Here is a 56,482-nt window from a genome sequence, read left to right on the forward strand (position 1 = left end):
CGCGGCGCACGACGAGCCGCAGCCCGCTCCCCCCGACGTCGACCGCCACGACCGTGCTCACGGCCGTGAGCCGATCACTTGGCCATGCCCGCCGTCAACCCGGCGACGATCTGCTTGGTGGCGACGAGGAAGAGCACGATGAGCGGGATGGTCGTGATGACGAGCCCGGCGAAGACGGCCGCGTAGTTCGTCGCGTTCTCGCCGAAGAACGTCGTGAGGCCCACCGGCAGCGTGTACTTGTCCTGCGTGCGCAGGAGGACGAGGGGGAAGAGGAAGTCGTTCCAGATGGGGACGAACCGGAAGACCGCGACGGTCGCGACCGCCGGGCGCACGAGCGGCACCATGATCCGCCAGAAGGTCTGCCACGCGGTGGCGCCGTCGAGCGTCGCGGCCTCCTCGAGCTCGGCCGGCAGCTGCCGGAAGAACGTCGTGAGCACGAAGATCGAGAACGGGACGCCCGAGGCGCCGTACATCAGCGCGAGCCCCAGCCTGGAGTCGATGAGCCCCGCGCCGTCGAAGAGGTAGAAGATCGGCAGGATCGCGAGATGGATCGGGAGCATGAGACCCGACAGGAAGAGCGACTCGAGCCACCGGAAGATGCGCGAGCGACCCCGGGCGAGCGCGTACGCCGCCATCGTCGAGACGGTCGTCGACAGCAGCACCGCGCCGAGCGTCACGAGCAGGCTGTTGCCGAAGTACGTGGCGAAGTTGCCTGCGGTCCAGGCCTCCCGGTACGCGTCGAACGACAGAGGCCAGGGCGCGCCGAGCGGGTCGGAGATGAGGTCGCCGTTGCTGCGGAAGGAGCTGCTGAGCATGAGCAGCAGCGGGACGAGCGCGAACGCGGCGTAGACCCACAGCAGCACGCTCGCCGTGCGGCCGCCGACCGGCTTCTGCCGGCCGCGGGTCCCCCGATGCCCGGACGGGCCCGTCGGGGCGAGGACGCCGTCGGGCGTGCTCGTCACGTCGGTGCGCTCGTCGGCGGCACCGATGCCGGCGGGGACGACGCTCATCCGGTGATTCCCTTCTCGTGGCGGCGCAGGACCGCGGTGGCGCCGAACGCCCCTCCGAAGATGAGGAGGAAGAGCAGCGTCGCGAGGGCCGACGAGGTGCCGATGGCGTCGGTCGAGCCGGAGTCGAACGCGGTGCGGTAGAAGAGGAGCGAGAGGAAGTCGGTCGACCCGGCCGGGTTGCCGGTCGAGCCGCCGAAGGCGTACGGCAGCGCGAACGCCTCCATCGCGAAGATGAACGTCAGGACGCTCACCGTGCCGATGGCCGGGACGAGGAGCGGGAGGACGACCCGGCGGAACGCCTGCCCGTTGGAGGCGCCGTCGACGCGCGCGGCCTCGGTCAGCTCGTCGGGCACGCCGCCGAGCGCCGCCCCGTAGAGCAGCACGGGGAAGCCGATCCACTGCCAGACGCTCACGAGGATGACGACCCACAGCGCGGTGTCGGGGTCGCCGAGCCAGGGCAGGGCCCACGACTCGAGGCCGACCTTGGTCAGCAGCGTGTTGACCGGCCCGAAGGTCGGCGAGAGCAGCAGCGTCCAGAGGTAGCCGATGACGATCGGGCTCACGAGGTAGGGCATCGCGTAGAGCGTCTGGAGCGCGCGACGGGTGCGGGCCCGGCGGTGCAGGAGGAAGGCGACCGTGAGGCCGATCGTGTTCTGCACGAGCATCGTTCCGACGAAGAAGAGGACGTTGTGCCACAGGGCGCGCGGCAGGTCGGTGGTGAAGGGGGCGCGGGTGAACAGCGCCGTGAAGTTCTCGAGGCCGACGAAGCCCTGGCGCGCCGTGCCCGCCCAGCCGTAGAAGGCGTAGGAGAACGAGGTGACCATCGGGTAGAGGACGAAGACCCCGAACAGGGCGAGGGCCGGGGTGACGAAGAGCAGTCCGGTGCGTCGGTTCATGGTCTTCCGGGGTGGAGGTCGGGGTGGGGTGGCCGACCGGCTCGCCCGGCGACCGACGCGGTGCACGCGCCGGTCGCCGGGGCCGGGGTCGGGTGGCTCAGCTCGTCGGCTCGAACCAGGTCATGACGCCCTCGTTGAGCTCGGTGCTCACCGTCTTGGCGTCCTTGCTGCCGAGGAACAGCTCCTGGGTGCCCTTGCCGAGCAGGTCGGTGCCCGAGGGCGAGCCGTACCGGAAGTCGGTGAGCAGCAGGTACGGCGAGCCGTTCGCGTCGAGGTTCGCGGCGACGTCCTTGAGGACCGGGTCGGAGTAGGTGACCCCGGGGACGGCCGAGATCTGCTTGATGTCGTCGGCGACCATCTGGCCGAACTCCGGCGTGGCCATCCACTGGACGAGCTTCGTGGCGGCCTCCTTGCGCGGCGACTTGGCGTTGACGGCGAAGTTGCCGTCGGCCCAGCCCGCGGTCGTCGCCTCCGAGCCGCTCGGGGCGCCCGGCGCCGGGGGCACCTGGAAGACACCGAGGTCCATCTCGGGGTTGGCGGTCTGCAGCGCGGCGAGGTCGTAGGAGCCGCCGGGGTACATCGCGGCCTTGCCGGAGGAGAACAACGTCATCGCGTCGGTGACGGCGACACCGGTGACGCTCTTCGGCATGTACTTCTCGAGGTCCTTGAGCACGTCGACCGAGGCGACGAAGTCGGGGTCGGTGAAGTCCTTCTCGCCGGACTGGACCGACTTCTGGAACGCGGCCCCGCCGAAGCGGCTCGCGCCGAGGACCTCGTGGACGATCGGGAGGGTCCAGTCGTCCTTGGCGCCGACGGCGAGCGGGGTGATGCCCTTGCCGAGCAGCGTGTCGTTGACCGACATGAACTGGTCCCAGGTGGTGGGGACCTGGATCCCGTTGTCCGCGAACATCTTCTTGTCGTAGAAGAGGACCGTGGCCTGCCGGGCGAGCGGCACCGAGTAGAGCTTGCCGTCCTCCTTGCCCTTGGCGCCGGCGACGATGTTCTCGTCCCACGCCGAGAGGTCGACCGCGTCGTCGAGCGGCACCAGCGAGCCGGAGGCGACGGTCGTCTGGAGGCCACCGTAGGAGCGGACCTGCGGCACGTCCGGGCCGTCGGAGCCGGCGAGGCCGGTCGCGAGGATCTTGTTGTACTCGGTCGCCTTGAACGGCTTGAAGTCGACGGTCACGCCCGGGTTCTTCGCCTCGTAGGCGTCGAAGATCTTCTCGTACGCGGCCTTGTCCTCGACGCGCCAGGACCACACGGTCAGCGTCGTCGAGTCGCCGTCGGCGCCGCCGTCGCCCGAGGACGACGAGGGCGCGCACGCCGCGAGGGCGAGGAGGCCGGCGCCCACCACGAGGGCGGTGCCGGTCCTGCGGGAACGGAAGGTCATGCGGGGTCTCCTGTCGGGACGTGGGCCGGGGGCCGTGGGGTGCTGCTGTCGGTGATGGCGGACGGGGTGCCCGGGGCGGGCACGGGGCCCGGGACGGGGAGGGCGGCGAGGGCGTGCGCGACCGATCCCTCGGCGGCCGCGAGGGCGCGCCGGGCGGTCGCGGCGTCGACGCCGGCGAGGAGGGCGACGAGGGCGGGCTTCAGCTCGCCGTCGCAGGCCTCGAGGGCGCCGCGGGCCTCGTCGTCGCCCGCCCCCGTGGCTTCGCGCAGGATGCGCACGACGCGCCCCCGCAGCTTCGCGTTCGTCGCGACGACGTCGACCATGAGGTTGGACCACGTGCGCCCGAGCCGGATCATCACGGCGGTCGAGAACGCGTTGAGGACGAGCTTCTGGGCGGTGCCGGCCTTGAGGCGCGTCGAGCCGGTGATGACCTCCGGGCCGGTGTCGACCGCGAGGCAGTGGTCGGCGAGCGGGCCGAGCTCCGGCGACGGGTTCGCGGTGACGAGCGCGGTGACGGCGCCCCGCTCGCGGGCGAGCCGGAGGGCCCCGGCGACGTACGGCGTGCGGCCGGACGCGGTGAGCCCGACGACGACGTCCCCGGCGGCGACGTCGTCGAGGTCGGCGGCGCCCTGGTCGGCGTCGTCCTCGACGTTCTCGACGGCGCGCAGCAGCGCCGCCGGGCCACCGGCGTGGTGGGCGACGACGAGCCCGGGCGGGGCGTTGAAGGTCGGCAGCAGCTCGGCGGCGTCGAGGACCGCGAGCCGCCCCGAGGTGCCGGCGCCGACGTAGTGCACCGTGCCGCCGGCCCGCACCGCCGTCACGGCGGCGTCGACGAGGGCGGCGAGCTGCGGCAGCACCTCGGTCACCGCGGGCGCGACCCGGGCGTCCTCGGCGTTGAGCAGCCGCAGCACCTCGAGGGTGCCCAGGGCGTCGATGCCGACGGTGCCGGGGTGACGCTCCTCGGTGGGGGCCAGGACGGTCGCCTCGGTGATCACGGCGGCGATGTTACTTTCCTACGCACCCGGCGTCAATGGTGTGAACAAGTTACGTCCTCAGTAGCGGACGTGGTGCCCCGCGACCGCCCGACGGGTCTGCTCGACGGCGTCCTGCGCGCGGGCGAGGTCGTGCTGGGCGACGGCGATGTAGAGGCAGTCGACGACGGTGAGCGCCGCGATCCGGCTGGCCGTCGCGCCCGAGCGCAGGCTCGACTCGCGCGCGGCCGTCGCGAGGACCTGGTCGGCCCCCTCGGCCAGGCGCGACACCGGGAAGTTGGTGACCGCCACGGTCGTGGCACCCCGGCTGCGGGCCAGCTCGAGCGCCTCCACCGTCTCGGTCGTCGTGCCGGAGTGCGAGATCCCGATGGCGACGTCGCCCGGGCCGAGCAGCGTCGCGCTCGTCAGCGCGATGTGGGGGTCGTTCCACGCGAAGACGACCGTGCCGATCCGGTGCAGCTTCTGCTGGAGGTCCATCGCGACGAGCGCACTGGCCCCGATGCCGTAGACGTCGACCCGGCCGGCCCGCGAGATCGCCTCGGCCGTCGCGGCGAGGGCCTCGCGGTCGATGGTCTGCGCGGTCTCCTCGACCGCGCTGGCGTCGGCGTAGGCGACCTTGGCGATGACGTCGTCGACGGTGTCGTCGGCGCTGATGTCGCTGGTCGGCGCCGTCGGGCGTCCGCCGGTCGAGGCCTCGGCCAGCGCGAGGCGCAGCTGGGGGTAGCCGCGCAGGCCGAGGCGCTTGCAGAAGCGCAGCACCGTCGTCTCCGACGTCGAGGCGGCCACCGCGAGCTCGCTGATGGTGAGCCCGGCGGCCGCCCGTGGGTCGGCGAGCACCTGCTCCGCGACGCGGTCCTCGGCCGGTGAGAGCGAGGGCCGGACGCCGCGGAGCCGGACGAGAAGGGACGGTGCGCCGTCGGTGGGCTGGGTGGCCATGCGCACAACCTAGGACGCGCGCTGCACGACGCTCCACCCGCGGGGGTCGAACACGCCGGGACGGCGCTCGCCGTCGAGGAGCACCCGGTGCCCCGCGGTGGCCCGCACCCCGTCCACGAGCACACCGCGGCCGAGGTAGACGGCGTCGGTCGTCATCCGCCAGCGCAGCAGCAGGTCGCCCTGCGGCAGCTCGGCGCGCGCCTGCATCCAGCGCCGCCCGTGCTCGCCCGAGACGGTCCCGTCGGTCTGCTGCGCCGGCCCGCGGTCGCGCAGCGCGAACGGCAGGGGCGCCCACGTCGCGCCGTCGTCGGACGAGGTCTCGAGGGTGAGGACGTCGGTGTCCTCGGTGTCGACGAAGAGGTCGAAGCCGAGGCGCGCCCCGCCGCGCGGCACGTCGACGGGCGCGGTGAGCGTGGCCGTCGTCGCGTTCGCGCCACCGGCGGCCCAGGCCGTGCGGCCGTGGCGGGGGTCGACGGGCATCGCGAGCGCGAGACCGCGGGCCCACTCCTGCCGGGCGGTGTTGTTGCTCCCCCACTCCCGCGACGGGTGGACGCGGTTGGTCAGGAGGATCGCGAAGGACCGGCTGTCGAAGTCGATGACGATCGAGGTGCCGGTGTAGCCGGTGTGGCCGGCGGTCCGCGGCCCGGAGAGGGCGTCCATGTACCAGCGCTGGTCGAGCTCGAAGCCGAGTCCGTGCGCGTCACCGGGGAAGTCCTCGGTGAAGTTGGTGATGAGCATCTCGACGCTGCGGCGGTCGAGGATGCGGTGGCCCCGGTAGGTGCCGCCGTTGAGCAGCGCCTGCGAGAGCACGGCGAGGTCGTCGGCCGTCGAGAAGACGCCGGCGTGGCCGGCGACGCCGCCGAGGGACCAGGCGTTCTCGTCGTGCACCTCGCCGCGGACCATCCCGCGCGGCGGTGCGGTCTGGTACTCGGTCGCCGCCGTGCGGTCGCGGTCGGTCGGGTTGTAGCCCGTGTCGCGCATCCCGAGCGGGGCGGTGATGCGGTCGTGGACGAACCGGTCGAGGGGCTTGGCCGAGAGGCGCTCGACCATCACGCCGAGGGTGATGAGGTTGAGGTCGCTGTAGAGGTAGGTGGAGCCCGGCGCGTTGGTGGGCGGCTGGTCCATGACGGCCTTGATCCGCGAGGGCACGTCCGGGTACTTCGACCACAGCGGCAGCCACGAGGTGAAGCCCGAGGTGTGGGTCAGGAGCATCCGCACGGTGACGTCCTGCTTGCCGTTGACGCCGAACTCGGGCAGGTAGGTCGCGACGGGCGCCTCGAGGTCGACGGTGCCGTCCTCGACGAGCTGGACGGTGGCGATCGAGGTGAAGAGCTTGCTCACCGACGCGAGGTCGAAGACCGTGTCGTCGCGCATCGGCTCCCACTGCTCGCGCGGGAGCTCGGTGGTGGCGTCCTTCCACCGCGAGGCCCATCCGCTCGCGTGGCGCGCGACGACCGCGCCGTCGTGGCCCATGACGCCGACGGCGCCGGCGTACATCGGGTGGCCACCCGCGGCGGGGGCCTCCTCGTGCGACTCGATGAGCCGCTCGGCCTCGGCGAGGGGCGCCGGGTCGAGGCCGACGCGCTCGGGGGCGCGGTCGCGCAGGACGGTGTTGGCGGGCATGAACCCCTTCTCGGGTCGGTCGAAGTCGTTGGCGGACACCGGGCCCGCCGTCGCCACGGAGGCGGCGAGCACGCCGGCCACCGCGACGGCGCCCCAGCCGCGGCGGCTCACGCGCGGCCCCCGCGGTAGAGGAGGTACGGCCGGCGCCGGCGCTCGAAGGCGGCGAGCTCGGAGCGCCAGGCGGCGACGACCGCGTCGGCGGAGGCCCCCGCGTCCACCATCTCGCGCAGGCGCGGGGAGCCGGTCAGCTTGTCGACCCAGTAGGGGCGCTGCGGGTCGTAGGAGTCCTTGCGCCAGGCGAACTCGGGGTAGAGCGCCTTCGCCGCGACGAGCATCTCGGCGCCGAGCCGCGGCCCGTCGAGCCGCTCGTAGTCGGTGACGTGCACCTGCACGCCACCGCAGACGACGCCGACGTGCTTGCTCTGGATCGGGTTGAAGTACGCCTCCCGGAAGTCCACGCCCGGGACCCGGCGCGACTCGAGACGCTCGGCCCAGCGGTGGTCGACGAACGGGGCGCCGACGAGCTCGAACGGCCGGGTCGTGCCGCGGCCCTCGGAGAGGTTGGTGCCCTCGAAGAGGCACGTGCCGGGGTAGACCAGCGCGGTGTCGGGGGTCGGCATGTTCGGGCTCGGCATGACCCAGGGCAGGCCGGTGTCGGCGAAGAGGGTGTCGCGGCGCCAGCCGGAGACCTCGACGACCTCGAGCGCGTCGCCGAGCCGCTTCCCCTCGTCGCCCTCGAGGAACTCACCGTCGACGAAGCGCGCGAGCTCGCCGACGGTCATCCCGTGGACCTGGACGATCTCCTTGGCGCCGACGCCGGTCGTGAACGCGGTCGTCATCATCGGGCCGCGGGCGGTGCCGCCGATCGGGTTCGGCCGGTCGAGGACGACGAACGAGCAGCCGGTGCGGACCGCGGCCCGCATCGCCGTGTACATCGTCCAGATGTAGGTGTAGAAGCGCGCGCCGACGTCCTGGATGTCGAAGACGACGGTGTCGACGCCGGCCTCGCGGACCATCGCCGAGAGCGAGTCGGCCCCGGTGCCGTAGGCGTCGTAGACGGTGACGCCGGTGCGCGGGTCGGTGTGCGTCTCCTCGGCGTCGCCGGCCTGCGCCGTGCCGCGGAAGCCGTGCTCCGGTCCGAAGACGGCGCGCAGGTCGACCCGGCCCGACTCGTGCATCTCGTCGACGACGCTGCGCAGGTTCGCGAGGATGCCGGTCGGGTTGGTGACGACGCCGACCTTCCGGCCGCGCAGGACCGACCAGCGGTCGGCGGCGGCACGGTCGGCGCCGGTGGTGACGCCGCGCCCGTGGCCGGGTCGGCCGGAGGCGTGGGCGGCGGGGGCGCCGACCGCGGTGGCGGCGGCGGTGACGGCGGTGGCCGCGAAGAGGCTGCGGCGGTCCAGGGAGGTCATGGGTCTGCTCCTGATCGAGGGGGCGGGCCGGCTCAGTAGCCGAGGCCGTGGCCGAAGGGGTAGAGGACGGTGGAGGGGTCACCGGCGACGGGGACGTCGACCGGCAGCTTCCCCGTGGGGGCGACGGCGCCGGCGATGACGCGGGCCGCTGCCTCGAGCGCCACCGGGCTGTAGCTGTACGTCGCGAGGTAGGTCTCGGCGTCGCCGAGGTAGGCGATGTCGTAGGGGTCGCGGGTGGCGACGACGACGACCGGGACGCCGGTGGCGCGCAGGGCGGCGACGAGCTTCTGCTGCCCCCGGTTCTTGTCGGTGACGGCCGTGTCCCAGGCCTTCATCGTCGTGACGACGACGGCGTCGCGCCCGGCCGCGGCGGCAGCGGCCGCGGCCACCTGGGCGTCGGTCGGCGCGCTGCCGGTGACGAGCACGGTGCTCGTCGCACCCTGCGCGTCGAGGCCGGCAGCGAGGGTGCGGGTGGTCGTCTCGCCGTAGCCGGTGACGAGGAGGTCCTTGCCGCGCACGGCCATCGGGAGGACGCCGTCGTCGTTGCGGACGAGCGTGGTCGTCCGGTTCGTCACCGCCGCCGCGGCCGCGAGGTGCTCCGGCGTGCCGACGACGCGGTCGACCCGGCGCGGGTCGGCCCACGGACGCTCGACCACGCCGCGCTCGGCCTTGAGGGTGAGGACGCGACGGACCTTGGCGTCGAGGTCGCGACGGCTGATCCGGCCGGACTCGACGGCGGCGACGACCGCCTCGAAGGCCTGGGGGAGGGCGGGGCTCATGAGCAGCTGGTCGACGCCCGCCTCGAGCGCTCGCACCGCCACCTCCTCGTCCCCGTACTTGTCGCGCACGCCCTGCATCTCGAGGGAGTCGGTGACGATGACGCCCTCGAAGCCGAGCCGCTCGCGCAGGAGGCCGGTGAGGATCGGCCGGCTGAGCGTCGCGGGGTCGCCGCTGTCGTCCAGGGCCGGGAAGGAGAGGTGCGCGGTCATCACCATGTCGATGCCGGCGGCGATCGCGGCCTCGAACGGCGGGGCGTCGATCTCCTCCCACTGCTGCCGGGTGTGGGTGATGACCGGGAAGGCGACGTGGCTGTCGGTGGCGGTGTCGCCGTGGCCCGGGAAGTGCTTGGCGGCCGACATGACGCCGCCGTCGCGCTGGTAGCCGGTGACCTGCGCGGCCACCATGTCGGCGGCGAGCGACGGGTCGGACGAGAACGAGCGGGTGCCGATGACCGGGTTGAGCGGGTTGACGTTGGTGTCGGCGTCGGGGGCGAAATTGGTCGTGATGCCCATCGCCCGCAGCTCCTGGCCGGTGATGGCGGCAGCGGTGCGCGCGTCCTTCGTGCTGCGGCCGGCGCCGAGGGCCATCGAGCCGGGGAACTGGGTGGCCGGCGGGCCGATGCGGGTGACGACGCCCTGCTCCTGGTCGACGCCGATGGTCAGCGGCACGCGGGCCTTCGTGCGGCGGGTGAGCGCGGCCTTCTGGAGCCCGTTGCTCAGGGCGGTGATCTGGTCGGGGTCCTTGACGCTGTCGGTCCACGCGAAGTAGATGACGCCGCCGAGCATGTACTTCTGGACGACCTCGGAGGGCTTCGCGACGCCGTAGAGCGGCACGTTGCGCTCGTCGGGCGCGTCGGCGACGCTGCCGTAGACCTGCTGCACGAAGAGCTGGCCGACCTTCTCGCGCAGCGTCATCCGCGCCATCGTCGAGGTGACCCAGCCGTGGTGGTGACCGGGGCGCGGGTGGCCGGGGCGGTGGCCGCCGGCCGAGGCGGCGGGGGCGGCCGCGCCGGCGAGCGCGAGCGCCATCGAGGCGGTGAGGGCGGTGCGGCGGGTGGGCGTCGAGGGCACGGGGAACCTCCGGTGCGTAACTTGTTCACGTCATTGTGGGACGCGGTGAAACTTAGTCACACATCGAGGATCCGGCAACGGGAAGGACGTCCGACGTTCAGGAGCGCCGGTCCCGGTAGCGCCCGGGGGTGACCCCGACGAGCGCCGTGAAGTCGCGGGTGAAGTGCGCCTGGTCGTACCAGCCGTGGCGCACCGCGAGGTCGGTGAGCGTGCCGTCGTAGCCGGCGTCGAGCGCGTCCACGACGTCGTGCATCCGGTAGCGCGCGAGCACCCACTTCGGCCCGACGCCCACGTAGTGCGCGAAGAGCCGCTGCAGCCGACGGGTGCTGCACCCGTGCCGCTGCGCGACCTCGCCGACGGTGAGCAGCGCCGGGTCCGCGAGCATCGTGCCGACGACCGCGAGCACCTCGTCGTACCGCTCGTCGGGGCCGGGGTCGAGGGCGGCGAGGACCTCCTCGGCCGCCGCCTCCCAGGCGTCGGGGTCGTCGGCGAGCGCGGGGTCGGCGAGGCGGTCGACGAACGGGGCGGGCAGGACGGAGCGGGCGGCGACCGTCCGGTCCGACCACGCCGCGGCGTCGAGCCCGGTCAGCGCGGTGAGGCCACCGGGCCGGAAGCGCACCCCGAGCACCCGGCCGCGACCGCGCAGCTCGACGTCGAAGCGACGGGTGCTGACGCCCGTCACGACGACGCACTCCCCCGGCGGCACCCCGGGACGCGGGTGGGTGGTGACCTCGACCGTCAGCGAGCAGGTCGGGTGGGGCAGCACCTCGCTGACGTAGGACCGCCCGGGCGGCAGGTCCCAGGCGAGGCGCCAGTGGTTCTCGACCCACGGCGCGACCCCGGGGCCGGCCGGTCGCCGCGCGAGCGCGAGGTGGCGCGCGAGCTCGTCCGGGCGCAGCACCCCGCCGGTCGTCGCCGTCGCGTTCGTCCTATCCGGCACGGCGCCAGCCTAGGCATGCTGGGCGGCACCGACCCCGACGAGAGGACTCCTCCATGGCCACCGCCGCCCTCAAGATGGTCTCGCTCGACAGCTCCGACGTGCGCCGCGACGTCGCCTTCTGGCACGCGGTGCTCGGCTGGGAGGTCGCGCACGAGCAGGACGAGTACGGGATGCTCACGAGCCCGGACGGTCTCGCGCTGGGCTTCGGCCTCGTCGAGGGGTACGAGGCACCGGGCTGGCCGAACGAGCACGGCAGCAAGCAGTTCCACCTCGACCTCGCCGTCGACGACCTCGACGCCGCGGCGCAGGAGGTCGTCGGGCTCGGCGGCACCCTGCCCGACGAGCAGCCGGGCGAGACCTGGCGCGTCGTCCTCGACCCGAGCGGGCACCCGTTCTGCCTCACCCGCGCCGAGGCCTGGGGCTGACCGCCGCCCCACCTTTTCGGGGTCACCCCGAAATGTCCACGAGACCCCGGCTCCGAACCGGGGTCTCGTGGACGAACCCCTGTGTCGACAGCGGCGACCCCGCCCGGCGCTGCTCCCCCGCCCGCTCGTCGCCGCGTCCCGGCCGTCCACGGACTGGTGCGTCACGTTCCGTGGACGGCCGCCGCACGACGGGTCGAGGATGACCCCATGAGCAACGGCGCCTACCGAGCGGCCCACGAGCGCTCGATCTCCGACCCCACCGCGTTCTGGAGTGAGGCCGCGCGGGCCGTCGAGTGGAGCACCCCGCCGACGACCGTCCTCGACGACAGCAACCCGCCGTTCTACCGCTGGTTCCGCGGCGGCCGGCTCAACACCTGCTTCAACGCGCTCGACCGGCACGTCCGCGACGGCCGCGGCGACCAGCCCGCCCTCCACTACGACTCCCCCGTCACCGGCACGACCGCCACGTTCACCTACGCCGAGCTCCTCGACCGGGTCGCGCGCTTCGCCGGCGCCCTCGCCTCGCTCGGCGTCGAGAAGGGCGACCGGGTCGTCGTCTACATGCCGATGGTCCCCGAGGCCGTCGTCGCGATGCTCGCCTGCGCCCGCCTCGGCGCGATCCACTCCGTCGTCTTCGGCGGCTTCGCGCCCGCCGAGCTCGCCGCCCGGCTCGAGGACGCGCAGCCCAAGGTCGTCGTCTCGGCCTCGTGCGGCATCGAGCCGAGCCGGGTCGTCGAGTACAAGCCGATGCTCGACGGCGCCCTCGACCGCAGCAGCCACAAGCCCGAGTCGGTCATCGTCCTGCAGCGCGAGCAGGCCCCGGCGCAGGTCGGGGTCCGCGACACCGAGTGGGAGGAGATGACCTGGGACGAGCTCGTGGCCGACGCCGAGCCGGTCGACTGCGTCGACGTCGAGGCCACCGACCCCCTCTACGTCCTCTACACCTCCGGCACGACCGGCCGCCCCAAGGGCATCGTCCGCGACAACGGCGGCCACGCGGTCGCGCTGCGCTGGTCGATGGAGAACGTCTACGACATCGGTCCCGGCGACGTCTGGTTCACCGCGTCCGACGTCGGGTGGGTCGTCGGCCACTCCTACATCGTCTACGCCCCGCTCCTCACCGGCGCGACCACCGTTCTCTACGAGGGCAAGCCGGTCGGCACCCCGGACGCCGGAGCCTTCTGGCGGGTCGTCTCGCAGTACCGGGCCAAGGCGATGTTCACCGCCCCCACCGCGTACCGGGCCATCAAGCGCGAGGACCCCACCGGCGCGCTGACCAAGGACCACGACCTCTCCTCGCTCCGGTGCGTCTTCCTCGCCGGCGAGCGGCTCGACCCCGACACCTACGAGTGGGCGACCGACGTCCTCGGCGTGCCCGTCGTCGACAACTGGTGGCAGACCGAGACCGGATGGCCCATCGCCGCCAACCTGCGCGGCCTGGACCCGATGCCGATCAAGGCCGGCTCGCCGTCGGTACCCGTTCCCGGGTACGACGTGCAGGTGCTCGACGAGTCGGCCCGGCCGGTGCCCCCGGGCACCGAGGGCGCCATCGCCATCCGGCTGCCCCTGCCGCCCGGCACGCTGCCGACGCTGTGGAACGACGACGAGCGCTACGTCGCCGGCTACCTCTCGGTCTACGACGGCTACTACCTGACCGGCGACGGCGGGATGATCGACGAGGACGGCTACGTCTACGTCATGGGCCGCACCGACGACGTGCTCAACGTCGCGGGTCACCGGCTCTCGACCGGCTCGATCGAGGCGGCGCTCGCCGGCCACCCGGCCGTCGCGGAGTGCGCCGTCATCGGCGTCGCCGACGACTTCAAGGGGCAGGTGCCGCGCGGGCTCGTCGTCCTCAAGGGCGGGGTCGACGCCGAGGCCGACGGCGAGCGCATCCGCCGCGAGCTCGTCCAGCGCGTGCGCGACGAGGTCGGGGCGGTGGCGAGCCTCAAGCAGGTCGACGTCGTCGGCGCCCTGCCCAAGACCCGCTCGGGGAAGATCCTGCGCAAGACGATGCGCGAGATGGCCGACGGCAAGACACCCACCGTGCCCGGCACCATCGAGGACGCCTCCGTCCTCGACACCCTGGCACCGGTCCTGCGACCCCGGGGGTGAGGGGCCGAGCGGGCGCGGCACCCCCGGTGTCGCGCCCGCGTCCGCTCCGACCCGGCGACGCACCGACCTCGCCACGAGGGCACCGACCGGGTGACACTGGGACGGTGATCACCGTCGAGCTGGCCCGCGACCTCGTCGAGGCCGGCGTGCTCTGGGAGCCCTCGCCCGGAGACCGCTTCGTCATCGACACCGAGCTGCTGACCGGCGACGTCTTCTGGATCTCCGACCTGACGGTCGAGGTCCACTCCTACGGCGGCCGGTCGCTGCTGGGCTTCAACGGCACGACGGAGTGGGCGCTGGACTCGGTGACGCTCGACCAGGCCCTCTGGCTGCCGCGCGAGGACCAGCTGCGCGGGCTGCTCGGCAACCGGCTCTCGGCGGTGGTGCGCACGACCGAGGGCTGGCGCGTCGAGTACGCGACCGGCCCCGGCGACCTGCACTCCGTCGAGGACGCGGACCTCGAGTGCGCCTACGCGCGGGCGGTCCTGGCGCTCTGACCGCGGGTCCCGGTGCGGCTCACCGCCGTCGGGTGGTCCCGAAGATCGACCGGGTGATCTCGCGGCCCAGCGCCGTGCCGGCCGAGCGCAGCATCGAGCGGAACGCCGAGGACTGGACGACCTGCTCGACCATGCCCGGCTCCTGCGCCCGACGGCGCTCCTCCGCGGCGCGCGCCTTCTCGGCCGCGGCCCGCTCCTTCGCCGCGGCCTGCTCGGCCGCCGCGCGGGCCCTCGCGGCCTCCTGCTCCGCCGCGGCGTCCGCCGTCGCGCGGGCCTCGGCCTCGGTCGCGGCCTGCTGGGCGGCGACGCGCTCCTGCGTGGCCTTGCCGAGCATCTCGGCGGCCGAGTCGCGCTCCTGCGCCTGCGCGTACTGCGCGGTCAGGGGCGAGGCGGCGACCGCGGCGTCGAAGACGGCGTCGGGCGAGGGACCCATGAGCGACTCGGGGGCCCGCATCCGCGTCCACGCGACCGGGGTCGGGACGCCCTTCTCGGACAGGACGGTGACGACGGCCTCGCCGGTGCCGAGCGAGGTGAGCAGCTCGGCGAGGTCGTACTCGGTCCTCGGGTAGGTCTTGACCGCCGCCTTGAGCGCGGCCGCGTCGTCAGGGGTGAACGCCCGCAGCGCGTGCTGCACCCGGTTGCCGAGCTGCGCGAGGACGTCGGCCGGGACGTCCTTGGGCGACTGGGTGACGAAGAAGACACCGACGCCCTTGGAGCGGATGAGGCGGACCGTCTGCTGGATGGCGTCGCGGAACTCCTTGGACGCGTCCGAGAAGAGCAGGTGCGCCTCGTCGAAGAAGAAGACGAGCTTCGGCTTGTCGAGGTCGCCGACCTCGGGCAGGTCGTGGAAGAGGTCCGCGAGCAGCCACATGAGGAAGGTCGAGAACAGCTGCGGCCGGTCCTGCACCGCCGGGAGCTCGAGCATCGAGACGAGACCGCGCCCGTCGGGGGCGGTGCGCAGCAGCTGGGCGGTGTCGAGCTCGGGCAGGCCGAAGAACGCGTCGGCGCCCTGGTCCGAGAAGGTGATGAGCTCGCGCAGGATGACGCCGGCCGTCGCCGACGACAGCCCGCCCAGCTCCTTGAGGTCGGCCTTGCCCTCGTCCGAGGTCAGGTGCTGCACGACCGCGCGCAGGTCGGCGATCGTGTCGAGGAAGAGCCCCCGCTTGTCGGCGTAGTGGAAGACCAGCCCGAGGCTCGACTCCTGGGTCGCGTTGAGCCCCAGCACCTTCGCGAGCAGCGTCGGCCCGAAGGTCGACACCGCGGCGCGCACCGGGATGCCCTTGCCCTGGCCACCGAGGGCGAAGAACTCGACGGGGTAGGCGGTCGGGGTCCACGGCAGGCCGACCTCCTGCGAGCGGGACGTGATGCGCTCGTTGGCCTCGCCGGCGCTCGCCATCCCGGAGAGGTCGCCCTTGACGTCCGCGAGGAACACCGGCACGCCCTGGGCGGCGAGCTGCTCGGCCATCAGCTGGAGCGTCTTGGTCTTGCCGGTCCCGGTGGCGCCGGCGACGAGGCCGTGGCGGTTCATCGCCGAGAGCGGGATGCGGACGACCGCGTCCGGGTGGGCGGCGCCGTCGACGACCGCTGCGCCGAGCTCGAGGGACGGCCCCTCGACGGTGTAGCCGGCCCGGATCGCGTCGAGGAGGGTGGACTCGCTGCTGTCACTCACCCGCGCCAATGTAGTGCGCGCCGGGGTTTCGCGGCCGGACCTCGCCCGCCCGGCCCCATAGAGTGGTCGGCGTGATCTTCAAGGCCGTCGGCGACGCGCGCCCGTACCCGGACCACGGGTACACGGGGCGGCAGTGGTCGAACGTGCCCCCGCGGCTCGTCCGGCTCGACGAGCTCGTGACGACCAAGCGCGAGCTCGACCTGCACGCGCTGCTCGCCGAGGACTCGACGTTCTACGGCGACCTGTTCGCGCACGTCGTCGAGTGGGAGGGCACCCTCTACCTCGAGGACGGCCTGCACCGCGCCCTGCGCGCGGCCCTGCACCAGCGCCCGACCCTGCACGCCCGCGTGCTGGCCCTCTGAGCCCGCCGTGAGCGAGTACGCGGACGAGACGCCGGTCTCCGTCGAGGCCCGCCGTCGCCGCCGTCGGGCGGTCGTCGTCATCGGCGTCGTCCTGCTCGGCCTGTTCTTCGCCTTCTGGTACGCCCTGTCGTACTACCGCGCCGACGAGCAGGCGCGGGCCAACCGCCCGCCCGCTGCCACCTGCCGGCCCTACGACCCGGACGAGCGCGTCCCCGGTCAGGTCACCGTGAACGTGTACAACGCGACGAACCGCCCCAACCTCGCCTCGCGCACGGCCCAGCAGCTCGAGAAGCAGGGCTTCGTCATCGGCAAGGTCGGCAACGACACCTCGACGCGCAAGACCCCCGCCGTGGTCGAGGTGCGCTACGGCGAGGCCGGGCGCGCCGACGCCACGCTGCTGATGAGCCTCATGCCCAAGGGGGCCAAGCCGGTCCTCGACCAGCGGACCGACGGCAGCGTCGAGGTCGCGCTGGGGACGAAGTTCACCACCGTCCGGCCCTACGTCGCCCCCTCCGGGCAGCTGCCGATGTGCCCGGAGCCCTCGGCCTCCTGATCCCGCGCGCCGTCGCGCCCGCGCGACGCGGCGGCCCTACGCCGCCCGCCATGGACACGGGGACGTACTTCGCGACGGTCCGGGCGGCGGGGACGGCGCTCGCGGTGATGCTTCTCTCGCTGGCGGTGGCCGAGGCCGTCGTCGACGGCGTGTGGGTGTTCGTGCTGGCCGCGCTGCTGACCTTCGCCGGGTCGTGGGCCGCGGCCACGCTCGTCAACCCCCACGGGCGCCGCTGACCCCTCAGGCGCGCGCCGCGCGGTGGCTGCTGCGCCGGCGGCGGTGGACGAGCACCGCGACGAGGACGATGACCGCGACGACGACGAGCGAGCCGGTCCCGAGCCAGCTCTCGAGGCGCTGGTAGCTGCGGCCCGCGAGGTAGCCGCCGACGACGACCGTCGCCCCCCAGGCCAGCCCGCCGAGCAGGTTCCACACGAGGAAGGTCGGGTAGCGCAGGCCCGAGGAGCCGGCGAGCGCGGGGACGACCGCCCGCAGGAACGCGGTCCAGCGGGCGAGGAAGACCGACACCGCGCCGCGCCGCACGAGGAAGTCCTGCGCCTGCTCCACGCGCGGCCGGGCGCGGCGCAGCATCCGGGCCTCGGTGAGCCGCGGTCCGAGCACCCGCCCGACCTCGTAGCCGATGCTGTCGCCGACGACCGCGGCGCCGATGACGACGACCGCGACCCAGGGCAGCGAGGTGTGGCCGATCGCGGCCGTGACGCCACCGAGGATGGCGGCGGTCTCGCCGGGCACGACGAAGCCGACGAAGAGGGCGTCCTCGACGAGGACGACGAGCCCGACGACGAGGTAGACGACCCACGCCGGCTGCCCGAGGATCTGCTCGAGGAGGCTGGACACGAGCGACATCATCCACCGCGCAGCCGGCACGCGGGCCGGGAGTCGGCTGTGTCTCCGCTGTGGAGGTGGGTCCTCCCGGGATCCTCTCGCTACGGAAGGTTTCCCTTCCATCCGGCAAGGTTTCCCTTCCACCCCGCAAGGTTTCCCTTCCGCGGCGCACGGTCCCGGTGCGGGGTCGGGGTGACCTCGCCTTACCGGGGTGACCTCGTCGTGCCGGGGCGGCAGGACGGCACGGCACGGCGAGGGGACCGCGGCCGGGCGGGACCACCTCGGCACCGCAGCACCACTTCGGCACGGCGAGACCGCCCGGCTCAGCAGGACCACCCCGGCACGCCACGCGCGCCCCGGGCCGCGAGACGCGAGGACCCCCGGGCGCGGTGCGCCCGGGGGTCCCGGTGCTGGCGGTGGCGGTGGGATTTGAACCCACGGAGGGCGTAAACCCTCACACGCTTTCGAGGCGTGCTCCTTAGGCCGCTCGGACACGCCACCGCCGGAGAGGCTACCCGAGCCCCGGGACCGGCCGGAAATCGGGGCCGGGGACGCCACGACGCCGCCCCCGCGGGGGGTGGGGGCGGCGTCGTGGACAGGCGGGCCGGAGGGTCCGGCCGAGCCGGGTCAGGCCCGCTTGGTGACGGCCTTGACGGCGAACAGGAGGATGCACGCGCCGATGAGCGCGGTGATGAAGCTGACGATGATGCCGCTGCCGTCGGTGTCGACGCCGAACGCGCCGAGGAGGAAGCCGCCGATGAGGGCGCCGATGATGCCGACGACGATGTTGAGGATGATGCCCTGCTGCGCGTCGGTGTTCATGATCTTGCTCGCGACCCAGCCGGCGAGACCGCCGATGATGATCCAGCCGATGATGCCCATGGGGTGGCCCTTTCGTTCACACGTGCACAGCCCCGGTCGGAGCCGTTCGTTGTCGAACCTAGCAGGAACGTTCGACAGAGTTTCGACACGGTGCAGACGAACTGGTCAGGCGCCCGACGACGCCCCTCGGTGCCCCGCGAAGAAGTCGCGCACGACCGCCCCGCACTCCTCCTCGAGCACCCCGCCGACGACCTCGACCCGGTGCGTCACCCGCCGGTCCCGCGGCACGTCCCACACCGACCCGCACGCCCCGAGCTTGGGGTCCCACGCCCCGAGGACGACCTGCGCCACGCGGGCGAGGACGAGCGCCCCGGCGCACATCGGGCAGGGCTCCATCGTCACGACGAGCCGGTGGCCCTCGAGCCGCCACGTGCCGAGGGCCCGCGCCGCGGCCCGCAGCGCGACGACCTCGGCGTGCCCGGTGGGGTCGCCCTCGGCCTCGCGGACGTTGAACCCCTCGCCGACGACGACGCCGGCGGGGTCGACGACGACCGCCCCGACGGGCACGTCACCGGCGGCCGCGGCGCGCGCGGCGAGGGCCAGCGCCCGGCGCATCCACGCCTCGGCGGCGGGGTCGGGTGGAGTCGGCACGCGCTAAGTTTCACCCATGCGCGTGATCAACCCGGACCACCGGCTCATCGCCCACAAGCTGACCTACCTCCGGGACAAGCGGACGGACTCGCCGACCTTCCGCCGCCTCGCCGAGGAGCTGATGACCCTCCTCGCCTACGAGGCGACGCGTGAGGTCCGCGTGGAGCCGTTCGAGATCGAGACGCCGGTCGCGCCCACGACGGGCATCAAGCTCTCCAACCCCAAGCCGCTCATCGTCCCGATCCTGCGCGCCGGGCTCGGGATGCTCGAGGGCATGGTCCGGCTGCTGCCGAGCGCCGAGGTCGGCTTCCTCGGGATGCAGCGCGACGAGGAGACCCTCGAGGCCGTCACGTACGCCAACCGCCTGCCCGACGACCTCTCCGGCCGCCAGGTCTACGTCCTCGACCCGATGCTCGCGACGGGTGGCTCGATGGCCGACGCCATCCGCTACCTCGTCGAGCGCGGCGCCGACGACATCACCGCGGTCACCCTGCTCGCGGCCCCCGAGGGGATCGCGCACCTCGAGGAGTCGGTCGCCGACCTCAGCGCGCCGGTGACCCTCGTCACCGGCGCCATCGACGAGAAGCTCAACGAGGTCGGCTACATCGTGCCGGGCCTCGGCGACGCAGGTGACCGCCTCTACGGCGTCGCGCAGTAGCCCGCGCCCCGGTCGGGGCCGGGCGCGACACGCCCGGTCCCAGCCACCTCGTCCGTCACACCCGTCACATCTGGGACGATCATCGGCGAGGCGTGCCCCACGCCGCGCCCGCACGCAGGAGGATCCACGCCATGCCCCCGGTCAAGAAGATCGTGATGTGGCTCGTCGTCGTCTTCCTCCTGTACGCGATCCTCACCTCGCCCGACTCCGCCGCGAGCATCTTCGGCTCGGCCTGGGACGTCGTCTCCAACGGCGTCAGCAACATCGGGCGCTTCTTCGACAGCCTGCTGAACGGCTGACCCGTGCGCCGGGCCCACTCCGTCACGGACGGGACCCCGGACAGCGTCGAGGTCGACCTCGAGGCGATGCCCCGGCGGGTGGCCCGCAGCCTCGAGCGGCAGCTCGCGCAGGGTGAGCGCATCGTCATCCGCACCCGCCAGCACCCGGCGGTCCTCCTGCGCCAGGCGCTCTGGCCCGCGGCCGCGTTCGTCGTCTACCTGTGGTTCGACGCCGGGCTGCACGTGGCCGAGCCCCTGCTGCGGCTGACCGGCATCGTCCTGCTCGTCGGCCTGGCCCGGCTCGGCTGGGCCGAGCTGCAGCGGCGCTACCGCTGGATCGTCGTGACGAACAAGCGCATCCTCCGGCACGAGGGCGTCCTCGACGTCAGCGTGCCGATGATGCGGCTCACCAAGGTCACCGACATGACCTACCGGCGCCCGCTCGTCGGTGAGCTGCTCGGGTTCGGCACGATCATCATCGAGAGCGCCGGCCAGGAGCAGGGCCTGCGCGAGCTGACCTTCATCCCCGAGCCCGACCACGTCAACGCCGCCCTCAACTCCGAGATCTTCGGTGAGAAGCCGCGCGAACGCCGTTCCGGCACAGGGCGGTCGTGGCCGAAGCTGCCCCGGCGTCCGCGCCGCCGCGATGACGGACCCGACGGGCCCGACGGCTCGGACGGGCCCGACGACGGCGACGGTGGCCCGCCGCGTGGCCGCGGCCCGCGCGGCACGGACCCCAGCGTCCCCGGAGGCGGGGTCTCGGTCACCGACCCCGGCTACCCGTCGATGCCCACGAGCGGGACGACCCGCGCGCCGGAGTCCTGGTACCGCAGCTCCAACCTCGCACCGCGCTCGCTCGGCGACACCGGCGAGATCCCGGTCGTGCGCACCGGTTCTCGCTCCGAGGACGTGCCCTTCGACCAGGACTCCACGGCGGGGGCCGACCCTCGCGGGGCCGACGACGACCACGCGCGCGCCATCCCGCTCTACCCGCCGCGGGAGTGGGTCGACGAGCGACCCTGACCGCAACCCCCGCAGGGGGTTCGGTGTCCGCTAGCGTCTCGGCTGCCGAGAGCACCGACGACGGGAGCGTGTCATGGGCGTCATGCGGACCAAGACGATCGAGGAGTCGATCAAGGAGACCGAGGACCCGGAGTTCCAGCTCAAGAAGAAGCTGTCCGCCCTCGACCTCACGGTCTTCGGGATCGGCGTCATCATCGGCGCCGGCATCTTCACGCTGACCGGCCGCGCGGCCTCCGACTACGCTGGTCCGTCCATCGCGATCTCGTTCGTCCTCGCCGCGGTCTGCTGCGGGCTCGCGGCGCTCTGCTACGCCGAGTTCGCCTCCACCGTGCCGGTGTCCGGGTCGGCGTACACGTTCTCGTACGCGTCCCTCGGCGAGATCGTCGCGTGGATCATCGGCTGGGACCTCCTGCTCGAGCTGATGCTCGGCGCGAGCGTCGTCGCCCAGGGCTGGTCGCAGTACGCGACGCTCCTGCTCGACAAGTTCGGCGTCACCGTGCCCGAGGCCGTCGCCCCCGGCTCGCACTTCGACCTGCCGGCGTTCGTGCTCGTCGCGCTGCTCACCGCGCTCATCGCGATCGGCATCAAGGAGTCGCTGCGGGTCAACCTCGTGCTCGTGGCGGTCAAGCTCTTCATCGTCCTCTTCGTCATCTTCGCCGGCCTGGCGTTCGTCAACAGCGCGAACTACTCGCCGTTCGTCCCGCCGGCCACCGCGGGCGAGCAGACGAGCGGCCTGACGGCTCCGCTCATCCAAGTGATTTTCGGCCTCGAGCCGACGACGTACGGGGTGCTCGGCATCGTCTCCGGCGCGGCCATCGTCTTCTTCGCGTACATCGGCTTCGACGTCGTCGCGACGACCGCCGAGGAGGCGAAGAACCCGCAGCGCGACCTGCCGATCGGCATCATCGCCTCGCTCGTCATCTGCACCGTCCTCTACGTCGCGACGACGCTCGTCATCACCGGGATGGTCAAGTACGACAAGATCAACCCGGACGCCGCGCTCGCGGCGGCCTTCGAGTCGGTCGGGAAGCCGGGGTACGCGACCCTCATCGCCGCCGGCGCCGTCGCGGGACTGATGACCGTCGTCATGACGCTGATCATCGGCGCGACCCGCGTGACCTTCGCGATGTCCCGCGACCGGCTGCTGCCGCCCTCGATCGGCCGCACGAACCCGCGCACCGGCACGCCCGTGCGGCTGACGCTCGCCATCGGCACGGTGGTCGCGCTCGTCGCGTCGCTGACGCCCATCGGCAAGCTCGAGGAGATGGTCAACATCGGCACGCTGTCGGCGTTCGCGCTCGTCTCGCTCGCCGTGCCGGTGCTGCGCAAGCGCCGCCCCGACCTCCAGCGGGCCTTCAAGGTCCCCGGCAACCCCGTGCTGCCGGTCCTCGCGGCGCTCATCAGCATCTACCTCATGCTCAACCTGTCGGTGGAGACGTGGCTGCGGTTCCTCATCTGGATGCTGCTCGGCTTCGGCATCTACTTCTTCTACGGGTACAAGCGCTCGCGGCTGCACGGTCGCACCGACGAGGACGACGCCAAGGTCGCCGCCGACGCCTGACGCCTCCGGCCCCACCCGTTCGAGGTGAAACCCGACCCCCTCGCGGTCGGGTTTCACATCGACCCGCTCGTCCACAGGGTCGGCTCACCGTGAGGCTCGTCCACAGATGCCCCCGCAGGACTGGCCGCGAGTGTGCCGCCGATGCACGCTCACCGGATGGACCCACCTGTCACGACCGCCGCCCGGCGACGCGCGGCCCGCGAGCTCGCCGTCGGCTACGGCGGCGTGCTGTCGCGCACCCTCCTGCGCTCCGTCGGGGTCGACCACCGGATGGTCCGCCGTGAGCTCGCGGCCGAGCGCTGGGCCGCGCACGGCGTGCAGACCGTCGCGACGTCCACGGGGCCGCTCGATGACGTCGCCCGGCGGTGGAGGGCGGTCTGGGAGGTCGGTGAGCAGATCGCGGCCGTCGACGGCGTCACCGCGCTGCAGCACGCCGGACTGACCGGGTACGACGACGACCGGGTGCACGTGTCCGTCCGGCACACCGCCGAGGTCGAGGACGTGGAGGACGTCGTCATCCACAAGGTCGCGCGGCGGGTGCCGGACGAGCTCCTGCCGTCGGGTCTGCCGAGGACCCGCGTCGCCGTCGCCGCGGTGCGGGCGGCCCACTGGGCGGTCAGCGACCGGCAGGCGGCCCTGCTCCTCGTCCTGCCGGTGCAGCAGCGCCTGTGCACCGGCGAGCAGCTCGTCGCGGCCGCCGACGAGGTCCGGATGCGCACCCGACGGGCGCTGGTCCCCCGCCTCGCGCGCGACGTCGCCGCGGGCGCGCACTCCCTCGGTGAGCTCGATGTCGTCGCGGCGTGCCGTCGTCGCGGGCTCCCGGAACCGTCGCGTCAGACCATCCGGCGGCTGCCGGGTGGTCGGGCCTACCTCGACGTCGAGTGGCGCGAGGCCCGGCTCGTCGTCGAGGTCGACGGCGCGGGGCACCTCGCCGGCCTCCAGCCCGGTGACGACACGCTGCGGCAGAACGCCGTCGCGCTCGGCGACGACCTCGTACTGCGGGTCGGGCTCATCGGCTGGCGCCTCGACCCCGACCCGTACCTCGACCAGATCTGCGCCGCGTACTGGTCACGGGTCCGGCGCGCCGCCTGAGACCGCCGCACCCCCACCGGGAGTCGAGGTGAAATGCGACCCTCTCGTGGTCGGGTTTCACCTCGAACCGCGCACTACTCCGGGGAGTCGAGGTGAAATGCGACCTTCTCGCGGTCGGGTTTCACCTCGAACCGCGGCGAACCGCCGGGTCAGGGGCGCAGGACCGCCTCGGAGGCGCCACCGCCGGCCGAGGTCTGCACCCCGTCGACGTCGAGCACCGGCACGTCGACGAGGGGCGCCTGACGGTGCGGGTGCCGCTCCCCGAGCGGCCGCTGCGCGGGGGCGCCGTCGTCGTCGAGGGGCAGCTCGAGCTCGAGCACGCCCTTGCCGAGCCGGCCGTCCTCGGGCAGCGTCACCGGGTACTGCCCCGAGAAGCACGCCGTGCACAGGCGCTCGCGCGGCTGCTCGGTCGCCCCGATCATCCCGTCCTCCGAGATGTACCCGAGGCTGTCGGCGCCGATGGAGTTGCGCACCTCCTCGACCCCGAGGCCGGTGGCGATGAGCTCGGCCCGGGTCGCGAAGTCGATGCCGTAGAAGCACGGCCAGCGCACCGGCGGCGACGAGATGCGCACGTGCACCTCGGCGGCCCCGGCCTCGCGCAGCATCCGCACGAGCGCGCGCTGCGTGTTGCCGCGGACGATCGAGTCGTCGACGACGACGAGCCGCTTGCCCCGGATGACGTCGCGCAGCGGGTTGAGCTTGAGCCGGATGCCGAGCTGCCGGATGGTCTGCGACGGGGCGATGAAGGTCCGCCCGACGTAGGAGTTCTTGACCAGGCCCTGGCCGTAGGGGATGCCCGACTCCTGCGCGTAGCCGATGGCGGCGGGCGTGCCGGACTCCGGCGTCGGCATGACGAGGTCGGCCTCGACCGGGTGCTCGCGCGCCAGCTGCCGGCCCATCTGGACCCGCGACTCGTGCACGCCGCGGCCGTTGATCGTCGTGTCCGGGCGGGCGAGGTAGACGTACTCGAAGACACAGCCCTTGGGCTCGGCCTCGGCGAACCGCTGCGAGCGCAGGCCGTCCTCGTCGATGGCGACGAGCTCACCGGGCTCGACCTCGCGGACGAACGAGGCGCCGACGATGTCGAGCGCCGCGGTCTCGGACGCCACGACCCAGCCGCGCTCGAGGCGGCCGATGACGAGCGGCCGGATGCCCTGCGGGTCGCGCGCCGCGTAGAGCGTGTGCTCGTCCATGAAGACGAGGCAGAAGGCGCCGCGCAGCATCGGCAGCACCTCGAGCGCCGCGGCCTCGACGGTGCGGTCGGGGTCGGCGGTCAGCAGCGCGGTGACGAGCGCGGTGTCGGTCGTGTTGCCGCGGGCGAGCTCCCCTCGCTGGCCGTCGACCCGGTGCCCGGCGACGACGTCGCGCAGTTCGGCCGAGTTGATGAGGTTGCCGTTGTGCGCGAGCGCGACGGTGCCGCCGGCGTGCCCGTCGAGGGTCGGCTGGGCGTTCTCCCAGGTCGAGCCGCCGGTCGTCGAGTAACGGCAGTGGCCGACGGCGAGGTGACCGCGCAGCGCCCCGAGCGAGCGCTCGTCGAACACCTGCGAGACCAGGCCCATGTCCTTGTAGACGAGCAGGCGGCTGCCGTCCGAGGTCGCGATGCCCGCCGACTCCTGGCCGCGGTGCTGCAGCGCGTACAGGCCGTAGTAGGCGAGCTTGGCGACCTCCTCGCCCGGCGCCCAGACCCCGAACACGCCGCACGCGTCCTGGGGCCCCTTCTCACCGGGAAGGAGGTCGTGGCTGAGGCGTCCGTCTCCGCGTGGCACGTGCTCCATCCTCTCACGCGGCGGGCCGGGCCCCGGGGGAGTCCGGCCGCCGGACGGGAGCGCGGCCGGGGCGGAGGGGTCAGTCCCGGCGGGAGAGGCGCTCCAGGCCCAGCGCGAGGAGCGCGGCGAGGAGCGCGAAGAGGCAGGCGCCGAGGACGCCGAGGTAGCCGACGGCGGTCGTGGCCGAGTACTGCTTCTGCGCGAGGACCGTGTCGGTGTTCTCCAGCCAGCCGAAGTCCGCGACCGCGGCGCCCAGGACGAACCCGAGGACCGCGCCCGTGAGGATGAACGGGAGGAAGCGGGGAGGGCGGGCGGTCTTCACGCCTCCCACGGTAGGTGACGCGGCGGGCGCCGGCCGCATCCGCGGCGGCCGCCGTCGAGGGTTGGGCCGCCCGCAGGCATCCCGGGCGACCACCGCCCCGGGCCCCCGGCACCGCGGGAGGATGGTGCTCTCCCCGCCTGCCGCGCACCATCCGCCGGGCCCGCCCGCTCCGAAGGACTGCCATGACCACCACCTCCCCCCAGACCGCAGCCACGCAGCGGCCGGCCCGCGGTTGGTACGCCTTGGGCACGCTGCTCGCGACGGCCGCCGGGGCGGGCGTCGGCCACCTCGTCGCCGGCTTCGTGGCCCCCGAGTCCTCCCCCGTCCTCGCCGTCGGGTCCACCGTCATCGACGCCACGCCCACCCCCGTCAAGGAGTGGGCGGTCTCGACGTTCGGCACGGCCGACAAGCCGATCCTCGTCGGGTCCGTCACCGTCGTCACGCTGCTCCTCGCCGGGCTCGCCGGTGTCGTCGCCCGCAGCCGGCGCACGCTCGGCCTGGCGATCGTCGGCGTCCTCGCCGTGCTGGCGCTCGCGGCCGCGGCCACCCGCCCCACCGCGTCGGCCGTCTCGCTCCTGCCCGGGTTCGTCACCGCGGTCGTCGGCGTGCTGGCCGCCGGATGGTTTCTCGGCGTCCTCGACCGCTGGGGCGCTGCCTCGGCGGACCCGGCCTCGGGCGCCGGTCCCGACCGCACCGCCCACGGCGACGGCACGAGCGGGCGTCGCACCGTCCTCGCCGCGGCCGCCGGCCTCGGTGCGGTCGCCGCGACCGGTGGCGGCATCGGCCAGTCCCTCGCCCGCAGCACGGCGTCGACCGGTGACGTCGTCCTCCCGACCCCGGCGACGACGCTGGAGCCCCTCCCCCAGGGCCTCGAGGAGATAGTCCGCGGGGTGTCCTCGTTTCGCACGCCGAACGACGCCTTCTACCGGATCGACACCGCCCTCGTCATCCCCCGGGTCGGCACCGACGGGTGGAAGCTCACCGTCGACGGGATGGTCGACAACCCGTTCTCGCTGACCTTCGAGGAGCTGCTCAAGCTCCCGATGATCGAGAAGGACATCACCCTGACCTGCGTCTCGAACGAGGTCGGCGGCCCCTACGTCGGCTCCGCCCGCTGGCTCGGCGTCCCCGTCCGCGACCTGCTCGAGCGGGCCGGCGTGCAGCAGGGCGTCGACCAGATCTTCAGCGAGTCGACCGAGGGGATGACCATCTCGACCCCCCTCCAGGCGCTGATGGACGACCGCGACGCCCTCGTCGCCGTCGGGATGAACGGCAAGCCGCTGCCCCCGGTGCACGGCTTCCCCGCGCGCCTCGTGACGCCCGGCCTCTACGGCTTCGTCGGCGCGACGAAGTGGCTGACCACGCTGACCGCGACGACGTACGCGCAGAAGACGGCGTACTGGACCGGCAAGGGCTGGGCGACCGACGCACCCATCTACACCGAGAGCCGGATCGACACCCCGAAGCCCCTCTCGACCGCCACGGCGGGGAAGATCGTCGTCGGCGGTGTCGCCTGGGCGCAGCAGCGCGGCATCGAGAAGGTCGAGGTCCGGGTCGACGGCGGCGACTGGGCCGAGGCGAAGCTCGGCAACGACGCCGGCATCGACTACTGGCGCCAGTGGTACTGGGAGTGGGACGCCCCCGCCGGACGCCACACCCTCGAGGTCCGCGCGACCGACGAGACCGGTGAGGTGCAGACCGAGAAGCGGCAGACGCCCTTCCCCAAGGGCGCGACCGGCTGGCACTCGGTGGTCGTCACGATCGAGTGACGGTCACCCCGATGCCCGGCAGCGCATCGGCCTGTCGGACAGCGTGATCCACGACACAGCGGCGGTCGGCTCCCCACGGAGCCGGCCGCCGCTGCCGTGCGTGCACGCGGTCGCCGGGACGGTACGCCGGCCCGGCCGACACACGAGTTCGTCTACGAGACAAGGCATCCGAGCCCTTGTCTCGTGGACATTTCGGGGCGACCCCGAAATGTCGAGGCCGGAGGGGTGGGTGGGACGGGGCGGGGCGGGGAGCGTTTCCGTGCCGGTCGCACGGGCCGTTCGGAGGTTCCTCGAAAAAAGTTGCCGTCCAACCCATCCGGGCTCCGAGCAGCTCCGAACCAGATGTGTACGCAGGACAACGACACACCGCAAGGAGACACCCCCATGCGCAAGACCCGCCTCACCGTCGCCGCCCTGGCTCTCGCCCTCCCCCTGAGCCTCGCGGCCTGTGGCTCGGACGACTCCGCCACGAGCGGCTCGGGCACGAGCTCCTCGGCCGCCGCCACCTCCGCGGCTCCCTCGGCCAGCCCCTCGGACACCGCCACCATGGCCGCCGACGCCCCGTTCGGCTCCGCCTGCTCGGCCGTCCCGGCCGACGGCGCCGGCTCGTTCGACGGCATGGCCAAGGACCCGGTCGCCACCGCGGCGAGCAACAACCCGGTCCTGTCCACCCTCGTCACCGCGGTCGGCGAGGCCGGCCTCGGCGACACGCTGAACAGCGCCAAGGACATCACCGTCTTCGCCCCGACCAACGACGCCTTCGAGGCGCTGCCGAAGGCCACGCTCGACGCGGCGATGAAGGACCCGAAGGGCCTGCTCACCACGGTCCTCACCAACCACGTCGTCGAGGGCCGGCTCTCCCCGGACCAGCTCGCGGGTGAGCACAAGACCCTCTCGGGCAAGTCGATCAACGTCATGGGCTCCGGCGAGGACTTCACCGTGACCCCGGGCGACGCGAAGATCGTCTGCGGCAACGTCCAGACCGCCAACGCCACGGTCTACATCATCGACAAGGTTCTCGTCCCCGAGAGCTGATGCATCAGCGATGATGAACGACATGACAGCCGCCTCCCCGGGACAGCCCACCACTGCACCCGGGGGGGCGGCTGCCACCGCGTCCGACCTGGCGGAGCTGCTCCGCCGGTCGGCCCGGGGGGACGAAGAGGCGTTCGCCGCCCTGTACGACGCGACCTCACGGCGCGTCTTCGGGCTGGTGCTGCGCATCGTGCGTGACCACGCGATGAGCGAGGAGGTCACCCAGGAGGTGTACCTCGACGTGTGGCGCACGAGCTCCCGGTTCGACCCCGCGAGGGGCAGCGCCCTCTCGTGGCTGATGACCATCGCCCACCGCGCGGCGGTGGACCGGGTCCGCTCGAGCGAGGCGGCCCGCCGCCGCGACGACGCCCACGCCGTCGCGACCCGCGAGGTGGAGTTCGACCAGACCGCGGAGTCCGCCCAGACCTCCCTCGAGGGCCAGCGCGTGCGCCGGGCCCTCGCCACCCTCACCGAGGCCCAGCGCAGCGCCGTGGAGCTCGCCTACCTCGGGGGGTACACGCACACCGAGGTGGCGAAGCTCCTCGGTGTGCCCCTCGGAACAGCGAAGACCAGGATCCGGGACGGCCTCATCCGCCTCCGGGACACGTTGGGAGTACCGGCATGAGCCCCGACCTTCACCACCTCAGCGGCGCCCACGCCGTCGACGCCCTCGACCGCGACGAGCGTGACGGCTTCGAGCAGCACCTCGCCGCCTGCGCGGCCTGCCGCGCCGAGGTCGGCGAGCTCACCGACGCCGCGCACTCCCTCGGCGCCCTCACCGAGGCCACTCCGTCCGCCGAGCTGCGCTCCGCCGTCCTCGCCGGCATCACCCGCGTCCGCCCGCTGCCGCCGCTCGTCACCGACGAGCGCGCCGACGAGCCGCCCGCCGTCGTCACGCCCGGCGTGCCCACGGTCGGCGAGGCCGCCGCCACCGGCACCGGAGCGCGGGTCATCCCGCTCTTCCGGCGCACGAGCACCTGGCTCGTCGCCGCCGCCGCCGCGGCGGTCGTCGCGGTGGGTGGCGTCGCGTGGAGCCCGTGGTCCGGCGACCAGCCGCCGCTCACCGCGATCCAGCAGGTCGAGCGCGCCCAGGACGCCGCCACGGTGACCAGCCACAAGGGCGCGACGACCGCGACCCTCGCCTACAGCCGGCAGATGGACCAGTCGGCGATCACCGTCACCGGGATGCCCCCGGCGCCGGACGGCAAGGTCTACCAGCTCTGGTACGTCGGCTCCGACGAGATCGCCCGCTCCGCGGGCTTCCTCACCCCGGCCGACGGCCGCGGCCAGGCCGTCCTCGACGGGCAGATCGACGGCGCCGCCGCGGTCGGTGTCACGGTCGAGCCGGCCGGTGGGTCGACCGCCCCGACGACGACGCCGATCCTCGTCATGGCCGTCGCCTGACGACGACCGAGCCCTGCGCGCGTCAGCGCCCGAGCGACCCCGCCACCTCCTCGAGGACGGCGGGGTCGCCCGCGTACGGGCCCTGCGCGCGCGGCCAGTGGCTCACGACGTCGGTGAACCCCAGCTCGGCGGCGCGCCCGGTCATCTCGGCGTGCAGCCCGGCCGACTCCAGCGAGAACCGCGGCGAGGAGTCGAGCGAGAGGTAGCGGTCCAGCGGCCCGCGCCCGGCGGCCCCGACGGCGTCGTCGAAGCGCGCGACCAGCTCGCGGATGTGGTCGAACCACGCGTCGAGCGTCTCGCCCTTCCCGCCGTAGGTGACCCAGCCGTCGGCGTGGCGCGCGGCGAGCCGGACCGATCGCGGGCCGTTGGCGGCGACGAGGAGCGGCACGCGATGGCGCACCGGCCCGGGCAGCGTGCGGGCGTCCTGCGTCCGGTACCAGGTGCCGTCGTGGTCGACGTGGTCCTCGCGCAGGAGCCGGTCGAGCAGCGGCACGAACTCGTGGAAGCGGTCGACCCGCTCGCGCAGCGCGAGGTCGGCGCCGAGCAGGCGGGCGTCGAGGTCGCCGCCGGTGCCGACGCCGCAGAGGAAGCGACCGCCGGTCAGGTCGTCGAGCGTGATGACGTCGCGCGCGTACGTGTACGGGTGGTTCTGGTTGGGGGACGACACGAACGTGCCCAGGCCGATGCGCTCGGTCACGCCGGCCGCCGCCGCGAGGGTCGGCATCGCGCTGAACCACGGGCTGTCCGGCAGACCGCCCCACACGAGGTGGTCGTAGGTCCACGCGTGGTGGAAGCCCATCTCCTCGACGACCCTCCACCGCGGCCCGCTGACGGCCCACGGCTCGTCGGTGAGGAGGACGACGCCCTGGCGCACCCCGGCGCTCACGCCCGGTCCTCCCGGCCCAGGGGCAGCAGCCCGGAGAGGTCGGCCCGGGTGCCGCTGACCCGCAGCACGCCCTCGGCGAGGGCCTGCGACCACGGGATCTCGCCCTGGACGAGGCGCAGCCAGGTCTCGGCGTCGGTCTCGACGACGTTGGGCGGGGTGCCGCGCGTGTGCCGCGGACCCTCGACGCACTGGATGACCCCGTACGGGGGGACCCGCACCTCGACGCTGTTGCCGGGCGCGCGGGTGGCGAGCTCCTCGAGGGCGTACCGGACGGCGGTGCCGCGCGTGGCGCGGTCGGTGCCGTCGGGGTCGGCGTGCCACCGGCGCAGGGCCGCGCGGCCGAGCTCGGGGTCGGTGCGGCGTCGGGGAGGCATGCCCCCGACGCTACCGAAGCGCACCGACGCATAGCCTTCCCCCGTGGGCGAGGTGCGGGTCGAGGTCGAGGGCGGGGTCGCCGCCGTGCTCCTCGACGGCTTCCCGCAGTCGGCCGTCGACCTCGACGACCCCACCGTCCTGCACTTCGAGTACGTGCAGCAGCTCGCGCTCGTCGTCGACGCGCTCGCCCCGGCCGGGACGCTGCGCGTGACGCACGTCGGAGGCGGCGGGCTGACCCTGCCGCGGTGGGTGCACGCGACGCGGCCCGGCTCGCCGCAGATCGTCCTCGAGCCCGACGTCGCGCTGACCGAGCAGGTGCGCCGCGACGTCCCGCTCCCCCGCGGCCACCGGATGCGGGTGCGCCCGGTCGGCGGCGAGGAGGGCGTCGCCGCACTCGCCGACGGCAGCGCCGACGTCGTCGTCCTCGACGCGTTCGTCGACGGCCGGGTCCCCGCGGGCCTGACGACCGTCGAGTGGATGGCCGACGTCCGCCGCGTCCTCGCCCCCGCCGGCCTGCTGCTCGCCAACGTCACCGACGAGCCGGGGATGCGCTATGCGGCGCGGGTCGCCGCCGGCGCGCAGGAGGTGTTCGGGCACACCGCGTTCGTCGGGCTGCACGAGGTCCTCAAGGGGCGGCGCTTCGGCAACGTGGTGCTCGTCGCCTCCCTCGGCCCGCTCGACCTGTACACGCTGCGGCGCGCCGCCGCCTCCGCCGTCCTGCCGACGGGGGTCCTGCCGTGGGCCGACGTCGCCCGCCGGGTCCCGGGCGCGCGGCCGCTGCGCTCCGGGGACGGCACCGCGGTGCCGTCCCCGGAGCCCCCGGACCCGGGTGGGTGGCGGGTGCGCTGACCCCCGGCCTCCCGCGGGCGGGCTCAGGACAGGAAGCGGTCCGGCGTGAGCGGCAGCTCGCGGACCCGCACCCCCGTCGCGTGGTGGGTGGCGTTGGCGACGGCCGCCGCGGTGCCGACGATGCCGATCTCGCCGATGCCGCGCGAGCCCATCGGCGTGAAGGCCTCGTCGGACTCCTCCAACCACTCGGCGTCGACGTCGAGGACGTCGGCGTGGGCGGCGACGTGGTAGCTCGCGAGGTCCTGGGTCACGACGTGGCCGGTGCGCGGGTCGCGCCAGGACTCCTCGAAGAGCGCGGCGGACAGGCCCATGACGAGGCCGCCGACGAGCTGCGAGCGCGCCGTCACCGGGTTGAGGACCCGGCCGACCGAGTACACGCCGAGCAGCCGCGGCACCCGCACCTCGCCCGTCCAGCGGTTGACCCTCGCCTCGCAGAAGACCGCGCCGAAAGAGTGGTTGGCGGTCTCGGTCTCGGCGGGACTCTTGGCCGCCGAGGCCGTGACCTCGGCGCCGGGGGCCGGGTCGGCGCCGTGCTCCTCGCGGAAGCGCTGGGCCGCCGCGACGACGGTGCTGCCCCACGAGCTCGTGCCCGAGGACCCGCCGGCCACCGAGGCCGAGGGCAGCCGGGTGTCGGCGACCTCGAGGTCAACGGCGCCGGGGTCGACGCCGAGCGCGTCGGCGGCGATCTGCGTCAGCACCGTGCGCGCGCCCGTGCCGATGTCGACGCAGCCGATGGCCACGCCGTAGCGGCCGCCCCCGAGGGCCGTGACGCGGGCCTCGTTGCCGGGCATCTTCATCGCGGGGTAGGTCGCGGCGGCGACGCCGGTGCCGACCCACCAGTCGCCCTCGCGGCGGGAGCGCGGCTCGCGGGGGCGGTCGGCCCAGCCGAACCGCTCGGCGCCGCGGCGCAGGCAGTCGGGGAGCCGGCGGACGTCGAACGGCTTGCCGGTCTCGGGGTCGAGGTCCGGCTCGTTGCGCAGCCGCAGCTCGACGGGGTCCAGTCCGGAGGCGAGCGCGAGCTCGTCCATCGCGACCTCGCCGGCGAACATCCCCGGCATCTCGCCCGGCGCGCGCATCCACGAGGGGACGGCGACGTCGAGGACGGCCAGCCGGTGGCTCGTGCGCCGGGCCGGGGCGGCGTACATCATCCGGCTCGGGGAGGCCGTCTGCTCGGCGAACTCCTTGACGGCGGAGGTCTGCTCCTGCACCCGGTGCTCGAGGCCGACGAGCCGGCCGTCGGCGTCGGCGCCGAGGCGCACGTGCGAGATCGTGGCGGTCCGGTAGCCGGTGAGGGCGAACATCTGCTGCCGGGTGACGGCCAGGCGCACCGGCCGGGGCCGCACGGCGTGCGCCGCGAGCGCCGCGGCGACGACGTGGGCGTGCGGCTGGCCCTTGCTGCCGAAGCCGCCGCCGACGTAGGGCGCGCGGACGCGCACCTGCGTGGCCTCGAGGCCGAGCACCGGGCCGACGGTCTGGGCGACCCCGTGGACGCCCTGGGTGGAGTCGACGAGGTCGAGGACCTCGCCGTCCGTGCCGTCCTGCGCCCAGCGGGCGACGGTGGCGTGCGGCTCCATCGGGTTGTTGTGCTCGTGGGGGGTGCGGTAGGTCTGCTCGACGAGCACCGCGGCGCCCGCGAGCGCGGCGTCGACGTCACCGTCCTCGGTGTCGGTGTCCATCGCCGGGTTGACCGTCTCGGGCCGGTACGTCGCGTTGTCCTCGCGCAGCTCGGCCTCGTGCGGCTCCTCGCGGTAGGAGACCTCGACGAGCGCGGCCCCCTCGCGGGCGGCCTCGGAGGTCTCGGCGAGGACGAGCGCCACGACCTGCCCGCGGAAGTGCACGCGCGGGTCCTGGAGGATGGCCAGCTCGCCGTCGTCGGTGTCGGCCAGGCGCATCGCGCTCGTGTGGTCGAGGACGGCGACGACGCCGGGGTGGGCGAGGGCCGCGGCGGGGTCGAGGCGCTCGACCTCCCCCTTGGCCACGGTCGACTGGACGAGCCAGACGTGCAGCGGGTCGCCGGTGTCGTGGGCGGCGCTCTCGACGGCGTACGTGGCCCGGCCGGTCACCTTCTCGGGCCCGTCGACGCGGTCGAGGCGGGTGCCCATCGAGCGGGGCGTGACGGGGGTCGTGCTGGTCCGGGTGCTCACGAAGGGTCCTTCCCGGCGAGGCGGAGCAGGGTGCGCGTCGTGGCCCCCCGCAGCATCGGCAGCTTGTAGGCGGTCTGGTCGGTGGTGCGCGCGGCGGCGAGCTCGGCGTCGACGGCGGCGCGCACGGCGTCCTCGTCGAGGGCCCGCCCGGTCAGCGCCTCCTCGGCGGCGGTGGCGCGCCACGGCTTGTGCGCGACGCCTCCCCACGCGATGCGGACGTCGCGGACGACGTCACCGTCGAGCTCGAGCGCCGCCGCGACGGAGACGAGCGCGAAGGCGTACGAGGCGCGGTCGCGGACCTTGAGGTAGGTCGAGCAGCGGGCGGCGTCGGTGAACGGCAGCTCGACGCCCGTCACGAGGTCGCCGTGCTCGAGCGTGGTGTCGAGGTCGGGGCGGTCACCGGGCAGGCGGTGCAGCTCGCGGACGGGGACGCGCCGCTCCCCCTGCCGGCCGCGGACGACGACGACGGCGTCGAGGGCGGCCATCGCGACGGCCATGTCGGAGGGGTGGGTCGCGACGCAGTGCTCGCTCGCGCCGAGGACCGCGTCCTGGCGGCCGTAGCCGCCGACGGCCGAGCAGCCACTGCCGGGCTCGCGCTTGTTGCACGGCGTCGTCACGTCCTGGAAGTAGACGCAGCGGGTGCGCTGCAGCAGGTTGCCGCCGGTGCTCGCCTGGTGACGCAGCTGCCCGGACGCGCCCGAGAGCAGGGCGCGCGAGAGCACCGGGAAGGCCGAGCGGACGACCGGGTGCGCCGCGAGGTCGCTGTTGCGGACGTTCGCGCCGACGTGGAGGACGCGCCCGTCGGGGCCGTCCTGCTCCTCGACGCCGTCGAGACCGAGCCGGCCGACGTCGACGAGGCGGGCGGGCCTGGCGATGCCGAGCTTGAGGTGGTCGACGAGGTTGGTGCCGCCCCCGAGGTAGCGGGCGTCGGGGTCGCCGGACACGAGGGCGACCGCCTCCTCGACGTCGCTCGCGCGGACGTAGTCGAGCTCCCTCATGCCCCCGCCGCCTCCTTGACCGCGGCGAGGATGCCCGGGTAGGCGCCGCAGCGGCAGAGGTTGCCGCTCATCCGCTCCCGGATCTCGTCGTCGGTCAGCTCGACGTCGGCCTCGAGGTCCTCGGTGACGTGGCTCGGGTGGCCCTGCTTGGCCTCGTCGAGGACCCCGACGGCCGAGCAGACCTGGCCGGGCGTGCAGTAGCCGCACTGGTAGCCGTCGTGCTCGAGGAAGGCCTCCTGCACGTGGTGCAGCGCGTCGTCGGCGGCGAGCCCCTCGGCCGTGACGACCTCCGAGCCGTCGAACGCCACCGCGAGCGCGAGGCACGTGAGGTGGCGTCGGCCGTCGAGGAGCACCGTGCACGAGCCGCACTGCCCGTGGTCGCAGCCCTTCTTCGGCGAGGTGACCGCCAGCCGCTCGCGCAGCGCGTCCAGGAGGGTGGTGCGGGTGTCGACGGTCAGCTGCCGTCGGTGCCCGTCGACGGTGAGCTCGATGGTGGTGTCCATGCGGACCCCGTACCCACTCGCCGCCCTCCTGACCCCCTCGCCCGCCCCCGCCGCCTCCGCATTTCGGGGTCACCCCGAAATGTCCACGAGACCCCGGTTCGGAACCGGGGTCTCGTGGACGAAGCCCTGTGTCGTGCCCGCGCCGGGCGGGTCAGGTCGCGGGGGCGGTGACGGTGAGGACGGGCTCGCGACCCAGCCAGCGGGCCAGCGCCGCCGCCTCGGCCTCGAGCGTGCGCCGCTCGGCCGTGGTCAGCGGCCGGTAGGGCGCCACCTCGACCTCCAGCGTCCCGCCCCGCACGGTGCGCCGCGCGGTGCCCGCGACCTGCGCGTCGACGACGAGCAGCCCGATCGACGGCTCCCGTCCCACCGGGTGCCGCCCCGCGACGTCGACGACGCGCCGGCTGTCCTGGTAGCCCCGGTACCACTCGTCGAGCAGGTGGACGAGGTGCACGCGCGGTGCTGTCGAGCGCGGTGGCGGCTCCTCCCCCGGGGCGTGCCACCAGGTGCGGCCGTCGTGCTCGAAGGACGCGAGGTCCTCGGCGGCCGCGGCGAGGCCGGCACGCACGTCCCCGAGCGGCAGGGTCGCCCAGTACGCGAGGTCGCGCTCGGTCACCGGCCCGTGGCCCACGGCGTAGCGCCGCGCGAGCTCGCCCAGCGCCTCGACGCGGTCGAGCGGGTCGGATGCCGGGAGCCGGTCGGCCAGCGGTGCGTAGGTGTGCCGGCCGACCCCGCCGTCCGGGCGCGGCCGGCCGCTGCCGACCCGCAGGCCGAGCTCGAGGTGGGCCAGCAGGACCATGAGCTGCATCCCGGTCAGCTCCTCACCCGCCGCGCGCAGAGCGTCCGCGACCTCGTCCCGCGTGCGGTCGGGGGTCTCGGTCAGCACCTGCTCGACGAGGTCGCCGAGCGCCGCGACCCGCTCCGGCGGCAGGCCGAGGTCGCGCTCCAGCTGGCGGCCGAGCTGGTGGCGCACCCGTGGGCCGGTCAGCTCGAGCAGCCACCGCACGTCGTCGCGGTGGACGAGGTGCCACGTGGGGCGCAGGACGTGCAGCCGGACGAGCTCACCGTCCCCGACCAGCCCGGCCAGCCCGGCGCGCGTCAGGCCGGTCGTGCGCGCGGCCAGCGCCCACGCCGTCTGCTCGGGGTTCTCGGCCTGGACGGCGAGCAGCGAGCGCACCGCCGAGGACGCGTCCGGCGCGGAGGCGCCGTCGAGCAGCAGCGTCCGGAACCGCCACCGGGCGATGGCGAGGTCGTCGACGCCGCGCGGGCTCATCCGCGGGGGTCGCCGCGCAGGACGCGTAGGAGCCGGGCCCCGAGCCCCTCGCGCGGTCCGGTGGCCGCCGGCGGCGTCGTGGACGCGGCAGGCGCGGGCCGCCCGGCGGCGCGCTCCCCCTCGTGCGCGGCGAGCGCCTCGGCGGCGCGCTCGAGCAGCGCGTCGACCTCGCCCATCTCGTAGCCCCGGCGCATCCGGGTGGTGGAGAGCCGGGAGGCGCGGACGTCCGCGGCCGTCAGCGGGCGGCGGGGCGGTGGCCCCGCCCCCTCGTGCGCCCGCAGCGCGTCGGCCACGGCGTCGAGGAGGTCGTCGACCTCGCCCTCGTCGTACCCGTCCCGGAACTGGGTCTGCGTGAACGTGCTCCTGCGCACCTCGTCGGACGTCAGCACCGCGGTCCCCCTCCTGTCGTCGGTCAGCCCGCGAAGACGCGAGCGTTGCGGAACATCCTCAGCCACGGGCTCTCGTCGTCGACGTCGCCGCTCGTCCACGACATCTGGACGTTGCGCGACACCCGCTCGGGGTGCGGCATCATCGCGGTGAACCGGCCGTCCGTCGTCGTCACCGCCGTCAGCCCGCCGGGCGACCCGTTGGGGTTGAACGGATGCGTCGTCGCCGGCGCACCGTGGTGGTCGACGAAGCGCGCCACTTGGTGCACCGCGCCGAGGTCGCCCCGGGCCGAGAAGTTCGCAAAGCCCTCGCCGTGCGCGACGGCGATGGGGAGGCGGCTGCCCGCCATCCCGGCCATGAGGACCGACGGGCTCTCGAGCACCTCGACCTGCGTCAGCCGTGCCTCGTACTGCTCGGACCGGTTGCGCGTGAACCGCGGCCACGCCTCCGCCCCCGGGACGAGGTCGGCGAGCGCGGCGAACATCTGGCAGCCGTTGCAGATGCCGAGCCCGAAGGTGCCGTCGCGGTGGAAGAAGTCGTGGAACTGCTCGGTCAGCCTCTCGGAGAACAGGACCGAGCGCGCCCAGCCCTCGCCGGCGCCGAGGGTGTCGCCGTAGGAGAAGCCGCCCGCGGCGACGAGTCCCTGGACGTCGGCGAGGTCGAAGCGCCCCGACTGGAGGTCGGTCATGTGCACGTCGTAGGCGTCGAAGCCCGCGGCGTCGAGCATGAAGGCGGTCTCGACGTGGCTGTTGACGCCCTGCTCGCGCAGCACGGCGACCTTGGGGCGGACGCCGGTCGAGAGGTAGGGCAGCGTGACGTCGTCGGTCGGGTCGAAGCTCGGGGCGACGACGAGGCCGGGGTCGTCGTCGCGGCCGACGGCGGCGTGCTCCTCGTCGGCCGCACCCGGGTTGTCGCGCAGCACGGACATCCGCCACGACACCTCGTCCCACGCCTGCGCGAGGTCGCGGACGCGCTCCTCGAGCACCCGCGCTCCGTCGACGGCCACGCGGACCCGGCGCTCGCTGACGGTGCGGCCGACGACGGACGCGACGTCGGCGAGCCCGTGGGCGCCGAGCACCTCGACGACCTCGGGGACGGCGCGCTCGGGCACGCCGAGGACGGCGCCGAGCTCCTCGGCGAACAGCCCTGCGACCGAAGCGGTCTCGACGTCGAGGCCCATGCCGCCGGCAAAGGCCATCTCGCACACCGCGGCCCAGAGGCCGCCGTCCGAGCGGTCGTGGTACGCCGTGACGAGCCCGCGCTCGCGCAGCTCGGTGAGGGCCGCGGCGAGCGACACCAGGCGCCGGGGGTCGTCGAGGTCGGGGACCTCGCGGCCGAAGGCACCCGACACCTGCGCGAGGATCGAGCCGCCGAGGCGGTCGCGGCCGGCGCCGAGGTCGACGAGCACGAGGGCCGACCCGTCGCGCAGCTGCGGGGTCCAGGTGCCCCGGACGTCCTCCAGCGACGCGAAGGCCGTGACGACGAGCGACACCGGCGAGGTGACCTGCTTGGCGTCGCCCATGTGGTCGGTCCAGCGGGTGCGCATCGAGAGCGAGTCCTTGCCGACCGGCACCGAGATGCCCAGGGCCGGGCACAGCTCCATGCCGACGGCGTGGACGGTGTCGTAGAGGGCGGCGTCCTCGCCTGGCTCGCCGCACGCGGCCATCCAGTTGCAGGACAGCTTGACCCGCGAGAGCGCGGCCACCGGGGCGGCGAGCAGGTTGGTCAGCGCCTCGCCGACGGCCATCCGCCCCGAGGCGGGAGCGTCGACGGAGGCCAGCGGCATCCGCTCACCGCTCGCCATCGCCTCGCCGGCGAAGCCGACGTGGTCGGCCAGGGTGACGGCGACGTCGGCCACGGGCACCTGCCACGGGCCGACCATCTGGTCGCGGTGGGTCAGGCCGCCGACGGTGCGGTCGGCGATGGTCACGAGGAAGCGCTTGGACGCGACCGTCGGGTGCCGCAGCACCGCGTAGGCCGAGTCACGCAGGTCGAGCGCGTCGACGTCGAGGTCGTCGCCCTCGCGGTGCACGCGCGCGACGTCACGGGTCATCCGCGGCGGCTTGCCGAGCAGCGTCTCCATCGGCATGTCGATGGCCCGCTCCTCGCCCTCGACGTCGTCGGGACCGTCGGCGAGGACCAGCTGCCCGTCGTCGCGCGCGACGCCGACGACGGCGTGGGGGCAGCGCTCCCGCTCGCAGAGGGCGGCGAAGGCCGGCAGCGACTCCGGGGCGATGGCGACGACGTACCGCTCCTGGGACTCGTTGCACCACACCTCCTTCGGCGCGAGGCCCGACTCCTCGAGGGGTACGGCCGACAGGTCGAAGCGGGCCCCGAGGCCGGCGCCGTCGACGAGCTCGGGGAAGGCGTTCGAGAGCCCACCGGCCCCCACGTCGTGGATCGCGAGGATGGGGTTGCCCTCGGCGCCGAGGCTGCGGCAGTGGTTGACGACCTCCTGCGCGCGCCGCTCGATCTCGGGGTTGCCGCGCTGCACGGAGTCGAAGTCGAGGTCGGCCGCGTTGGCGCCGGCGGCCATCGACGACGCCGCGCCACCACCCATCCCGATGCGCATGCCCGGCCCGCCGAGCTGCACGAGCAGCGTGCCGGCGGGGAAGACGACCTTCTCGGTGAGGTCGGCGTCGATCGTGCCCAGGCCGCCGGCGCTCATGATCGGCTTGTGGAAGCCGCGGCGCACGCCGTCGACCGTCTGCTCGTAGACGCGGAAGAAGCCGCCGAGCCCCGGCCGGCCGAACTCGTTGTTGAACGCGGCCGCCCCGATCGGGCCCTCGAGCATGATGTCGAGCGGCCTCGCGATGTGCGCCGGCGCGCCGTACTCCGCACCCTCCCAGGGCTCGTGCGTCCCGGGCAGGTTGAGGTTGGAGACCGCGAACCCGGTGAGCCCGGCCTTGGGGGCCGACCCGCGCCCGGTGGCGCCCTCGTCGCGGATCTCGCCGCCGGCACCGGTCGCCGCGCCGGGGAACGGGCTGATCGCCGTCGGGTGGTTGTGCGTCTCGACCTTCATGAGGACGTGCACCTCGCCGTCGCGCCCGCGGTAGGCGCTCGGGGCGTCCGGCCGCTCGGGCAGCCACCGCGTGCGCGGGCCGCCCTCCATGACCGAGGCGTTGTCCTTGTAGGCCACGACGGTGCCGGGGCCGGCGACCTCCTCGGTGTGCCGGATCATCCCGAAGAGCGAGCGCGGCTGGGCCTCGCCGTCGATGACGAAGTCGGCGTTGAAGATCTTGTGGCGGCAGTGCTCGGAGTTGGCCTGCGCGAACATCATCAGCTCGACGTCGGTCGGGTTGCGCCGCAGCCCGGTGAAGGCCTCGACGAGGTAGTCGACCTCGTCGTCCGACAGCGCGAGCCCGAAGTCGCGGTCGGCCTCCTCGAGCGCCTCGCGGCCCCGGCCGAGGACGTCGACGTGGGCGACCGGCTCGGCCTCGCGCTCGTCGAACAGCGCCGCGGCGGCCTCGCGCGTCGGCAGGGCCGACTCCGTCATCCGGTCGTGGAGGACGTCGGCGCAGCGCCCCCACTGGTCCTGGGTCAGCGGCTCGTCGGCGAGCAGGTGGTACTCGGTGACGCGCTCGACGCGGCGCACGTCGACCCCGCAGCTGTGCGCGATGTCGGTGGCCTTGGACGCCCACGGCGAGAGCGTGCCGAGACGCGGGGCGACGACGACGAGGGCGGCGTGCGGCGCGTCGGCCACTCCGGCGAAGGGCTCGCCGTAGGTGAGGAGCCGGGTGACGGTGGCGTGGGTGGCGTCGTCGAGCGGCGCGGCGCTCGCGACCCAGTGGACGTGCTGCGCCGAGACCGCCCGGATCTGCGGCGCGACGACCCGCAGCCGGGCGAGCACGCCGGCGGCCCGGAAGGTCGAGAGGGCGGCGCCCCCGGGGACGGTGGTCAGCACGGGGGCGTGCGACGGAACCATGGTGCGGGTCTCCCGAGGGGTGCGGCGCGGGTGGCGTGTGCCGGGGCTCAGGCTACCGGCGCGGGCCGGGGCGCGGCCGCACCGTCCCTCCCCACCCGTCGGCGGGAAGAGCCGGGCGCCGGCCCGGACGGGTGCGTGGCACGCTGGGCGGCGAGGACGCGGGACGAGCCCGAGGAGGGGCGATGCGGGTCGTGGTGCTGGGCGGGACCGGGGAGATGGGGTCGGCGGTGGCCGACCGGCTCGAGGGGCGGGGGCACGAGGTCGTGCGCGCGTCGCGGGCCTCGGGTGTCGACGTCACCGCCTCCGCGGGCCTCGCCGGCACGCTCCACGGGGCCGGCTGCGTCGTCGACTGCCTCAACCTCACGACGCTCTCGAAGCGCCGCGCGGTCGGGTTCTTCCGTGCCGCCACCACCGCCGTCACGGCCGCCGCGGCCGAGGCCGGGGTCGCGCACGTCGTCGTCGTGTCCATCGTCGGGGTCACCGACCCGTCCGTGGCCCGGTCCTCCGGCTACTACGCGGGCAAGGCGGCCCAGGAGGCCGGGTACGCAGTGGCCCGGGTGCCGGTGACGGTCGTGCGCTCGACGGCCTGGTTCAGCCTCGCCGAGACCTTCCTCGGCCAGCTGCGGGTCGGACGCCTCGCGCTGGTGCCGCGGATGGGGTTGCGGCCGGTGCACCCCGACGCCGTCGCCGACCTCGTCGCCGACGTCGTCGGGGCCGGCCCCACCACGGGCGCCGCGCGTGAGGACGGACCGGCGGTCCGTCAGCTCGCCGGGCCCGACGAGACCGACGCGGCGACGATGGCCCGGGCGGTCGCGGCGCGCGACGGCGGTCGGGTGCGCGTGGTCGGGCTGCCGGTACCCGTCGCCGGTCTGCGCACGGGGCTGCTGCCGGGGCCGGACGTGCCCCGCGACGGGCGCCGGTTCGCGGACTGGGTCAGAACGAGCGGCCGGTGAGGCGCTCGTAGGCCTCGACGTACTTGGCCCGGGTGCGCTCCAGCACGTCGTCCGGCAGCGGCGGCGGGGCCTCGCCGGACGCCTTGTCCCAGCCGCTCGCCGGCGAGAGGAGCCACTCGCGGACGAACTCCTTGTCGAAGCTCGGCTGGGGGCGGCCCGGCTCCCACTGGTCGGCCGGCCAGAAGCGCGAGGAGTCGGGGGTGAGCACCTCGTCGGCGAGGACCAGCTCGCCGTCCTCGACCCCGAACTCGACCTTGGTGTCGGCGACGATGATGCCGCGCTCCTGCGCCAGCTCGTTGCCGCGGGCGAGGATGCGGGTGGTGAGGTCGCGCGCCTTCGCGGCGAGCGCCGGGCCGACGAGGGCCTCGACCTCGGCGTAGGACATCGGCTCGTCGTGCTGCCCGCTCGGGGCCTTGGTCGACGGCGTGAAAAGCGGTTCCGGGAAGCGCGAGCCGTCGGTCAGGCCCTCGGGCAGGCGCAGGCCGCTGACCGTCCCGTCGGTGCGGTACTCGCGCAGCCCGCCGCCGGTCAGGTAGGCGCGGGCGACGCACTCGACGGGGAGCATCCCGAGGCGGCGCACCAGGACCGCGCGGCCCTCGACGGCGGCCGGGACATCCGTGGAGACGAGGTGGTTGGGGACGAGGTCGGCCAGCTGCTCGAACCACCACAGCGACATCCGCGTGAGGACCTCGCCCTTGTCCGGCACCGGGGTCTCGAGGACGAAGTCGAAGGCCGAGATGCGGTCCGAGGCGACGAGGAGCAGGAGGTCCTCGCGCGGGGCGCCGGTGTCGTCGAGCGGCGCGTAGAGGTCGCGCACCTTGCCCGAGTAGACGTGGGCGTACCCGTCGAGGACGGGGGCGGCGTCGGGCGTGGGCGTCGAGGCGTCGGCCATGGGCCCATCCTTCCAGCCCCACGCCCATGCCGCGTCGCCCCTCCACCGCCCTCACCCCACGCGTCACGCGCGTATCGGGTGACCCGATACGCGCGCGCCTCACCCGACAACCGTGCCCGGGTGAGGCGCAGCGTTCCCGGGGGAAGCGACCTCGCGGCTTGGTTTGAATAGGTTACCTATGTAAAGTGGCCGGGTGCACACGGACGACCTCGCCATCGAGCTGCTCCGCTCGGCCGCCGGGCTCTCCCGGTGGGCCAGCCGGCACGCCGACCTCGAGATCCCGTGGGCCCGGGCCCGCGTGCTGTCCCTCCTCGAGGAGCTCGGCCCGGCGCGGATCACCGCGCTCGCCGAGGCCGACGCCACGAGCCAGCCGACGATGACCACCCAGGTCCAGCGCCTGGAGGCCACCGGATGGGCCCACCGCACCCCCGACCCGGCCGACGGCCGGGCCACCCTCGTGTCCCTCACCGCCGCGGGTCACGAGGCCCTGGCCACCGCCCGGCGCGCCCGCGCCGCGGCCCTGCGCCCGGTCCTCGAGCAGCTGGACGCCGACCCCGAGCGGCTCCGGACGGCGACCGCCGTCCTCACCGAGCTGCTCGAGGCGACCCGCACCACCCCCGCCCGCGAGCCCGGCCGCGCCGGCTCCTGACCCCCGACCGAGAGGAACCCCTGCCCATGTGGCGCCAACCGAAGACCGTCTGGAGCGTGGCGTTCGCCTGCGTCGTCGCCTTCATGGGGATCGGCCTCGTCGACCCCATCCTCAAGCCGATCGCCGACGACCTGGGGGCCACCCCGTCCCAGGTCTCCCTGCTCTTCACGAGCTACATGGCCGTCATGGGCCTCGCGATGCTCATCACCGGCTTCATCTCGAGCCGCATCGGCGCCAAGCGCACCCTGCTCATCGGCCTCGCGATCATCATCGTCGGCGCCGGCCTGGCCGGGATGCAGGACAGCGTCAACGGCATCGTCGGATTCCGCGCCGTCTGGGGGCTCGGCAACGCCCTGTTCATCGCCACCGCGCTCGCGACGATCGTCAACGCCGCCCGCGGCTCGGTCGCGCAGGCGATCATCCTCTACGAGGCCGCGCTCGGCCTCGGCATCGCCGCCGGCCCGCTCGTCGGTGGTGCGCTGGGCGGGATCTCCTGGCGTGGGCCGTTCTTCGGCGTCAGCGCGTTGATGCTCATCGCCCTCGTCGCCACGTGGGTCACCCTCCCCGCGGCGAACGAGAAGCCGCACCCGACGCCGCTCAGCGCCCCCCTGCGCGCCCTCGGCCACCGCGGGCTGCTCACCGTCGGCCTCACCGCGCTGCTCTACAACTTCGGCTTCTTCACCCTCCTGGCCTTCACGCCGTTCCCGCTCGACATGTCGGCGCACGGCACCGGCCTGGTGTTCTTCGGCTGGGGCCTGCTCCTGGCGCTGACCTCCGTCGTCGTCGCCCCGTGGGTCCAGCGCCACGTCGGCACCTTCGCCGGCATCGTCGGCGCCCTGCTCGGCTTCGCGGTCATCCTCGCCGTGATGGCCGTGTTCACCGAGAACAAGACCGTGCTCGTCGTCATGGTCGTCCTCGCCGGCGGCTTCCTCGGCGTCAACAACACCCTCATCACCGAGACGGTCATGAAGGTCTCGCCCGTCGAGCGCAGCGTCGCCTCCGCGGCCTACAGCTTCGTCCGGTTCGCCGGCGGCGCGGTGGCCCCGTGGCTGGCCGGCACGCTCGGCGAGCGCTCGGTCCACATCCCGTTCTGGGTCGGCGCCGGCGCGGTCGTTCTCGCCGTCGCGGTGCTCTCGACGGGCCACTCCTTCGTGCGCGGCGTCGACGCCGAGCCCGGCCACGGCGCCGAGCGCATCGACTCCGAGGAGGAGGCGCAGGCCGTGACGATGGGGGCCTGACCACCCCCTCCGTCCCCCGACGAGGACGTGCCACGTGGCCTGCGGGCCGCACGGCACGTCCTCGTCGTTCGTGGGGGGGACGTCAGTGGCCGCGGGCGGCGGCCGGCCAGCGGCGGGCCCCCGGCCCCTCGGTCGCCAGCTCGTCGTCGTGGTTGTAGACGGGGCAGGACCGCAGCGAGAGGCAGCCGCAGCCGATGCACGACGACAGCCCGTCGCGCACCCGTTCCATCGCCTCGATGCGCGCCGTCAGCTCGTCGTGCCAGCGCCGCGAGAGGCGCTCCCAGTCGCGCTTGGTCGGCGCCCGGTCCGCGGGGAGGGCGGCGAGCGCCTCGCCGATCTCGGTCAGCCCCAGCCCGAACCGTTGCCCGGCGCGCACGACGGCGATGCGCCGCAGGACGTGGCGCTCGAAGCGCCGCCGGTTGGCGGTGTCGCGCACCGAGGTCAGCAGGCCCTTCTCCTCGTAGAAGCGCACCGTCGCGACGCTGACGCCGGAGCGCTCCGCCACCTCGCCGATGGCCAGCAGGTCGTGTCCGTCCACGGGTGCAGGGTAGCGACGTGACCTCAAGTGCGCTTGAGGTGTGAGGCTCCTCTGGTGACCACGACCGATGCGCACCCCGCCACCACCCCGCCGCCCGGCTCCTCCCCGCCCGAGCGGCTCCTCGACCGCCGGTACCTGCCGGTCGTCGTCGGCGTCGTGGCGCTCGTGACCCTCGCGGCCTTCGAGAACCGTGCCGTGCAGACGGTCCTCCCGGTCGTCGTCCGCGACCTCGACGGCTGGGCGCTCTTCGGCGCCTCGACCGGCGCTTCGCTCGTGACCTTCACCGTGGGGATGGCCCTCTCCGGCGGCTGGACCGACCGGTTCGGCCCCCGGCCGGTGCTCCTCGCCGGCATCGGCGTCTTCGGGGTCGCGCAGGTCGTCTCGGCGCTCGCTCCGACGATGGTCGTCTTCGTCGGTGGCCGCGCCCTGTCGGGGCTCGCCGAGGCGCTCATCGACACCACGCTCATGGTGCTCGTCGCGCAGGCGCTGCCGGAGTCGTTGCGCGCCAAGGTGTTCGCGTCGTTCGCCGCGGCCTGGATCCTGCCGTCGCTCCTCGGGCCGGGGTTCGCCGGCGGGGTCGAGTCGCTGGCCGGCTGGCGCTGGGTGTTCGCCGGTCCGCTGCTCGTCGTCCCGTTCGCCCTCTGGCTGCTGCGTCCGGCACTGCGCCGCGACCGCCCCGCACCGGCGCCGGACGTCGACGAGGGCGCGGGCGCCCGGCTCGCGGCGTCCTTCGCCCTCGCGGCCGGGCTGGCCGTCACGACCTTCGCGGCTCCGCTGCTCGAGTCCCCGAGCACGCGGGCGGCCGGGCTGGCGACCGTGCTCGCCGGCGGTCTCGTGGTCGTCCTCTCGGCCGCCCGGGCCCTCCCCCGCGGCACCGCCCGGCTGCGCGCCGGCGTGCCGGCGGTCGTCGGGCTGCGGATGCTCACCTCCGCCGCGTTCACCGGTGTCGGCTCGGTCATCCCGCTCATGCTCGTGACGACCCACGACGTCAGCGCGGCCGTCGCCGGCGTCTCGCTGTCGGTGACGGGCGTGCTGTGGGCGGCCGGGTCGTGGCTCAACAGCACGGCGTGGGTGCAGGCGCGCACGAGCGCCGCGGCGCGCATCCGGGCCGGCGGGCTGCTCATCGCCGTCGGGTCGGTGGGGCCGGTGCTGCTGGCGCTCGACGTCGTCGGGGTCGCGGCCGGGATGGTCGGCTGGGCCGCGGCCGCCACCGGCATGGGCATCCTCTCGCCGGTGCTGTCGACCGAGCTGCTGGCCCTCGCGCCCGAGGCCGAGCGCGGGCGGGCGAGCGCCGCCCAGGGCCTCGGGGTCTCGACCGGCGTCGCCCTGCAGACGGCGCTCGTCGGCGGGGTCGTCGCGTGGTTCGGGCCGGGCATGGACGGCCCCCGGTTCGCCGGGCTGATGGTCGTCGGCGCGCTCGTCGCGCTCCTCGTCGCCGCCGGGGCCGGCCGGGTGCGCGGAACCCGTCGGGACGGGGCGCCCGCACCTGCGTAGCGTGGGTGCATGGACCTGCGCATCTTCACCGAGCCCCAGCAGGGCGCGACGTACGACGACCTCCTCGCGGTGGCCCGCGCGGCCGAGGACCTCGGGTACGACGCCTTCTTCCGGTCCGACCACTACCTGCACATGTCCGGTGACGGCCGCCCCGGCCCGACCGACGCCTGGACGACGCTCGCCGGCCTCGCCCGCGACACCTCGCGCATCCGGCTCGGGACACTGGTCACCTCGGCGACCTTCCGGCTCCCGGCCCGCTGGCCGTCACGGTCGCCGGGGTCGACCAGATGAGCGGCGGCCGGGTCGAGCTCGGGCTCGGCGCCGGCTGGTTCGAGGCCGAGCACCACGCCTTCGGCATCCCCTTCCCGCCGCTCAAGGAGCGCTTCGACCGGCTCGAGGAGCAGCTGGCCGTCATCACGGGGATGTGGTCGGCGCCGGAGGGCTCGGAGTACGACCACGACGGCTCGAACTACCCGGTGAGCGGGCACCCGGCGCTCGTGCGCACGACGCAGCCCGGCGGCGTGCCGATCGTCGTCGGCGGCGCCGGCAAGAGGCGGACGCCGTCGCTGGCCGCCCGGTACGCCGCCGAGTTCAACGTCCCGTTCTCGTCGGTCGACGACACCGCGCGGCTGTTCGAGCGCGTCGACACCGTCTGCGACGAGCACGGCCGCGACCCGCTGAGCCTCGTCCACAGCGCGGCCCAGGTCCTCTGCGTCGGCAAGGACGAGGCGACCCTGCGCCGCCGCGCCGAGGCCATCGGTCGAGACGTCGCCGAGCTGCGGGCCAACGGCGTGGCCGGCACCCCCGAGGAGGTCCGCGAGCGCGCCGGCCGGCTCGCCGAGGTCGGCGCGAGCCGCCTGTACCTCCAGGTCCTCGACCTGCACGACCTCGACCACCTCGCGGACGCGCACGCGGCGCTCACGGCCTGAGTCGGTCGCAGGACGCGGCGCCGGGACGGATCAGGCGGGGACGGTGACCTCGCCACGCTGCGCCTTCTCGGCGATGTCGTGGCGGTGCTGCGCGCCGTCGAGCCGCACGGTGTCGACGGCGGCGTAGACCCGCTCGCGGGCCTGCGCGAGGTCCGCTCCCCGGGCGACGACCGAGAGGACGCGCCCGCCGGCGGAGACGAGGACGCCGTCGGCGTCGCGCGCGGTGCCGGCGTGCAGGACGTAGGCGTCGGGGTCGCCGGGCACGGCGTCGAGGCCGTCCAGCGGGTCGCCGGTGCGCGGCGTGCCGGGGTAGCCGTCGGCCGCGACGACGACCGTGACGGCGTGCTCGTCCGACCAGCGCAGCGGCTCGGCCTGCGCGAGGCGGCCCTCGGCGGCGGCCAGCAGCACCTGGGCCAGCGGCGTGCGCAGGCGGTCGAGGACGACCTGCGTCTCGGGGTCGCCGAAGCGGACGTTGAACTCGATGACGCGCGGCCCGCGGCGGGTCAGGGCGAGGCCGACGTAGAGGACGCCGACGAACGGGGCGCCGCGGCGGGCCATCTCGTCGACGACCGGCTGCGCGATGCGGGCGACGACATCGTCGACGAGGCCGTCCGGCGCCCAGTCGAGCGGGCTGTAGGCGCCCATCCCGCCGGTGTTCGGGCCGGTGTCGCCGTCGCCGATGCGCTTGAAGTCCTGCGCGGGCGTCAGCGGGACGACGCTCTCGCCGTCGCAGAGGCAGAAGAGGGAGACCTCGGGGCCGTCGAGGAACTCCTCGACGACGACGCGGCCGTCGTCCTTGGCCAGGCAGGCGAGCCCGTGCGCCAGGGCCTCGGCCCGGTCGTCGGTGACGACCACACCCTTGCCGGCCGCGAGGCCGTCGTCCTTGACGACGTGCGGGGCGCCGAGGGCGTCGAGGGCGTCGGCGAGCTCGGCCTCGGTCGTGCACACGTGGGCCATCGCCGTCGGGACGTCGGCGGCCGACATCACCTCCTTGGCGTACGCCTTGCTGCCCTCGAGGCGCGCGGCGGCCGCCGAGGGCCCGAAGCACGGGATGCCGGCGGCGCGGACCGCGTCGGCGACGCCGGCGACGAGGGGCGCCTCGGGACCGACGACGACGAGGCCGACCGCGTGGCGCCGGGCGACCTCGAGGATGCCGTCGACGTCCGTGACCCCGCCCGGCAGCGGTTCGCAGAGGGCCACCGCCTCGATGCCGGGGTTGCCCGGCGCGGCCACGACCGCGTCGAGCGCGGGGTCGAGCGACAGCGCGCGGACGATGGCGTGCTCGCGGGCACCGGAGCCGATGACGAGGACCTTCACGGGCAGCCAGCCTAGGGGCCGCGGGCACCGCCGCGCACCGGCGACCGGCGCCCGGGCGGCGTGGGGCGTCCGCGCTGGTGACGCGGCTAGACTGGTGAGTTCCGTGCCCAGCCGATCCTGCGAGGAGACCGCGGCTCCGTGACCACGCACCACCCGGGCCAGCCCGAGGCCTCCCCCGACGTCGAGCGCGAGATCGCGACCGAGCAGGCGCACGTCGACCGCGTCTACGCCGAGCTCGAGAAGGCCAGCGGGCGCGCCCGCGACGTCGAGGCGGACGGGATGGCCCGCGGGCGCACCGACCGGACCGGTGACGTGCGCGACGAGGAGCTGACCGGGCTGTTCGAGCGCGACGCCCTCGTCTTCGCGGCCGCGCGCCGCCGGGCGATGATCGACACGCAGTACGAGGGCCTCGTCTTCGGCCGACTCGACCTCGGCTCCGAGGACTCGACCGCCGCCGAGCGCGAGGTCCGGCACATCGGTCGCCTCGGTGTGCGCGACGACGACTACGAGCCCCTCGTCGTCGACTGGCGTGCCCCGGCCGCCGCGGCGTTCTACCGGGCGACACCGGTCGACCCGATGGGGGTCGTGCGCCGGCGGGTGCTGCGCTGCCGCGGCGCCCAGGTCGTCGGGGTCGAGGACGACCTCATGGTCCCCGAGGCGCCGGACGACATCGTCGTCGTCGGCGACGGCGCGCTGATGGCCGCCCTGACCCGCAGCCGCGGCCGGCAGATGCGCGACATCGTCGCGACCATCCAGCGCCACCAGGACGAGGCCATCCGCGCCCCCTCCCGCGGCGTCACCGAGATCACCGGCGGCCCCGGCACGGGCAAGACCGTCGTCGCGCTGCACCGGGCGGCCTATCTGCTCTACGCCGAGCGGCGGCGCTTCGAGCACGGCGGGATCCTCGTCATCGGGCCATCGTCGGCGTACACGGCGTACATCGAGCGGGTGCTGCCCTCCCTCGGCGAGGAGTCGGTGGCGCTGCGCGCGCTCGGTGACGTCGTCGACGGGATGACGGCCGTGCGGCTGGACTCCCCCGAGGTCGCCGCGGTCAAGGGGTCGCTGCGCATCCGGCGGGTGCTGGGTCGGCTGGCCTCGCGGGCGCCGGTCGGGGCGCCGACCACCTTCCGCGCGTTCGTCGCCGGGCACGCCGTCCGGCTCGACGAGGAGGCCCTGCGCCGGGTGCGTTCGGAGGTGCTGCGCACCCACCAGCACAACCTCGGGGCCGCCGCCGCGCGGGCCGCGCTGGCCGAGGCCGCGTGGCGCACGGTGCGCCAGGGCGAGCGCTCGGACTTCCTCGGCGCCTTCGAGGACTCGCGCGCCGTCGACGAGTTCGTCGCCGCGTGGTGGCGCCCGCTCGACCCGCGCGAGGTGCTGCTGACGCTCACCGACACCGAGAACGCTTACCGGGTCGGGCGCGGGGTGCTGTCGCAGGGCGACGCGGCCGCGCTCGCGGCGTCGTACCGCGAGGCCGTCGCGACCGGCGAGTGGTCGGTGGCCGACGTGCCGCTCGTCGACGACCTGCTCGCGCGGCTCGGGGCGGTGCCCGAGGTGACGCGCGAGGAGCAGGGCTTCTACGACATCGAGGAGCTCGACGACCTGCAGTCCTACGGTGTGCAGGACGTGCGCATCGGGCTCGGGCGGGCGCCGGGCACCGACACCCGGGCGGTGCTCGCGCCGGGTGACGCGCGGGCGCGGCTGATGGCCGGCCGCATCGAGCGGGCCGCGGCGTACGCGCACGTGCTCGTCGACGAGGCGCAGGACCTCTCGCCGATGCAGTGGCGGATGGTGGCGCGGCGGGGCCGCACGGCGTCGTGGACCGTGGTCGGCGACGCGGCGCAGGCGTCGTGGCCGGACCTCGCCGAGGCCGGTCGGGCGCGCGAGGAGGCCTTCGCCGGGCTCGAGCGCCGGATGTTCCACATGGACACCAACTACCGCAACGCCCGCGAGATCTTCGACCACGCGCGCGACGTCATCCTGCCGCTCGTCCCCGACGCCGACATCCCCGACGCCGTGCGCGAGACCGGGGTGCGCCCGGTCGACCGCGTGGTGGCGGAGTCGCTGGTGGACGAGGCGCGCGGAGCGGTGGAGACGCTGCTCGGCGAGGTCGACGGGTCGATCGCCGTCATCACGCCGCAGCGGTGGGCGCAGCGGGCGGCGGTGCTCGACGGGGCCGGCGAGGGGCGGGTGCAGGTCATCGACCCGCTGTCGACCAAGGGCCTGGAGTGGGACGCGACCGTCGTCCTCGACCCCGACGCGATCACCGAGGAGTCGCCGGGCGGGGTGCGCGTGCTCTACGTCGTCCTGACCCGGGCGGCCCACCGGATGCACGTCCTGCGCCCCGCCTGAGGTTCGAGGCCGGGCCTGGCGGGGCGGGGCGGCACGGTGTGCTCTCCCAGCCTCCATGCGCTGCGGAAGGTTTACCTCCCACTGGGCAAGGTGTCCCTTCCACTCCGAAACCACCCCTTCCACCGCGCAAGGGAAACCTTCCGGGACGCAAGGGATCCGCGCCGTGCCGCCCTGACCTCGCCCTGCCGCCCCGACCTCGCCCTGCCGACCCGCCACAGCACCCCGGCAGCACGATGGGACCACGGCACAGCGAGATCAGGTCGGCCCGGTGGCGCACTCCAGCCCAGGTGCTTGCTCGTGGAAGGGAAACCTTGCCGGGTGGAAGGGAAACCTTCCTCGGCGCATGGAGTCCGGGAGAGCACACCATGGCTCCGGCCCGCCGCGCACCTCACCCCGCCCCGGCGCTCGCCTCACCCCGGGCCACCGACGACGACGCCCCCTCGGCCGCGCTCGGCGGGAGGGGGCGTCGTCGGGCAGACCCGGTGGCGCTCAGTCCAGGAGGGCGTGCCGCTGGATGATCTCGTGCCGACCGGGGCCGACGCCGATCGCCGACACCCGCGCCCCGATGAGCTCCTCGACGCGCAGCACGTAGCGCTGCGCCGCCTCGGGCAGCTCCTCGAAGGTCCGGCACCCCGAGATGTCCTCCCACCAGCCGTCAAGCATCTCGTACACCGGCTTCGCGTGGTGGAAGTCGCTCTGCGACACCGGCATCTCGTCGTGCCGCACACCGTCGACCTCGTAGGCCACGCACACCGGCACCTGCTCGAACCCGGTGAGCACGTCGAGCTTGGTGATGACGAAGTCGGTCACCCCGTTGACGCGGGTCGCGTAGCGGCCGATGACGGTGTCGACCCACCCGCAGCGCCGCGGCCGGCCGGTCGTCGTGCCGTACTCGGCGCCGGTCTTGCGCAGCGTCTCGCCGTCGTCGTCGAACAGCTCCGTCGGGAAGGGACCCTCGCCGACCCGCGTCGTGTACGCCTTGAGGATGGCGATGACCCGCGACACCCGCGTCGGCGGGATGCCGGAGCCGGTGCACGCGCCACCGGCGGTCGCCGACGACGAGGTGACGAACGGGTAGGTGCCGTGGTCGACGTCGAGCAGCGTCGCCTGGCCGGCCTCGAGCAGCACGTTCGCGCCCGCGTCGAGCGCCTTCTCGAGGACGAGCGTGGTGTCGGCGACCATCGGCCGCAGCCGCTCGGCGTACCCGAGCAGCTCCTCGACGACGAGGTCGACGTCGACGGCGCGCGTGTTGTAGATCTTCACGAGCACCTGGTTCTTGAAACCCAGGGCGGCCTCGACCTTCTGGCGCAGGATGCCCTCGTCGAACAGGTCCTGGACGCGGATGCCGATGCGGTTCATCTTGTCGGCGTACGTCGGACCGATGCCGCGCCCGGTCGTGCCGATCTTGCGCTTGCCGAGGAAGCGCTCGGTGACCTTGTCGAGCGTCCGGTTGTACGGCGCGATGACGTGGGCGTTGGACGACACGACGAGCTTGGAGGTGTCGACCCCGCGCGCCTCGAGCCCGTCGAGCTCCTGGAAGAGCACCTCGAGGTCGATGACGACGCCGTTGCCGATGACCGGGGTCACCGTCGGCGTGAGGATGCCCGACGGCAGGAGGTGCAGCGCGTACTTCTCGCGCGTCCCGTCCTCGCCCGCGATGACCACCGTGTGGCCCGCGTTGTTGCCCCCGTTGAACTTCACGACGTAGTCGACGTCGGTGCCCATGAGGTCGGTCGCCTTGCCCTTGCCCTCGTCGCCCCATTGGGCTCCGACCAGCACGATCGCCGGCATCCCGGCTCCTTCCGACACGTGGTGCGTCCGGGACGGCCGTGCCCCGGCGCGGAGAAGGCCCCTCGCGGATCGCGCCGGGGCCTCGTCCACCCCACCCTACCGCGACGCGGTGGCCGGACGGTCAGCGGCGCCGTTCGGCGAGCACCCACCCCAGCTGGAAGCGCGAGTCGACGCCGTTGACGGCCATGAGGCGCGACACCCGGCGCCGGACCGTCCGCAGGCTCACCCCGAGGTGGCGGGCGATGGCCTCGTCCTTGATGCCCAGCCCGAGCAGCTCGACGAGCCGGGGGTCGTCGTCACCCCCCGCAGCCCCGCCCCGCGGCACCGGCGACGCGTACCGCCACGCGAGGTCGAAGTAGTCCGTGTAGAGGCGCACGACCAGGGGGTCGCGCAGCAGCACGTACCCCGAGTCCGGGTCGTCCCAGCCGCCGAGCGCGACGACCGCGCTCTCGCCGAAGACGGCGAACTCGGTCGCGGTCGCGGGCAGCAGCCGCTGGTCCTCGCCGGCCTCGGCCCACACCCCCAGCCAGCGCTGGCCGGCGAGCGTCGTCAGGACGTCCGCCGGGTAGATGGCCCGCTGCGTGTCACCCCGCTCGATGCGCTCGCGGTTGGCCCGCACCGTCGACTCGTCGAGCGCCGGCCCGCGCTCCACGGTCAGCACGAAGTTGCGGACCATCCCGCGGCTCTCGCGCAGGAGGTGGTTGACCACGGCCGGCGACACGGACCCGGCGAGCGGCTCGACCCGCATGTCCAGCGCACCGAGCGTGCGCGACGTGACCTCGGCGAGCAGCCCCGCCGCCTCGTCGAGCTCGCGCTGGCGCGACTCGGTGCGCTCGCGCTCGCGCCGCAGATGCTCCTCGAGCAGGAGCATCATCCTGCCGTCCTCGTGGTCGACCACGGTGCCCCCCGACGATCGGCGCACACCCCTGCACGCCCCTGACGTGGCCGTTTGCTGCCACTGACCGCCTAGTGTCGCACGTCACACGAGCGACCGGGCACGATGGACGAACGCAGCCGCGGACGCAGGGGACCACCGGGCGACGAGCGTTCCGTGCGAGAGCGGAGCGCGCAGCACCCGGTGGTGCGACTCGGCGGCGGGCAGGGCCCGGGTGTCGACGACAGCCGGGCCCTCGTCCGGTTCCGCGGGTGCGGGGACGCCGCGCAGCGGGACTCGGCGCGGCGGCGGGTCAGAGCCCCAGCTCGCGCGCCCCGGTCGCGCTCGAGGCGCGAAGGAACTCGGCGCAGCGGTGCCGCTCCTCCTCCTCGCCGATGGCCCCGGCCGCCTTCGCCAGCACGGCGAGGGCGCGCAGGAAGCCGCGGTTGGGCTCGTGCTCCCACGGCACCGGGCCCTGGCCGCGCCACCCGCTGCGCCGCAGCGCGTCGAGACCGCGGTGGTAGCCGGTGCGCGCGTACGCGTAGGCCTCGACGACGCGGTCGTCGGCGAGGGCGTCCTCGGCGAGCACCGCCCACGCGAGGGACGAGGCGGGCTGGGCGGCGGCCACCTGGTCGGGGGCGACCCCGTCCTCGAGCGGCCGGGCCGCGGGGTCGTCGGGCAGGTGGGTCGGCGGGATGCCGAGGAGGTCGCTCGTGCTCATGGCCCCACGCTAGCCGCCCCCGTCCGCCGTCAGAGGGGCCCACCCACCCGTCGAGTGAGCAGAACACGCCGCCCGGACATGGGTCCGGACGGCGTGTTCTGCTCACTCGACGGGGTGAACCGCGAGGAGGGAGGTGCGGGTGCTGCGGTGGGTGCGGGCTCAGCCCTGGTGCGTCCCGGCGGAGCGGAGGTTCTGGCAGGCCTCGACGACGCGCTGCGCCATCCCGGCCTCGGCCTCCTTGCCCCACGCACGGGGGTCGTACTGCTTCTTGTTGCCGACCTCGCCGTCGATCTTGAGGACGCCGTCGTAGTGGCGCAGCATCCAGTCGGCGACCGGGCGGGTGTACGCGTACTGCGTGTCGGTGTCGACGTTCATCTTGACGACGCCGTAGTCGACCGCGTCCGAGATCTCCTGCGGGAGCGAGCCCGAGCCGCCGTGGAAGACGAGGTGGAAGGGCTTGCTGCCGGCGTCGAGGCCGAGCTCGGAGGCGGCGGCGTCCTGGGCGGCCTTGAGGACCTCGGGGCGCAGCTTGACGTTGCCCGGCTTGTAGACGCCGTGCACGTTGCCGAAGGTCAGCGCGGTCATGTAGTAGCCGTTCTCGCCCGAGCCCAGCGCGCGCACGGTGGCGACCGCGTCGTCCGGGGTGGAGTACAGCTTGTCGTTGATGGCGTTCTCGACGCCGTCCTCCTCGCCGCCGACGACGCCGACCTCGATCTCGAGGATGACCTTCGCGGCCTTGCACTGCGCGAGGAGGTCCTCGGCGATGCGCAGGTTCTCGTCGAGCGGCACGGCCGAGCCGTCCCACATGTGCGACTGGAAGATAGGCAGGCCCCCGGCCTTGACGCGCTCGGCCGAGGCGGCGAGCAGCGGCCGGACGAAGGTGTCGAGCTTGTCCTTCGGGCAGTGGTCGGTGTGCAGCGCGATGTTGACCGGGTAGTTCTTCGCGACCTCCTCGGCGTAGGCGGCGAGCGCCTTGGCGCCGGTGACCATGTCCTTGACGGTCGAGCCGGAGGCGTACTCGCCGCCGCCGGTCGAGACCTGGATGATGCCGTCGGAGCCGGCCTCGGCGAACCCGCGGATCGCGGCCGTGATCGTCGAGCTCGACGTGATGTTGATGGCCGGGTAGGCGAACGAGCCGTTCTTGGCCCGGTCGAGCATGTCGGCGTAGACCTCGGGCGTTGCGATGGGCACGGTGTTCTCCTCGTGACGTGGTGGTGGCCCTACGCCCCCGATCCTTCCACCATCCGCGCGGCGCCGCGCGAGCCTGTCCGTACCCACGGGTAGTGGGACCGGCCACCCCGCGCACGACGAACGGGGCGGCACCGATGTCGGTGCCGCCCCGTCAGCGGTCTCGCCCGGTCCCTGCACCGGAGTCGTCCGCCAGGAGGCCGAGGCCTCCGTCGTGTCGGTTGGGAAACCCCCTGCGGTTTCCGTCCCTGCGCGAGCCCAGTGTGCGCCGTCCGGAGCCGGATGTCCATGCCTTCTGACGGAAATCGTCATTCCGGC

The 56,482-nt window shown here is 74.2% G+C and carries 52 protein-coding genes, 1 tRNA gene and 1 pseudogene (1 of these 54 cut by a window edge); 22 read left to right on the plus strand and 32 right to left on the minus strand.

The genetic code is table 11. The annotated features are described in order from the left end of the window. The 10 genes from LG324_RS19175 to LG324_RS19220 form a co-directional block, all read right to left on the minus strand. Positions 1 to 61 carry the start of a BadF/BadG/BcrA/BcrD ATPase family protein gene (locus LG324_RS19175; RefSeq protein WP_404350488.1) on the minus strand. It extends 872 nt beyond the left edge of the window, so only the first 61 of its 933 coding nucleotides appear in the window; the start codon lies at positions 59 to 61; its stop codon lies beyond the left edge, outside the window. Positions 62 to 74: 13 nt separating this feature from the next. Then, on the minus strand, positions 75 to 1,010 hold the full coding sequence (locus LG324_RS19180) for a carbohydrate ABC transporter permease (protein ID WP_404350490.1): 936 nt from the start codon (positions 1,008 to 1,010) through the stop codon (positions 75 to 77). Next, positions 1,007 to 1,906 carry a carbohydrate ABC transporter permease gene (locus LG324_RS19185; RefSeq protein ID WP_036828654.1) on the minus strand — a complete coding sequence of 300 codons (900 nt, stop codon included), beginning with the start codon at positions 1,904 to 1,906 and terminating at the stop codon, positions 1,007 to 1,009. The genes LG324_RS19180 and LG324_RS19185 overlap by 4 nt, the downstream gene beginning before the upstream one ends. A gap of 97 nt (positions 1,907 to 2,003) precedes the next feature. Next, positions 2,004 to 3,296, minus strand: a complete 1,293-nt coding sequence (locus LG324_RS19190) for an ABC transporter substrate-binding protein (protein WP_030526472.1) — start codon at positions 3,294 to 3,296, stop codon at positions 2,004 to 2,006. Then, entirely contained in the window at positions 3,293 to 4,291 is a 999-nt protein-coding gene (gene murQ, locus LG324_RS19195) for an N-acetylmuramic acid 6-phosphate etherase (RefSeq protein ID WP_404350492.1), read from the minus strand. Before murQ ends, LG324_RS19190 begins: the two co-directional genes overlap by 4 nt. A gap of 57 nt (positions 4,292 to 4,348) precedes the next feature. After that, complete coding sequence (locus LG324_RS19200) at positions 4,349 to 5,224, minus strand: MurR/RpiR family transcriptional regulator (protein WP_030526470.1); 876 nt, start codon at positions 5,222 to 5,224, stop codon at positions 4,349 to 4,351. Positions 5,225 to 5,233: 9 nt separating this feature from the next. Continuing rightward, positions 5,234 to 6,958 carry a serine hydrolase domain-containing protein gene (locus LG324_RS19205; protein ID WP_404350494.1) on the minus strand — a complete coding sequence of 575 codons (1,725 nt, stop codon included), beginning with the start codon at positions 6,956 to 6,958 and terminating at the stop codon, positions 5,234 to 5,236. Next, complete coding sequence (locus LG324_RS19210; RefSeq protein WP_404350496.1) at positions 6,955 to 8,259, minus strand: exo-beta-N-acetylmuramidase NamZ domain-containing protein; 1,305 nt, start codon at positions 8,257 to 8,259, stop codon at positions 6,955 to 6,957. Before LG324_RS19210 ends, LG324_RS19205 begins: the two co-directional genes overlap by 4 nt. Before the next feature lie 32 nt (positions 8,260 to 8,291). Beyond that, a complete protein-coding gene (locus LG324_RS19215) occupies positions 8,292 to 10,109 on the minus strand; it encodes a glycoside hydrolase family 3 protein (RefSeq protein WP_404350498.1) in 1,818 nt (605 codons plus the stop codon). Positions 10,110 to 10,206: 97 nt separating this feature from the next. Further along, entirely contained in the window at positions 10,207 to 11,049 is an 843-nt protein-coding gene (locus LG324_RS19220) for a helix-turn-helix transcriptional regulator (protein ID WP_207022345.1), read from the minus strand. 53 nt (positions 11,050 to 11,102) lie between these two features. Here LG324_RS19220 and LG324_RS19225 point away from each other — a divergent pair, with 53 nt between their 5' ends. The 3 genes from LG324_RS19225 to LG324_RS19235 all read left to right on the plus strand — a co-directional run bounded on the left by LG324_RS19225 (position 11,103) and on the right by LG324_RS19235 (position 14,086). Next, a complete protein-coding gene (locus LG324_RS19225; protein ID WP_404350500.1) occupies positions 11,103 to 11,474 on the plus strand; it encodes a VOC family protein in 372 nt (123 codons plus the stop codon). 207 nt (positions 11,475 to 11,681) lie between these two features. After that, entirely contained in the window at positions 11,682 to 13,589 is a 1,908-nt protein-coding gene (locus LG324_RS19230; RefSeq protein WP_404350502.1) for a propionyl-CoA synthetase, read from the plus strand. A gap of 104 nt (positions 13,590 to 13,693) precedes the next feature. Then, on the plus strand, positions 13,694 to 14,086 hold the full coding sequence (locus tag LG324_RS19235; protein ID WP_030526463.1) for a hypothetical protein: 393 nt from the start codon (positions 13,694 to 13,696) through the stop codon (positions 14,084 to 14,086). Positions 14,087 to 14,105: 19 nt separating this feature from the next. Here LG324_RS19235 and LG324_RS19240 read toward each other — a convergent pair whose 3' ends face one another. Further along, complete coding sequence (locus LG324_RS19240) at positions 14,106 to 15,755, minus strand: helicase HerA-like domain-containing protein (RefSeq protein WP_404350505.1); 1,650 nt, start codon at positions 15,753 to 15,755, stop codon at positions 14,106 to 14,108. A 71-nt stretch (positions 15,756 to 15,826) separates the two neighbouring features. Between LG324_RS19240 and LG324_RS19245 the strand changes: the two genes are divergently transcribed. Genes LG324_RS19245 through LG324_RS19255 form a run of 3 tightly spaced genes read left to right on the plus strand, consistent with a single transcriptional unit; the run spans position 15,827 to position 16,906 of the window. Next, a complete protein-coding gene (locus LG324_RS19245; RefSeq protein ID WP_030526461.1) occupies positions 15,827 to 16,117 on the plus strand; it encodes a type II toxin-antitoxin system VapB family antitoxin in 291 nt (96 codons plus the stop codon). Positions 16,118 to 16,124: 7 nt separating this feature from the next. Beyond that, a complete protein-coding gene (locus LG324_RS19250) occupies positions 16,125 to 16,670 on the plus strand; it encodes a LytR C-terminal domain-containing protein (RefSeq protein ID WP_404350507.1) in 546 nt (181 codons plus the stop codon). 50 nt (positions 16,671 to 16,720) lie between these two features. Next, entirely contained in the window at positions 16,721 to 16,906 is a 186-nt protein-coding gene (locus LG324_RS19255; RefSeq protein ID WP_207022340.1) for a hypothetical protein, read from the plus strand. Between the two features lie 4 nt (positions 16,907 to 16,910). On the opposite strand, the gene LG324_RS19260 is transcribed toward LG324_RS19255, so the two are convergent. The 4 genes from LG324_RS19260 to LG324_RS19275 form a co-directional block, all read right to left on the minus strand. Beyond that, entirely contained in the window at positions 16,911 to 17,534 is a 624-nt protein-coding gene (locus LG324_RS19260) for a DedA family protein (RefSeq protein ID WP_245616065.1), read from the minus strand. A gap of 390 nt (positions 17,535 to 17,924) precedes the next feature. Next, positions 17,925 to 18,014 (minus strand) — tRNA-Ser (locus LG324_RS19265). 126 nt (positions 18,015 to 18,140) lie between these two features. Beyond that, positions 18,141 to 18,395: a GlsB/YeaQ/YmgE family stress response membrane protein gene (locus LG324_RS19270; RefSeq protein WP_030526458.1), complete on the minus strand. Its 255-nt coding sequence runs from the start codon at positions 18,393 to 18,395 to the stop codon at positions 18,141 to 18,143. A 105-nt stretch (positions 18,396 to 18,500) separates the two neighbouring features. Beyond that, positions 18,501 to 18,950, minus strand: coding sequence for a nucleoside deaminase (locus LG324_RS19275; protein ID WP_404353167.1), 450 nt, complete (start codon positions 18,948 to 18,950; stop codon positions 18,501 to 18,503). A 52-nt stretch (positions 18,951 to 19,002) separates the two neighbouring features. On the opposite strand from LG324_RS19275, the gene upp reads away from it, so the two are divergent. From upp to LG324_RS19300, 5 genes are all read left to right on the plus strand, one after another. Continuing rightward, positions 19,003 to 19,644 carry a uracil phosphoribosyltransferase gene (upp, locus tag LG324_RS19280; RefSeq protein ID WP_030526456.1) on the plus strand — a complete coding sequence of 214 codons (642 nt, stop codon included), beginning with the start codon at positions 19,003 to 19,005 and terminating at the stop codon, positions 19,642 to 19,644. A gap of 131 nt (positions 19,645 to 19,775) precedes the next feature. Continuing rightward, positions 19,776 to 19,943, plus strand: a complete 168-nt coding sequence (locus LG324_RS19285) for a hypothetical protein (protein ID WP_169742028.1) — start codon at positions 19,776 to 19,778, stop codon at positions 19,941 to 19,943. A 3-nt stretch (positions 19,944 to 19,946) separates the two neighbouring features. Beyond that, positions 19,947 to 20,945, plus strand: a complete 999-nt coding sequence (locus LG324_RS19290; RefSeq protein ID WP_404350510.1) for a PH domain-containing protein — start codon at positions 19,947 to 19,949, stop codon at positions 20,943 to 20,945. A gap of 73 nt (positions 20,946 to 21,018) precedes the next feature. Further along, the gene (locus tag LG324_RS19295; RefSeq protein ID WP_404350512.1) at positions 21,019 to 22,506 is read left to right on the plus strand and encodes an amino acid permease; all 1,488 of its coding nucleotides are present in this window, start codon (positions 21,019 to 21,021) and stop codon (positions 22,504 to 22,506) included. 156 nt (positions 22,507 to 22,662) lie between these two features. Continuing rightward, a complete protein-coding gene (locus tag LG324_RS19300) occupies positions 22,663 to 23,598 on the plus strand; it encodes a hypothetical protein (protein WP_404350514.1) in 936 nt (311 codons plus the stop codon). Positions 23,599 to 23,747: 149 nt separating this feature from the next. On the opposite strand, the gene purF is transcribed toward LG324_RS19300, so the two are convergent. Then, positions 23,748 to 25,364: an amidophosphoribosyltransferase gene (gene purF / locus LG324_RS19305; protein ID WP_207022336.1), complete on the minus strand. Its 1,617-nt coding sequence runs from the start codon at positions 25,362 to 25,364 to the stop codon at positions 23,748 to 23,750. A 79-nt stretch (positions 25,365 to 25,443) separates the two neighbouring features. Next, positions 25,444 to 25,686: a hypothetical protein gene (locus LG324_RS19310; protein WP_030526451.1), complete on the minus strand. Its 243-nt coding sequence runs from the start codon at positions 25,684 to 25,686 to the stop codon at positions 25,444 to 25,446. A 182-nt stretch (positions 25,687 to 25,868) separates the two neighbouring features. Between LG324_RS19310 and LG324_RS19315 the strand changes: the two genes are divergently transcribed. The 4 genes from LG324_RS19315 to LG324_RS19330 all read left to right on the plus strand — a co-directional run bounded on the left by LG324_RS19315 (position 25,869) and on the right by LG324_RS19330 (position 29,894). Then, entirely contained in the window at positions 25,869 to 27,455 is a 1,587-nt protein-coding gene (locus LG324_RS19315) for a molybdopterin-dependent oxidoreductase (RefSeq protein WP_404350517.1), read from the plus strand. Positions 27,456 to 27,839: 384 nt separating this feature from the next. Next, complete coding sequence (locus LG324_RS19320; protein WP_404350519.1) at positions 27,840 to 28,490, plus strand: fasciclin domain-containing protein; 651 nt, start codon at positions 27,840 to 27,842, stop codon at positions 28,488 to 28,490. Between the two features lie 22 nt (positions 28,491 to 28,512). Beyond that, positions 28,513 to 29,115: an ECF RNA polymerase sigma factor SigK gene (sigK, locus tag LG324_RS19325; protein ID WP_404350521.1), complete on the plus strand. Its 603-nt coding sequence runs from the start codon at positions 28,513 to 28,515 to the stop codon at positions 29,113 to 29,115. Next, positions 29,112 to 29,894 carry an anti-sigma factor domain-containing protein gene (locus tag LG324_RS19330; protein WP_404350523.1) on the plus strand — a complete coding sequence of 261 codons (783 nt, stop codon included), beginning with the start codon at positions 29,112 to 29,114 and terminating at the stop codon, positions 29,892 to 29,894. Before sigK ends, LG324_RS19330 begins: the two co-directional genes overlap by 4 nt. Positions 29,895 to 29,916: 22 nt before the next feature. Here LG324_RS19330 and LG324_RS19335 read toward each other — a convergent pair whose 3' ends face one another. Continuing rightward, entirely contained in the window at positions 29,917 to 30,780 is an 864-nt protein-coding gene (locus LG324_RS19335; protein WP_404350525.1) for an LLM class flavin-dependent oxidoreductase, read from the minus strand. Beyond that, positions 30,777 to 31,154, minus strand: coding sequence for a sterol carrier family protein (locus tag LG324_RS19340; RefSeq protein ID WP_030526445.1), 378 nt, complete (start codon positions 31,152 to 31,154; stop codon positions 30,777 to 30,779). Before LG324_RS19340 ends, LG324_RS19335 begins: the two co-directional genes overlap by 4 nt. A 43-nt stretch (positions 31,155 to 31,197) precedes the next feature. Here LG324_RS19340 and LG324_RS19345 point away from each other — a divergent pair, with 43 nt between their 5' ends. Next, entirely contained in the window at positions 31,198 to 32,004 is an 807-nt protein-coding gene (locus LG324_RS19345) for a spermidine synthase (protein WP_404350527.1), read from the plus strand. A gap of 23 nt (positions 32,005 to 32,027) precedes the next feature. Here the strand turns inward: LG324_RS19345 and LG324_RS19350 are convergent, their stop codons facing one another. The 6 genes from LG324_RS19350 to purL form a co-directional block, all read right to left on the minus strand. Beyond that, positions 32,028 to 34,148, minus strand: coding sequence for a xanthine dehydrogenase family protein molybdopterin-binding subunit (locus LG324_RS19350; RefSeq protein ID WP_404350529.1), 2,121 nt, complete (start codon positions 34,146 to 34,148; stop codon positions 32,028 to 32,030). Next, a complete protein-coding gene (locus LG324_RS19355; protein WP_404350531.1) occupies positions 34,145 to 35,146 on the minus strand; it encodes an FAD binding domain-containing protein in 1,002 nt (333 codons plus the stop codon). The genes LG324_RS19350 and LG324_RS19355 overlap by 4 nt, the downstream gene beginning before the upstream one ends. Continuing rightward, on the minus strand, positions 35,143 to 35,649 hold the full coding sequence (locus tag LG324_RS19360; RefSeq protein ID WP_030526441.1) for a 2Fe-2S iron-sulfur cluster-binding protein: 507 nt from the start codon (positions 35,647 to 35,649) through the stop codon (positions 35,143 to 35,145). The genes LG324_RS19355 and LG324_RS19360 overlap by 4 nt, the downstream gene beginning before the upstream one ends. A gap of 151 nt (positions 35,650 to 35,800) precedes the next feature. Next, positions 35,801 to 36,919, minus strand: coding sequence for a winged helix DNA-binding domain-containing protein (locus tag LG324_RS19365; RefSeq protein ID WP_404350532.1), 1,119 nt, complete (start codon positions 36,917 to 36,919; stop codon positions 35,801 to 35,803). Further along, entirely contained in the window at positions 36,916 to 37,308 is a 393-nt protein-coding gene (locus tag LG324_RS19370) for a DivIVA domain-containing protein (protein WP_051750015.1), read from the minus strand. The genes LG324_RS19365 and LG324_RS19370 overlap by 4 nt, the downstream gene beginning before the upstream one ends. A 23-nt stretch (positions 37,309 to 37,331) precedes the next feature. After that, positions 37,332 to 41,231, minus strand: a complete 3,900-nt coding sequence (gene purL, locus LG324_RS19375) for a phosphoribosylformylglycinamidine synthase (RefSeq protein WP_404350534.1) — start codon at positions 41,229 to 41,231, stop codon at positions 37,332 to 37,334. 182 nt (positions 41,232 to 41,413) lie between these two features. On the opposite strand from purL, the gene LG324_RS19380 reads away from it, so the two are divergent. After that, positions 41,414 to 42,184 (plus strand): NAD-dependent epimerase/dehydratase family protein, encoded by a 771-nt coding sequence (locus LG324_RS19380; protein WP_404350536.1) that lies wholly within the window; start codon positions 41,414 to 41,416, stop codon positions 42,182 to 42,184. Here LG324_RS19380 and LG324_RS19385 read toward each other — a convergent pair. Beyond that, on the minus strand, positions 42,165 to 43,076 hold the full coding sequence (locus LG324_RS19385; protein WP_404350538.1) for a phosphoribosylaminoimidazolesuccinocarboxamide synthase: 912 nt from the start codon (positions 43,074 to 43,076) through the stop codon (positions 42,165 to 42,167). The two genes, LG324_RS19380 and LG324_RS19385, sit on opposite strands and share 20 nt — an antisense overlap. Before the next feature lie 193 nt (positions 43,077 to 43,269). Between LG324_RS19385 and LG324_RS19390 the strand changes: the two genes are divergently transcribed. Then, entirely contained in the window at positions 43,270 to 43,725 is a 456-nt protein-coding gene (locus LG324_RS19390) for a MarR family winged helix-turn-helix transcriptional regulator (RefSeq protein ID WP_404350540.1), read from the plus strand. 26 nt (positions 43,726 to 43,751) lie between these two features. Beyond that, the gene (locus LG324_RS19395; protein WP_404350542.1) at positions 43,752 to 44,963 is read left to right on the plus strand and encodes an MFS transporter; all 1,212 of its coding nucleotides are present in this window, start codon (positions 43,752 to 43,754) and stop codon (positions 44,961 to 44,963) included. Between the two features lie 82 nt (positions 44,964 to 45,045). On the opposite strand, the gene soxR is transcribed toward LG324_RS19395, so the two are convergent. Continuing rightward, the gene (gene soxR / locus LG324_RS19400) at positions 45,046 to 45,501 is read right to left on the minus strand and encodes a redox-sensitive transcriptional activator SoxR (RefSeq protein ID WP_030526433.1); all 456 of its coding nucleotides are present in this window, start codon (positions 45,499 to 45,501) and stop codon (positions 45,046 to 45,048) included. A gap of 54 nt (positions 45,502 to 45,555) precedes the next feature. On the opposite strand from soxR, the gene LG324_RS19405 reads away from it, so the two are divergent. Further along, on the plus strand, positions 45,556 to 46,995 hold the full coding sequence (locus LG324_RS19405) for an MFS transporter (RefSeq protein ID WP_404350544.1): 1,440 nt from the start codon (positions 45,556 to 45,558) through the stop codon (positions 46,993 to 46,995). Between the two features lie 9 nt (positions 46,996 to 47,004). Further along, a pseudogene (locus LG324_RS19410) lies at positions 47,005 to 47,924 on the plus strand (LLM class F420-dependent oxidoreductase). A gap of 30 nt (positions 47,925 to 47,954) precedes the next feature. Here LG324_RS19410 and purD read toward each other — a convergent pair. Continuing rightward, positions 47,955 to 49,241 carry a phosphoribosylamine--glycine ligase gene (gene purD, locus LG324_RS19415; RefSeq protein ID WP_030526430.1) on the minus strand — a complete coding sequence of 429 codons (1,287 nt, stop codon included), beginning with the start codon at positions 49,239 to 49,241 and terminating at the stop codon, positions 47,955 to 47,957. 138 nt (positions 49,242 to 49,379) lie between these two features. Between purD and LG324_RS19420 the strand changes: the two genes are divergently transcribed. Continuing rightward, positions 49,380 to 51,590 (plus strand): HelD family protein, encoded by a 2,211-nt coding sequence (locus LG324_RS19420; protein ID WP_404350546.1) that lies wholly within the window; start codon positions 49,380 to 49,382, stop codon positions 51,588 to 51,590. 489 nt (positions 51,591 to 52,079) lie between these two features. Here LG324_RS19420 and LG324_RS19425 read toward each other — a convergent pair whose 3' ends face one another. From LG324_RS19425 to fbaA, 4 genes are all read right to left on the minus strand, one after another. After that, positions 52,080 to 53,381 (minus strand): adenylosuccinate synthase, encoded by a 1,302-nt coding sequence (locus tag LG324_RS19425; RefSeq protein WP_030526428.1) that lies wholly within the window; start codon positions 53,379 to 53,381, stop codon positions 52,080 to 52,082. Positions 53,382 to 53,502: 121 nt separating this feature from the next. Beyond that, entirely contained in the window at positions 53,503 to 54,255 is a 753-nt protein-coding gene (locus LG324_RS19430; protein ID WP_051750006.1) for a hypothetical protein, read from the minus strand. 313 nt (positions 54,256 to 54,568) lie between these two features. Beyond that, positions 54,569 to 54,976: a DUF3151 domain-containing protein gene (locus tag LG324_RS19435; protein ID WP_030526426.1), complete on the minus strand. Its 408-nt coding sequence runs from the start codon at positions 54,974 to 54,976 to the stop codon at positions 54,569 to 54,571. Positions 54,977 to 55,135: 159 nt separating this feature from the next. Beyond that, positions 55,136 to 56,167 carry a class II fructose-bisphosphate aldolase gene (gene fbaA / locus LG324_RS19440; RefSeq protein WP_404350548.1) on the minus strand — a complete coding sequence of 344 codons (1,032 nt, stop codon included), beginning with the start codon at positions 56,165 to 56,167 and terminating at the stop codon, positions 55,136 to 55,138. Positions 56,168 to 56,482: the final 315 nt, after the last annotated feature.

It is taken from the genome of Phycicoccus jejuensis, assembly GCF_044797865.1.
Lineage (GTDB): Bacteria > Actinomycetota > Actinomycetes > Actinomycetales > Dermatophilaceae > Phycicoccus > Phycicoccus jejuensis.

Bases quoted from the DNA above. Each gene is read 5' to 3' on its own strand.
- LG324_RS19230 (WP_404350502.1), top strand. From the start codon at position 11,682: ATGAGCAACGGCGCCTACCGAGCGGCCCACGAGCGCTCGATCTCCGAC.
- LG324_RS19395 (WP_404350542.1), top strand. From the start codon at position 43,752: ATGTGGCGCCAACCGAAGACCGTCTGGAGCGTGGCGTTCGCCTGCGTC.
- purL (WP_404350534.1), bottom strand. From the start codon at position 41,231: ATGGTTCCGTCGCACGCCCCCGTGCTGACCACCGTCCCCGGGGGCGCC.
- LG324_RS19185 (WP_036828654.1), bottom strand. From the start codon at position 1,906: ATGAACCGACGCACCGGACTGCTCTTCGTCACCCCGGCCCTCGCCCTG.
- LG324_RS19200 (WP_030526470.1), bottom strand. From the start codon at position 5,224: ATGGCCACCCAGCCCACCGACGGCGCACCGTCCCTTCTCGTCCGGCTC.
- LG324_RS19255 (WP_207022340.1), top strand. From the start codon at position 16,721: ATGGACACGGGGACGTACTTCGCGACGGTCCGGGCGGCGGGGACGGCG.
- LG324_RS19365 (WP_404350532.1), bottom strand. From the start codon at position 36,919: ATGAGCCCGCGCGGCGTCGACGACCTCGCCATCGCCCGGTGGCGGTTC.
- LG324_RS19435 (WP_030526426.1), bottom strand. From the start codon at position 54,976: ATGAGCACGAGCGACCTCCTCGGCATCCCGCCGACCCACCTGCCCGAC.
- LG324_RS19330 (WP_404350523.1), top strand. From the start codon at position 29,112: ATGAGCCCCGACCTTCACCACCTCAGCGGCGCCCACGCCGTCGACGCC.
- LG324_RS19355 (WP_404350531.1), bottom strand. From the start codon at position 35,146: ATGAGGGAGCTCGACTACGTCCGCGCGAGCGACGTCGAGGAGGCGGTC.
- LG324_RS19385 (WP_404350538.1), bottom strand. From the start codon at position 43,076: ATGGCCGACGCCTCGACGCCCACGCCCGACGCCGCCCCCGTCCTCGAC.
- LG324_RS19285 (WP_169742028.1), top strand. From the start codon at position 19,776: ATGCCCCCGGTCAAGAAGATCGTGATGTGGCTCGTCGTCGTCTTCCTC.
- LG324_RS19225 (WP_404350500.1), top strand. From the start codon at position 11,103: ATGGCCACCGCCGCCCTCAAGATGGTCTCGCTCGACAGCTCCGACGTG.
- LG324_RS19300 (WP_404350514.1), top strand. From the start codon at position 22,663: ATGGACCCACCTGTCACGACCGCCGCCCGGCGACGCGCGGCCCGCGAG.
- LG324_RS19210 (WP_404350496.1), bottom strand. From the start codon at position 8,259: ATGACCTCCCTGGACCGCCGCAGCCTCTTCGCGGCCACCGCCGTCACC.
- LG324_RS19315 (WP_404350517.1), top strand. From the start codon at position 25,869: ATGACCACCACCTCCCCCCAGACCGCAGCCACGCAGCGGCCGGCCCGC.
- LG324_RS19190 (WP_030526472.1), bottom strand. From the start codon at position 3,296: ATGACCTTCCGTTCCCGCAGGACCGGCACCGCCCTCGTGGTGGGCGCC.
- LG324_RS19360 (WP_030526441.1), bottom strand. From the start codon at position 35,649: ATGGACACCACCATCGAGCTCACCGTCGACGGGCACCGACGGCAGCTG.
- LG324_RS19430 (WP_051750006.1), bottom strand. From the start codon at position 54,255: ATGATGCTCCTGCTCGAGGAGCATCTGCGGCGCGAGCGCGAGCGCACC.
- LG324_RS19320 (WP_404350519.1), top strand. From the start codon at position 27,840: ATGCGCAAGACCCGCCTCACCGTCGCCGCCCTGGCTCTCGCCCTCCCC.
- upp (WP_030526456.1), top strand. From the start codon at position 19,003: ATGCGCGTGATCAACCCGGACCACCGGCTCATCGCCCACAAGCTGACC.
- LG324_RS19270 (WP_030526458.1), bottom strand. From the start codon at position 18,395: ATGGGCATCATCGGCTGGATCATCATCGGCGGTCTCGCCGGCTGGGTC.
- LG324_RS19295 (WP_404350512.1), top strand. From the start codon at position 21,019: ATGGGCGTCATGCGGACCAAGACGATCGAGGAGTCGATCAAGGAGACC.
- LG324_RS19380 (WP_404350536.1), top strand. From the start codon at position 41,414: ATGCGGGTCGTGGTGCTGGGCGGGACCGGGGAGATGGGGTCGGCGGTG.
- LG324_RS19425 (WP_030526428.1), bottom strand. From the start codon at position 53,381: ATGCCGGCGATCGTGCTGGTCGGAGCCCAATGGGGCGACGAGGGCAAG.
- LG324_RS19275 (WP_404353167.1), bottom strand. From the start codon at position 18,950: ATGCGCCGGGCGCTGGCCCTCGCCGCGCGCGCCGCGGCCGCCGGTGAC.
- LG324_RS19260 (WP_245616065.1), bottom strand. From the start codon at position 17,534: ATGTCGCTCGTGTCCAGCCTCCTCGAGCAGATCCTCGGGCAGCCGGCG.
- sigK (WP_404350521.1), top strand. From the start codon at position 28,513: ATGACAGCCGCCTCCCCGGGACAGCCCACCACTGCACCCGGGGGGGCG.
- LG324_RS19340 (WP_030526445.1), bottom strand. From the start codon at position 31,154: ATGCCTCCCCGACGCCGCACCGACCCCGAGCTCGGCCGCGCGGCCCTG.
- LG324_RS19180 (WP_404350490.1), bottom strand. From the start codon at position 1,010: ATGAGCGTCGTCCCCGCCGGCATCGGTGCCGCCGACGAGCGCACCGAC.